The sequence below is a fragment of the Micromonospora sp. NPDC047467 genome, from assembly GCF_040643095.1.
Taxonomy (GTDB): domain Bacteria; phylum Actinomycetota; class Actinomycetes; order Mycobacteriales; family Micromonosporaceae; genus Micromonospora.
Genome location: NZ_JBEYTO010000019.1, coordinates 1 through 56,436, shown reverse-complemented (window position 1 = coordinate 56,436; position 56,436 = coordinate 1). Strand labels below are relative to the sequence as shown.

The 56,436-nt window shown below is 73.0% G+C and carries 52 protein-coding genes (1 of these 52 only partly in view); 19 read left to right on the top strand and 33 right to left on the bottom strand.

What is annotated here, in order from left to right; genetic code table 11:
• The 5 genes in view from ABZ780_RS31265 to ABZ780_RS31245 are tightly spaced (at most 25 nt apart) and all read right to left on the bottom strand, a layout consistent with a single transcriptional unit that may run on beyond the window.
• A protein-coding gene (locus ABZ780_RS31265; protein ID WP_357000513.1) for a Gfo/Idh/MocA family oxidoreductase crosses the window boundary here: on the bottom strand, window positions 1-846 show its 5' portion. It extends 333 nt beyond the left edge of the window; the window shows 846 of its 1,179 coding nt (coding positions 1-846); its start codon is at window positions 844-846; the stop codon falls past the left edge of the window.
• Between the two features lie 25 nt (window positions 847-871).
• Window positions 872-2,365 (bottom strand): mannitol dehydrogenase family protein, encoded by a 1,494-nt coding sequence (locus ABZ780_RS31260; RefSeq protein WP_357488340.1) that lies wholly within the window; start codon window positions 2,363-2,365, stop codon window positions 872-874.
• Window positions 2,356-3,660: an enolase C-terminal domain-like protein gene (locus ABZ780_RS31255; protein ID WP_357000519.1), complete on the bottom strand. Its 1,305-nt coding sequence runs from the start codon at window positions 3,658-3,660 to the stop codon at window positions 2,356-2,358. The genes ABZ780_RS31260 and ABZ780_RS31255 overlap by 10 nt, the downstream gene beginning before the upstream one ends.
• Window positions 3,657-5,090, bottom strand: a complete 1,434-nt coding sequence (gene uxaC, locus ABZ780_RS31250) for a glucuronate isomerase (protein ID WP_357488339.1) — start codon at window positions 5,088-5,090, stop codon at window positions 3,657-3,659. Before uxaC ends, ABZ780_RS31255 begins: the two co-directional genes overlap by 4 nt.
• Before the next feature lie 24 nt (window positions 5,091-5,114).
• Window positions 5,115-6,443: a Gfo/Idh/MocA family oxidoreductase gene (locus ABZ780_RS31245; RefSeq protein ID WP_357000525.1), complete on the bottom strand. Its 1,329-nt coding sequence runs from the start codon at window positions 6,441-6,443 to the stop codon at window positions 5,115-5,117.
• 239 nt (window positions 6,444-6,682) lie between these two features.
• On the opposite strand from ABZ780_RS31245, the gene ABZ780_RS31240 reads away from it, so the two are divergent.
• The 6 genes from ABZ780_RS31240 to ABZ780_RS31215 are packed head-to-tail and all read left to right on the top strand — an operon-like array spanning window position 6,683 to window position 12,653.
• On the top strand, window positions 6,683-7,813 hold the full coding sequence (locus tag ABZ780_RS31240) for a LacI family DNA-binding transcriptional regulator (protein ID WP_357488338.1): 1,131 nt from the start codon (window positions 6,683-6,685) through the stop codon (window positions 7,811-7,813).
• Between the two features lie 19 nt (window positions 7,814-7,832).
• Complete coding sequence (locus tag ABZ780_RS31235) at window positions 7,833-9,179, top strand: extracellular solute-binding protein (protein WP_357488337.1); 1,347 nt, start codon at window positions 7,833-7,835, stop codon at window positions 9,177-9,179.
• Window positions 9,180-9,210: 31 nt separating this feature from the next.
• Entirely contained in the window at window positions 9,211-10,194 is a 984-nt protein-coding gene (locus tag ABZ780_RS31230) for a sugar ABC transporter permease (protein WP_357000532.1), read from the top strand.
• Window positions 10,194-11,093 carry a carbohydrate ABC transporter permease gene (locus ABZ780_RS31225; protein ID WP_357000535.1) on the top strand — a complete coding sequence of 300 codons (900 nt, stop codon included), beginning with the start codon at window positions 10,194-10,196 and terminating at the stop codon, window positions 11,091-11,093. The genes ABZ780_RS31230 and ABZ780_RS31225 overlap by 1 nt, the downstream gene beginning before the upstream one ends.
• Complete coding sequence (locus tag ABZ780_RS31220; RefSeq protein WP_357488336.1) at window positions 11,077-11,700, top strand: hypothetical protein; 624 nt, start codon at window positions 11,077-11,079, stop codon at window positions 11,698-11,700. Before ABZ780_RS31225 ends, ABZ780_RS31220 begins: the two co-directional genes overlap by 17 nt.
• The gene (locus ABZ780_RS31215; protein ID WP_357488335.1) at window positions 11,697-12,653 is read left to right on the top strand and encodes a PmoA family protein; all 957 of its coding nucleotides are present in this window, start codon (window positions 11,697-11,699) and stop codon (window positions 12,651-12,653) included. Before ABZ780_RS31220 ends, ABZ780_RS31215 begins: the two co-directional genes overlap by 4 nt.
• A 51-nt stretch (window positions 12,654-12,704) precedes the next feature.
• On the opposite strand, the gene ABZ780_RS31210 is transcribed toward ABZ780_RS31215, so the two are convergent.
• From ABZ780_RS31210 to ABZ780_RS31170, 9 genes are read right to left on the bottom strand one after another with little or no spacing between them, the layout of a single operon-like run.
• Window positions 12,705-13,484: a hypothetical protein gene (locus tag ABZ780_RS31210; RefSeq protein WP_357488334.1), complete on the bottom strand. Its 780-nt coding sequence runs from the start codon at window positions 13,482-13,484 to the stop codon at window positions 12,705-12,707.
• 31 nt (window positions 13,485-13,515) lie between these two features.
• Window positions 13,516-13,977 carry a hypothetical protein gene (locus ABZ780_RS31205; RefSeq protein ID WP_357000546.1) on the bottom strand — a complete coding sequence of 154 codons (462 nt, stop codon included), beginning with the start codon at window positions 13,975-13,977 and terminating at the stop codon, window positions 13,516-13,518.
• Complete coding sequence (locus ABZ780_RS31200; protein WP_357488333.1) at window positions 13,974-14,903, bottom strand: hypothetical protein; 930 nt, start codon at window positions 14,901-14,903, stop codon at window positions 13,974-13,976. The genes ABZ780_RS31205 and ABZ780_RS31200 overlap by 4 nt, the downstream gene beginning before the upstream one ends.
• On the bottom strand, window positions 14,900-15,415 hold the full coding sequence (locus tag ABZ780_RS31195; RefSeq protein ID WP_357488332.1) for a phage tail protein: 516 nt from the start codon (window positions 15,413-15,415) through the stop codon (window positions 14,900-14,902). Before ABZ780_RS31195 ends, ABZ780_RS31200 begins: the two co-directional genes overlap by 4 nt.
• A complete protein-coding gene (locus ABZ780_RS31190) occupies window positions 15,396-18,026 on the bottom strand; it encodes a putative baseplate assembly protein (protein WP_357488331.1) in 2,631 nt (876 codons plus the stop codon). The genes ABZ780_RS31195 and ABZ780_RS31190 overlap by 20 nt, the downstream gene beginning before the upstream one ends.
• Entirely contained in the window at window positions 18,023-18,451 is a 429-nt protein-coding gene (locus ABZ780_RS31185; protein WP_357488330.1) for a GPW/gp25 family protein, read from the bottom strand. The genes ABZ780_RS31190 and ABZ780_RS31185 overlap by 4 nt, the downstream gene beginning before the upstream one ends.
• Window positions 18,448-18,786 carry a hypothetical protein gene (locus tag ABZ780_RS31180; RefSeq protein ID WP_357488329.1) on the bottom strand — a complete coding sequence of 113 codons (339 nt, stop codon included), beginning with the start codon at window positions 18,784-18,786 and terminating at the stop codon, window positions 18,448-18,450. Before ABZ780_RS31180 ends, ABZ780_RS31185 begins: the two co-directional genes overlap by 4 nt.
• The gene (locus ABZ780_RS31175; RefSeq protein ID WP_357488328.1) at window positions 18,786-20,381 is read right to left on the bottom strand and encodes a contractile injection system protein, VgrG/Pvc8 family; all 1,596 of its coding nucleotides are present in this window, start codon (window positions 20,379-20,381) and stop codon (window positions 18,786-18,788) included. Before ABZ780_RS31175 ends, ABZ780_RS31180 begins: the two co-directional genes overlap by 1 nt.
• Window positions 20,378-21,406: a hypothetical protein gene (locus tag ABZ780_RS31170; protein WP_357488327.1), complete on the bottom strand. Its 1,029-nt coding sequence runs from the start codon at window positions 21,404-21,406 to the stop codon at window positions 20,378-20,380. The genes ABZ780_RS31175 and ABZ780_RS31170 overlap by 4 nt, the downstream gene beginning before the upstream one ends.
• Window positions 21,407-22,098: 692 nt before the next feature.
• On the opposite strand from ABZ780_RS31170, the gene ABZ780_RS31165 reads away from it, so the two are divergent.
• A complete protein-coding gene (locus ABZ780_RS31165) occupies window positions 22,099-22,596 on the top strand; it encodes a hypothetical protein (protein ID WP_357488326.1) in 498 nt (165 codons plus the stop codon).
• Window positions 22,597-23,338: 742 nt separating this feature from the next.
• Here ABZ780_RS31165 and ABZ780_RS31160 read toward each other — a convergent pair.
• From ABZ780_RS31160 to ABZ780_RS31135, 6 genes are all read right to left on the bottom strand, one after another.
• The gene (locus ABZ780_RS31160; RefSeq protein WP_252415558.1) at window positions 23,339-23,821 is read right to left on the bottom strand and encodes a phage tail protein; all 483 of its coding nucleotides are present in this window, start codon (window positions 23,819-23,821) and stop codon (window positions 23,339-23,341) included.
• Window positions 23,822-23,824: 3 nt separating this feature from the next.
• A complete protein-coding gene (locus ABZ780_RS31155; RefSeq protein ID WP_357488325.1) occupies window positions 23,825-25,093 on the bottom strand; it encodes a phage tail sheath subtilisin-like domain-containing protein in 1,269 nt (422 codons plus the stop codon).
• 23 nt (window positions 25,094-25,116) lie between these two features.
• Complete coding sequence (locus tag ABZ780_RS31150; protein ID WP_357488324.1) at window positions 25,117-25,815, bottom strand: carboxypeptidase regulatory-like domain-containing protein; 699 nt, start codon at window positions 25,813-25,815, stop codon at window positions 25,117-25,119.
• Window positions 25,812-26,420, bottom strand: coding sequence for a glycine zipper family protein (locus tag ABZ780_RS31145; RefSeq protein WP_357488323.1), 609 nt, complete (start codon window positions 26,418-26,420; stop codon window positions 25,812-25,814). The genes ABZ780_RS31150 and ABZ780_RS31145 overlap by 4 nt, the downstream gene beginning before the upstream one ends.
• 11 nt (window positions 26,421-26,431) lie before the next feature.
• Window positions 26,432-26,776: a hypothetical protein gene (locus ABZ780_RS31140; RefSeq protein ID WP_357000581.1), complete on the bottom strand. Its 345-nt coding sequence runs from the start codon at window positions 26,774-26,776 to the stop codon at window positions 26,432-26,434.
• Between the two features lie 145 nt (window positions 26,777-26,921).
• Entirely contained in the window at window positions 26,922-27,701 is a 780-nt protein-coding gene (locus tag ABZ780_RS31135) for a DUF3153 domain-containing protein (protein WP_357000584.1), read from the bottom strand.
• 201 nt (window positions 27,702-27,902) lie between these two features.
• Here ABZ780_RS31135 and ABZ780_RS31130 point away from each other — a divergent pair, with 201 nt between their 5' ends.
• Window positions 27,903-28,319: an NUDIX domain-containing protein gene (locus ABZ780_RS31130; RefSeq protein WP_357488343.1), complete on the top strand. Its 417-nt coding sequence runs from the start codon at window positions 27,903-27,905 to the stop codon at window positions 28,317-28,319.
• Between the two features lie 187 nt (window positions 28,320-28,506).
• Here ABZ780_RS31130 and ABZ780_RS31125 read toward each other — a convergent pair whose 3' ends face one another.
• Window positions 28,507-29,496, bottom strand: a complete 990-nt coding sequence (locus tag ABZ780_RS31125) for a LacI family DNA-binding transcriptional regulator (RefSeq protein ID WP_357488322.1) — start codon at window positions 29,494-29,496, stop codon at window positions 28,507-28,509.
• Window positions 29,497-29,702: 206 nt separating this feature from the next.
• On the opposite strand from ABZ780_RS31125, the gene ABZ780_RS31120 reads away from it, so the two are divergent.
• Both ABZ780_RS31120 and ABZ780_RS31115 read left to right on the top strand, forming a co-directional pair.
• On the top strand, window positions 29,703-30,923 hold the full coding sequence (locus ABZ780_RS31120) for an MFS transporter (RefSeq protein WP_357488342.1): 1,221 nt from the start codon (window positions 29,703-29,705) through the stop codon (window positions 30,921-30,923).
• 73 nt (window positions 30,924-30,996) lie between these two features.
• Complete coding sequence (locus ABZ780_RS31115; RefSeq protein WP_357488321.1) at window positions 30,997-31,893, top strand: aldo/keto reductase; 897 nt, start codon at window positions 30,997-30,999, stop codon at window positions 31,891-31,893.
• Between the two features lie 193 nt (window positions 31,894-32,086).
• Here the strand turns inward: ABZ780_RS31115 and ABZ780_RS31110 are convergent, their stop codons facing one another.
• The 5 genes from ABZ780_RS31110 to ABZ780_RS31090 all read right to left on the bottom strand — a co-directional run bounded on the left by ABZ780_RS31110 (window position 32,087) and on the right by ABZ780_RS31090 (window position 36,952).
• Window positions 32,087-32,767 (bottom strand): hypothetical protein, encoded by a 681-nt coding sequence (locus ABZ780_RS31110; RefSeq protein WP_357488320.1) that lies wholly within the window; start codon window positions 32,765-32,767, stop codon window positions 32,087-32,089.
• A gap of 10 nt (window positions 32,768-32,777) precedes the next feature.
• Window positions 32,778-34,961: an RNA polymerase recycling motor ATPase HelR gene (gene helR, locus ABZ780_RS31105; protein ID WP_357488319.1), complete on the bottom strand. Its 2,184-nt coding sequence runs from the start codon at window positions 34,959-34,961 to the stop codon at window positions 32,778-32,780.
• A gap of 127 nt (window positions 34,962-35,088) precedes the next feature.
• Window positions 35,089-35,550 (bottom strand): hypothetical protein, encoded by a 462-nt coding sequence (locus ABZ780_RS31100; RefSeq protein ID WP_357488318.1) that lies wholly within the window; start codon window positions 35,548-35,550, stop codon window positions 35,089-35,091.
• 96 nt (window positions 35,551-35,646) lie between these two features.
• A complete protein-coding gene (locus tag ABZ780_RS31095) occupies window positions 35,647-36,378 on the bottom strand; it encodes a hypothetical protein (RefSeq protein ID WP_357488317.1) in 732 nt (243 codons plus the stop codon).
• The gene (locus ABZ780_RS31090) at window positions 36,371-36,952 is read right to left on the bottom strand and encodes an RNA polymerase sigma factor (RefSeq protein ID WP_357000600.1); all 582 of its coding nucleotides are present in this window, start codon (window positions 36,950-36,952) and stop codon (window positions 36,371-36,373) included. Before ABZ780_RS31090 ends, ABZ780_RS31095 begins: the two co-directional genes overlap by 8 nt.
• 119 nt (window positions 36,953-37,071) lie before the next feature.
• Here ABZ780_RS31090 and ABZ780_RS31085 point away from each other — a divergent pair, with 119 nt between their 5' ends.
• Window positions 37,072-37,407, top strand: a complete 336-nt coding sequence (locus ABZ780_RS31085; protein WP_357000603.1) for a hypothetical protein — start codon at window positions 37,072-37,074, stop codon at window positions 37,405-37,407.
• 66 nt (window positions 37,408-37,473) lie between these two features.
• Here the strand turns inward: ABZ780_RS31085 and ABZ780_RS31080 are convergent, their stop codons facing one another.
• The 6 genes from ABZ780_RS31080 to ABZ780_RS31055 form a co-directional block, all read right to left on the bottom strand.
• On the bottom strand, window positions 37,474-39,633 hold the full coding sequence (locus ABZ780_RS31080) for an FtsX-like permease family protein (protein ID WP_357488316.1): 2,160 nt from the start codon (window positions 39,631-39,633) through the stop codon (window positions 37,474-37,476).
• Window positions 39,630-40,310: an ABC transporter ATP-binding protein gene (locus ABZ780_RS31075; RefSeq protein ID WP_357488315.1), complete on the bottom strand. Its 681-nt coding sequence runs from the start codon at window positions 40,308-40,310 to the stop codon at window positions 39,630-39,632. The genes ABZ780_RS31080 and ABZ780_RS31075 overlap by 4 nt, the downstream gene beginning before the upstream one ends.
• Entirely contained in the window at window positions 40,307-40,831 is a 525-nt protein-coding gene (locus ABZ780_RS31070) for a PadR family transcriptional regulator (protein ID WP_357488314.1), read from the bottom strand. The genes ABZ780_RS31075 and ABZ780_RS31070 overlap by 4 nt, the downstream gene beginning before the upstream one ends.
• A gap of 116 nt (window positions 40,832-40,947) precedes the next feature.
• Window positions 40,948-41,310: a fluoride efflux transporter CrcB gene (crcB, locus tag ABZ780_RS31065; RefSeq protein ID WP_357488313.1), complete on the bottom strand. Its 363-nt coding sequence runs from the start codon at window positions 41,308-41,310 to the stop codon at window positions 40,948-40,950.
• Window positions 41,307-41,783, bottom strand: coding sequence for a CrcB family protein (locus ABZ780_RS31060; protein WP_357488312.1), 477 nt, complete (start codon window positions 41,781-41,783; stop codon window positions 41,307-41,309). Before ABZ780_RS31060 ends, crcB begins: the two co-directional genes overlap by 4 nt.
• Before the next feature lie 240 nt (window positions 41,784-42,023).
• The gene (locus tag ABZ780_RS31055; protein ID WP_357488311.1) at window positions 42,024-42,782 is read right to left on the bottom strand and encodes a class I SAM-dependent methyltransferase; all 759 of its coding nucleotides are present in this window, start codon (window positions 42,780-42,782) and stop codon (window positions 42,024-42,026) included.
• Window positions 42,783-43,471: 689 nt separating this feature from the next.
• Between ABZ780_RS31055 and ABZ780_RS31050 the strand changes: the two genes are divergently transcribed.
• From ABZ780_RS31050 to ABZ780_RS31040, 3 genes are all read left to right on the top strand, one after another.
• Window positions 43,472-44,038: a dienelactone hydrolase family protein gene (locus ABZ780_RS31050; RefSeq protein WP_357488310.1), complete on the top strand. Its 567-nt coding sequence runs from the start codon at window positions 43,472-43,474 to the stop codon at window positions 44,036-44,038.
• Window positions 44,039-44,134: 96 nt separating this feature from the next.
• Window positions 44,135-44,953: a class I SAM-dependent methyltransferase gene (locus tag ABZ780_RS31045; protein WP_357488309.1), complete on the top strand. Its 819-nt coding sequence runs from the start codon at window positions 44,135-44,137 to the stop codon at window positions 44,951-44,953.
• A 57-nt stretch (window positions 44,954-45,010) separates the two neighbouring features.
• Complete coding sequence (locus ABZ780_RS31040) at window positions 45,011-45,556, top strand: YciI family protein (protein ID WP_357000629.1); 546 nt, start codon at window positions 45,011-45,013, stop codon at window positions 45,554-45,556.
• Window positions 45,557-45,558: 2 nt separating this feature from the next.
• Here ABZ780_RS31040 and ABZ780_RS31035 read toward each other — a convergent pair whose 3' ends face one another.
• Window positions 45,559-47,715, bottom strand: coding sequence for an adenylate/guanylate cyclase domain-containing protein (locus ABZ780_RS31035; RefSeq protein ID WP_357488308.1), 2,157 nt, complete (start codon window positions 47,713-47,715; stop codon window positions 45,559-45,561).
• Window positions 47,716-47,907: 192 nt separating this feature from the next.
• Between ABZ780_RS31035 and ABZ780_RS31030 the strand changes: the two genes are divergently transcribed.
• From ABZ780_RS31030 to ABZ780_RS31010, 5 genes are all read left to right on the top strand, one after another.
• Complete coding sequence (locus ABZ780_RS31030; protein WP_357000633.1) at window positions 47,908-50,805, top strand: AAA family ATPase; 2,898 nt, start codon at window positions 47,908-47,910, stop codon at window positions 50,803-50,805.
• 131 nt (window positions 50,806-50,936) lie between these two features.
• Window positions 50,937-51,707 (top strand): DUF5995 family protein, encoded by a 771-nt coding sequence (locus ABZ780_RS31025; RefSeq protein ID WP_357000636.1) that lies wholly within the window; start codon window positions 50,937-50,939, stop codon window positions 51,705-51,707.
• 355 nt (window positions 51,708-52,062) lie between these two features.
• The gene (locus ABZ780_RS31020; protein ID WP_357000637.1) at window positions 52,063-52,464 is read left to right on the top strand and encodes a hypothetical protein; all 402 of its coding nucleotides are present in this window, start codon (window positions 52,063-52,065) and stop codon (window positions 52,462-52,464) included.
• 87 nt (window positions 52,465-52,551) lie between these two features.
• Window positions 52,552-54,648: an amino acid transporter gene (locus ABZ780_RS31015; protein ID WP_357488307.1), complete on the top strand. Its 2,097-nt coding sequence runs from the start codon at window positions 52,552-52,554 to the stop codon at window positions 54,646-54,648.
• A gap of 172 nt (window positions 54,649-54,820) precedes the next feature.
• Window positions 54,821-56,326 (top strand): hypothetical protein, encoded by a 1,506-nt coding sequence (locus ABZ780_RS31010; protein WP_357488306.1) that lies wholly within the window; start codon window positions 54,821-54,823, stop codon window positions 56,324-56,326.
• Window positions 56,327-56,436 lie beyond the last annotated feature (110 nt).

The window sequence follows — 56,436 nt, the reverse complement described above, 5'->3', positions numbered from 1 at the left end:
CAGCCGCAACCGGTCGGTCGGATATTCCAGCACGGCCTGTCCCGCCGCGCCGGTCACCACGACCTCGCCCGCCACGAACTCCTCGGCCGCGAGGGTGACCGCGGCCAGCACCGGCGGGCCGGCCCGGAACCGGACCCGCAGCACCGCCGTGTCCTCCACCTCGATCGGCCGCACCCGGTAGCGCTCCACCTCGATCGCGATCGGCCACGGTGGGGCGCCGCCGAGCGCCTCGGCGACCGCCAGGCACTGCATCACGGCATGCGCGAGCGGGTTGGCCAGCGCGCCGTCCAGCACCGGCCGGCCGTCCAGACTCCGCCGACCGGCCCACGGTGAGCGGGTGTAGTAGGCGTCCGGCCGCTGCCACGCCGCCACGGTCGCGATGCCGATGACCGTGCCGAGCCGGCCGGCCGACAGCGCGTCGGTCAGCGCGGTCAGCGCCGCCGAGCCGAGCGCCTGGAAGCCGACCTGCGCCACTCGCCCGGTCGCCGCGAGCGCCGCGGTTAGCTCCTCGTGCTCGACCATCGACAGCACCGGCGGCTTCTCCAGCAGCAGGTCCGCGCCAGCGGCCAGGGCGTCCCGGGCGATCGGCAGGTGGGTGTGCGGCGGGGTGCAGATCACGACCACGTCCGGCCGGGTGGCGGCGAGCATCGCCCGATGGTCGGTGAACACCTCCACCCCGGGTGGCACCGGCGCCGCCGGCTCGTCCTCGATGGGGTGGACGTCGACCAGGGCGACCAGCCGCAGCCGGCCGTCGGCGTGCAGCGGCGCGATCACCCGCCGGTGCCACCGGCCGTGCCCGTTCGCGCCGACAACTGCCACCCGGGGCGCCGGCGCCGCCCCGTTCACCGGCCACCGACCGGGCTCAGCCCGCTCACCGCGCACCGGCCAACGTCGCCTCGACGCCGTGTCGCTCCAGCGCGGTCAGCCAGGCGATCACCTCGGCGCGTACCTCGTCGTCCTCGGCCACCTCCACCGGGATGACCTCGCGCAGCGCGAAGACCGCGTCCACGGTGCCCGCCGGGCTCTGCGCTCCGGCGTCCAGGGCGGCCCGGATCGGCCCGGCGAGGGGATCCTGGAACGGCAGCGGCCGGCCGTCGTCGGCGTACCCCAGCGCGAAGCGCAGCCAGGCGGCCACGACCAGCGCGCCCCAGCGCGCGGACCGGCCGGCCGCGCGCAGGTCCACCACGGTGTGCAGGACGCGCTGCGGCAGTTTCTGCGAGCCGTCCATCGCGACCTGGAGGGTGCGGTGCCGGATCGCCGGGTTGGCGAACCGGGCGAGGACCTGCTCGCCGTAGTCGACCACCCGCACCCCGTCCGGCGGGGTGAAGCTCTCCGCCACGTCCTCGGCGATGAGCCGGCGCAGCACGTCGGTCAGGTGCGGGATCTCCAGCGCGTCGGCGATCGTCTCCCGACCGGCCAGCGCCCCCAGGTACGCCACGGCCGAGTGGACGCCGTTGAGCGTGCGCAGCTTCAAGCGTTCCCATGGGCCGGCGTCGCCGGTGAGGACCGCCCCGGCGTGCTCCCAGCCGGGCCGGCCGCCGGGGAAGTCGTCCTCGATCACCCAGTGGGCGTACGGCTCGGCGGCTACCGCCGCCAGGTCGCTCACGCCGAGCGACTGCCGGGCCGCCTCGATCGTCTCCGGGGTGCTGGCCGGCACGATCCGGTCCACCATGGTTCCCGGGCACGTCACGTTGGCGGCCACCCAGTCGACCAGCCCGGCCGGCACCCCCGCGGCCCGGCCCACCGCCTGGTCGACAAGGCCACGCAGCCGACGGCCGTTGGAGGGCAGGTTGTCGCAGCTCACCAGGGCAATCGGCCCGGCGTCCGCGGCGGCGCGGGCGGCCAGCCCGCGCAGCAGCAACCCCGGCACGGTGCCCGGCGGGCGGCCGCCGGCCAGGTCCGCGGCGAGCGCCGCGTCCGGGCACAACCGGCCGGTCACCGGATCGAGTTGGTACGCCTTCTCGGTGACGGTCAGCGTCACCACCCGTACCGCCGGGTCGGCGAGCAGCGCGACCACGGCGTCCGGGTCGCTCGGAGCGTGCCGCACCCCGCTCAGGGCGCCCACCACCCGGGTGGCGCTGCCGGCGGCCGAGAGGGCGCTGACGCTGAACAGGTTGTCCTGCGCGGTGAGCGCCTCGACCAGGGCGGTGCTGCGCGGGGCGACGGCCACGATGCCCCAGTCGCCGCCGGTCGCGCCGATCGCCGCCTCGGTGTAGACGGCCTGGTGCGCCCGGTGGAACGCGCCGAGCCCCAGGTGGACGACGCCCGTCGGCACGGTGCCCGGCCGGACCAGCGGTCGGGCCTCGACGGGCAGCCGGCGCAGCACACCCAGGCCGAGCCGGGACGCGCCGACGGTCACCGCCATGCCGGGCCGTCCGGGAAGCGGAACTCGGCGATCGACGCCGGCTTCATGGTGGCGCTGTAGCCGGGGCGCTCGGGCAGCAGGTACCGGCCGTCGCGGGTGCGGACCGGGTCGACGAAGTGCTCGTGCAGGTGGTCGACGTACTCGACCATCCTGCCGTCCAGCGCGGTGCCGACCCGCAGGTAGTCGAAGACCGCCAGGTGCTGGACGTACTCGCAGAGGCCGACACCACCGGCGTGCGGGCAGACCGGCACCCCGAACTTCGCCGCCAGCAGCAGTTCGGCCAGGACCTCGTTGACGCCGCCGACCCGGCACGCGTCGATCTGCATCACACCGATCGCCTCGGCCTGGAGCAGCTGCTTGAAGATCACCCGGTTGGCGGCCACCTCGCCGGTCGCCACCCGGCACCGGCCGCCGGTCAGCTCGGTCACCGCGCGGGCGATCCGGGCGTGCCCGAGGATGTCGTCGGCGTGCGTCGGCTCCTCGATCCAGTACGGGTCCACCTCGGCCAGCGTCGCCATCGCGGTGATCGCCTCGTCGACGTCCCAGACCTGGTTGGCGTCCATCATCAACAGCGCGTCCGGGCCGATCTCCTCGCGGATGATCCGAGCCCGGCGCAGGTCGTCGGCGAGCGGGCCGCCGACCTTCATCTTCATCGCCCGCCACCCGTCGTCGTACGCCTGCCGGGTCAGCGCCCGCACCTTGTCGTCGGGGTAGCCGAGCCACCCGACGGAGGTGGTATACGAAGGGAAACCGTCCCGCTCCAGCGTCGCCAACCGGTCGGCCAGGCCGTCGCGTCCCTTGTCGAGGATCGCGGCGGCGTCGTCCGGGGTGAGCGCGTCGGTGATGTGCTTGAAGTCGACGCTGGCGACCAGCTCGTCGGTCGGCAGCTCGGCGAGGAACCGCCACATCGGCTTGCCGGCGAGGGTGGCCCGCAGGTCCCACACCGCGTTGACGAGCGCCCCGGTCGCCATGTGGATGACGCCCTTCTCGGGGCCGAGCCAGCGCAGTTGCACGTCGGCGCTGAGCGAGCGCCAGAACGCGACCGGCTCGGCCGCGATCTCCTCGACCGTGCGCCCCCGGACGTGGTGGGCCAGCGCGCGGACCGCCGCGCAGGTGATCTCGTTGCCCCGGCCGTTGGTGAAGGTGAACCCCGCGCCGACCGGCCCGGCGTCGGTGCCGAGCTCCACGTACGTCGCCGAGTAGTCACCCCGGTTGATCGCGTCGGAGCCGTCGCCTCGCGCCGCGGTCGGGAACCGCACGTCGTGCACCTCGACGGAGGTGATGGTGATGGTCACTGGTCAGCGCCTCCGAAGTTGAAGACCCGCTTGGGCAGCCGGTACGCGAGGTCGACGATGGTCTCGGCGGCCTCGTCCATCGGCAGCCGGTGCTCGGCGACCAGCCGGGCCAGGAAGCCGGCGTCGACCCGGCGGGCCACGTCGTGGCGTACCGGGATGGAGCAGAACGCCCGGGTGTCGTCGACGAACCCGGTGGTGTTGTAGAAGCCGGCGCTCTCGGTGACCGTCTCCCGGAACCGGCGCAGCACCTCGGGGGAGTCCAGGAACCACCAGGGCGCGCCGAGCAGCAACGCGGCGTAGCCGCCGGCGAGGGGGGCCAGTTCGCGGGTGAAGGTGTCCTCGTCGAGGGTGTAGAGCACCACCCGCAGCCGGGGGTCGTTGCCGTAGCGCTTCAGCAGCGGGGCGAGCGCGTGCACGTACTCGGTGGCCTGTGGGATGTCCCCGCCGACGTCGCGGCCGTGCCGCGCGTGCAGCCAGCGGTTGTGGTTGCGCACCGCGCCGGGGTGCAGTTGCATGACCAGGCCGTCGTCGAGCGACATCCGGGCGAACTCCATCAGCATGTGCGCCCGGAACGCCTCCGCGTCGGCCGCGTCGGCCTCGCCGCGCAGGCCCCGGTCGTACAGCCGGGCGGCTTCCTCCGGAGTCAGGTCCAGGGTTCGCGCGGTGGGGTGCCCGTGGTCCGAGGAGGTCGCCCCGGCGGCGATGAACGCGGCCCGGCGGGCGCGAAGCGCGGCCAGGTAGCCGGTGTACGTGCCGGTGTCCTCGTCGGCCAGTGCGCCGAGGCGCTGCACGTTTGTCGACCAGCCCTCGAACTCCATGTCCACCACGTCGTCGGGGCGGAACGTGGTGACGACCCGGCCGCCCGGCCCGCCCCAGCCGTCGGCGGCGAGCTTGGCGTGCTGCCCGAGGTCGTCCAGCGGTGACTCGGTGGTGGCCAGCACCTCGATGTTGAACCGCTCGAACAGCGCCCGGGGCCGGAAGTCCGGCTGGGCGAGCCGCGCCGACAGCTCGTCGTAGAGGGTGTCGGCGGTGGCCGGCCCGAGCGGGGTGTCCACCCCGAACACGGTGCGCAACGTCTGCTCCAGCCAGAGCCGCGACGGGGTGCCCCGGAACAGGTGCCAGTGCGCGGCGAAGCGCCGCCAGATCACCCGGCCGTCGGTCTCCGCCGGGCTGCCGTCGCGGGTGGGCACCCCCAACTGCGCCGGGGGTACGCCCTGACTGAGCAGCATCCGGGTCAGGTAGTGGTCGGGCACGATGAGCAGCCGCGCTGGGTCGGGAAACGGCTGGTCCTGCGCGAGCAGGGCCGGGTCGACGTGCCCGTGCGGCGAGATGATGGGCTGCTGCGCGGCGAGGGCGTACAGCTCCCGGGCCAGTGTGCGCTGGCCGGGCTCCGCGGGCAGGAGCAGGTCGGTGTGGTCGAACGTCGGCACGGAGAGGGACTCCTCGTCTCCTGGTCAGCGGGGGGTGAGCAGGTCGGCCACCCGGACCGGCTGCCCGGTCTCGAAGGACCGGTTGGCGGCCAGGCCGGTGAGCAGGGCCAGCGCGCCGTCCTCGGCGGTCGCGGCGCGGTCCAGTGGGTCGGGTTGGCCGCCGAGCAGTACCCCGGTCATCCGGGCGTCCGCGCCGCCGTGGCCATGCCGGGTACGGCCCTCGACCGGGATCTGCCGGGGCGGTGCCCAGAACGGGCGCACGGTGAGCGTCGCGCCGCCGCCCTCGGGTGCCGCCTCGACGCCGTGCAGGGCGGCGCCCTTGACCGCGCCGGCGGTGCCCCGGTCGACGAAGTCGTTCTCGGTGACCTCCAGCTCCAGCCGCCCCCGGCTGCCGTTGACCATCACCCGGTAGCCCTCCCACGGCGCGTACGCGGTGAGGTGGTAGGTCATCGTGGCGCCGGTGGAGTAGCGGGCCAGCACGGCCATGTCGTCCTCGATGCTGACACCGGGGGCGAAGACGTTGCGGTCGCGCTGGTAGCCGTCCTCGGCCTCGGCGTCGAGGTACAGCTCGCGGAGCCGGGGGTGCGCGTCGAGCCGCAACGCGAACGGGTCGTCGGCGGCGGCGGGGGAGCCGTACGCGCGGTCGTAGTCGCGGGCGTAGCCGTGTCGGCGGCCGTCCTCGCCGTAGAAGAACAGCCGGCCGGCCGCGTACACCTCGACCGGGGTGGCCGCCAGCCACCAGTTGACCAGGTCGAAGTGGTGGCTGGCCTTGTGCACCATCAACCCGCCGGAGGTGGCCTTGTCGCGGTGCCAGCGGCGGAAGTAGTCGGCGCCGTGGCGCACGTCGAGCAGCCACTCGAAGTGCACCGAGCCGATCTCGCCGACCGCGCCGTCGGCGAGCAGCCGGCGCACCTGCTCGTGCAGCGGGTTGTAGCGGTAGTTGAAGGCGACGGTCACCCGCCCGCCGGTCTCGGCCACCGCGTCGAGGATCCGCCGGCAGCGCGGCGCGTCCACGGTCATCGGCTTCTCGGTGACGACGTCCCGGCCGGCGCGTAGTGCGGCCACCACGTACTCGTCGTGGGTGACGTCCACGCTGGTGACCAGCACGACGTCGACGCGCTCCTTGTCCAGCATCGCCGCGAAGTCGGCGGCCGGGTAGGTCGGCACCGGGCGGTGGCTCAGCTCGGTCAGCCACCTGTTGTGCGCGTCCATCCGGGCCTGGTTGACGTCGGCGAAGGCGACGAGTTCGGTGGTCTCGGCGTGGTCGAGCACCAGGGCGCGGACGAACATCTCGGCCCGCGCGCCGGTGCCCACGACGGCGTACCGGACCCGCCCGTCGGATCTCGGTGACATTCGGTCGCCTCCCCGGGTGATCCTGCAAAGGTTTGCAGTGAAGTAACCACGATCGATCCAACGTCGTCAACGACGGCGGCACAATCGGCGTCAAATGTCAGTGTTTGCGGGGTTGGATGTCACCACTGAGGACGTTGGCGCAACAGAACCGCAACCATTCACCGTTGACACTGGAGCAACCGTTTGCATTAATGGGCCACACCCACGTGACCGCCGCCACATCGGACGAAGGGGCCGCCGTGCCAGTCACCATCCGGGACGTCGCCCGTGCCTCCGGCGTGCACATCTCCACCGTGTCCCGCACCTTCTCCGCGCCGCACCTGGTCAACCCCGAGACCCGGGTCCGGGTGCTGGCCTGCGCGGAGGACCTGGGCTACCGGCCCAACCGGGCTGCCCGCGCGCTGATCACCGGCCGGACGCACAACATCGGGCTGATCATCGCGGACATCGCGAACCCGTTCTTCCCGCCGCTGATCAAGGCGGCGGAGAGCCAGGCCCGCAACCGCGACTACCACGTCTTCGTGGCCGACACCAATGAGGACCCGGCCGCCGAGGAGGAGCTGGTCCACGCGCTCGCCAAGCAGGTCGACGGGGTGCTGCTGTGCAGCCCGCGGATGAGCAACAGCCTGATCGAACAGCTCAGCCGCGAGGTGCCGCTGGTCGTGGTGAACCGTCAGGTGACCGGCCTGCCCTGCGTCCTGATGGACGTCGGGCAGGGCGCCCGCGCCGCGATCGAGCACCTGATCGGCCTGGGTCACCGCGCCATCGCGCTGCTCGGCGGCCCACGCAGCTCGTGGACCAACCGCGAGATGCGCCGGGCCGCCGCCGCGGCTGCCCGGGCCGGCGGCGCGGAACTGACCCTGCTCGGCCCCAACGCGCCCACCGAGACCGGTGGCTCCGCGGTGGCCGAGCAGGTGCGGCGCAGCGGCGTGTCGGCCGTGCTCGCCTACAACGACCTGATGGCGATCGGCCTCATCGAGGGGCTGGACGCGCTCGGGGTCCGGGTGCCGCAGGAGGTGAGTGTCGTCGGGGTCGACGACATCGCCCTGAGCCGGCTCACCCGCCCCAAACTGACGACGGTGGCCACACCCACCGGGGCCGCCGGCCGGACGGCCGTCGACATGCTGCTGCAACAGGACACCGAGTCACCGCGCGGTGCGCGGGGGTCCGGTGCCGGCACGGCGCTCGGCGTCCGTCGTACCACCGCACAGGTAATGCTCCAGACCGACCTGGTCATCCGCGACTCGACCGGCCCGGGCCCACACGCCCGACCGGCACGTCCCCTGGCCGCACCGCTTGGCCCGGACCCGCATTGCCCTGCGGGCCCGGGCATCCCGACCGCTGCCACCGGTGACGCCGTCGCCTCCTAATGCCGAGGAGTGAGCGCACATGCACCCCGCAACGCCCCCCACCACTGACGCGCCCGTCGGGCGCACTCACCGTACCCCTGCACCTCGGCGGCGGCTGCTGCGCGGCCTGCTCGCCGTGACGGTCGCCCTACCGCTGATGTTCTCCGCCGCCGCCTGCGGAGACGACGAGACCGCCGCCGACCCGAACGCCCCGGTCAAGCTCTCCATCTTCTGGTGGGGCGCCGAGGCGCGGGCCAAGCTGACCGAGGACGCCCTGGCCCTCTACACCAAGAAGAACCCGAACGTGACCTTCGAGAAGACCTGGCAGGCCAACCAGGGCTACTTCGACAAGCTGGCCACGCTCACCGCCGGCGGCAACCCGCCGGACCTGTTCCAGATCGACGACAACTACCTGTCCGAGTACGCGGGACGCAACACCACGCTGGACCTGACCCCGTACCAGGAGTCCGGCAAGCTGGACACCTCCAAGTTCCCCAAGAGCCTCTGGCAGTACGGCGTGGTCGACGGCAAGCTCGCCGGCCTGGCCGCCGGGGAGAACACCCAGGGTCTGGTCTACAACAAGACGCTGCTGACCAAGAACAACCTGCCCGAGCCCACCACCGGGATGACCTGGGAGCAGCACATCGCCTGGGCCGAGGAGGTCTCGAAGAAGACCGGCGTGCCCGGCACCCAGGACCCGAGCGCCGACTACAAGGCGTTCTGGGTCTGGCTTCGCCAGCAGGGCAAGGACCTCTACAAGGGCAAGGAGTTGGGCTTCACCGCCGACGACGTGACCAAGTGGTTCGACCTGTGGAAGGGCGCCCGGGACCGCAAGGCCACCCCCACCCCCGACGTCATCCACGAGGGCAACTCCAGCGACATCAGCAAGCAGTTGGTGGTCACCGGCAAGTCGGCGACCTCCTGGGTCTGGGCCAACCAGATGCCGGACCTGAAGAAGAACACCAAGGACGAGCTGGGCGTGATCGCCTACCCGGGTGACCCGAGCGCGCAGTGGGCCCGGGCCTCGATGTACTGGTCGGTGTTCAAGGGCAGCAAGCACAAGGACATCGCGGTCGACGTGATCAACTTCCTGAACAACGACACCGAGGCGGTCAAGCTGCTCGGCACCGACCGGGGCCTGCCGTCCAACCTGGACCTGCGCCGGGTGGTCAGCGACGACACCACCGACCCGGCGATGAAGCAGTCCATCGCCGTCGAGGCGGAGCTGACCCAGAAGTTCGGCGAGTCCCCGCAGGTGCCGATCAAGGGACACAGCAAGGTCAAGTCCGAGCTGATCAAGGCCGCCGAGAACGCCCAGTACGGCCGCGCCACCCCCGCCCAAGCCGCCGCCCAGTTCGTCGAGGCGTGCAAGGCCGCGATCACCTGACCGCCCCACCAGGCGAGGAGAGGAGTTGTTCGTGGCGTTGACCACGGCACCCGACCCGACCCGACGCGGCCCCGGAACCGACCGGGCCCACGCCGAGAGGCGTGGGCCCGGGCGCATCCGGCACAGCGAAGGTCTGGCGGGGTACGTCTTCCTGTCGCCGTGGCTCATCGGCCTGATGGGTATCACGGCGGTCCCCATGCTGCTGTCGCTCTACCTGAGCTTCACCAACTACGACATCCTCACCCCCTTCTCCGAGGCGCAGTGGGTGGGGTGGGCCAACTACGAGCGGATGTTCACCGCCGACCCGTCGTACTGGCACTCGGTGCGGGTCACCCTGACCTTCGCCCTGGTCGCCGTACCGCTGAAGCTGGCGGCGGCGCTCGGCGTGGCGCTGCTGCTCAACCGCGCCTGGCGCGGCGTCGGGCTGTTCCGTGGCCTGTTCTACCTGCCGTCGCTGCTCGGCGGCAGCGTCGCGCTGGCCATCGTCTGGGTCAACATGTTCAACCGCGACGGCGCGTTCAACTCGCTGCTGAGCCTCGTCGGCATCGAGGGCAAGCCCTGGGTCAACGACCCGGACTGGGCCCTGCAGACGCTGATGGTGCTGGCCATCTGGCAGTTCGGCGCCCCGATGGTGATCTTCCTGGCCGGGCTCAAGCAGGTGCCCACCGAGCTGTACGAGGCCGCGTCGGTCGACGGTGCCAACCGGTTCAGCCAGTTCCGCAACATCACCCTGCCGATGCTCTCGCCGGTGATCTTCTTCAACCTGGTGCTGGAGACGATCAACGGCTTCCAGGGGTTCACCGCCGCGTTCGTGCTCAGCAACGGCACCGGCGGCCCGGTCGACTCCACCCTGATGTACACGCTGAACCTCTACATCACCGGCTTCACCGACCTCGAAATGGGCTACGCCTCGGCGATGGCCTGGGTGTTCCTGCTCGCCATCGCGGTGATCACCGCGATCTTCTTCAGCACCGGGCGGTTCTGGGTGCACTACTCCGACGGGGAGGACCGGTGATGGTGGCGGTGACCTCGACGGCCGGCACGCCGACTCCAACGGCGCCGGTTGCCCGCCGGCGACCCGGCGGTCGGCCGGTGCTGCGACTGCTGATCCTGCTGGCGATCGTCGCCGTGGTGCTCTATCCGCTGATCTGGATGGTGGGCACCTCGGTGAAGTCCCAGGAGGAGATCGTCAACAACATCGGGCTGCTGCCCGAGCGGTTCACCCCGGGCAACTACACCGACGGGTGGTCCAACTTCGACGTCAGCTTCGGCCGGTTCTTCCTCAACAGCGTGATGGTCAGCCTGCTCACCGTCGTCGGCAACGGGCTCTCCTGCCTGCTGGCCGCGTACGCCTTCGCCCGGCTGCGGTTCCGGCTGCGCGGCGTGTGGTTCGCCGTCATGATCGGCACGCTGCTGCTGCCCGGCCACGTGCTGATCGTGCCGCAGTACATCCTGTTCCGCACGCTCGGGCTGGTCGGCGGCGACTGGCCGTACCTGCCGCTGCTGATCCCGCAGTTCCTCGCCACCGAGGCGTTCTTCGTCTTCCTGATGGTGCAGTTCATGCGGGGCGTCCCACGCGAGTTGGACGAGGCAGCCCGGATCGACGGCGCCGGCCCGTACGGCATCTTCCGGTACGTCATCCTGCCGCTGAGCCGTCCCGCGCTGGTCACCACCGCGATCTTCTCGTTCATCTGGACCTGGAACGACTTCTTCCGGCAGTTGGTCTTCCTGTCCCAACTGGAGGACTACACCGTGCCGGTCGCGCTGACCCTGTTCATCGACTCGACCAGCCAGAGCGCGGTCGGGCCGATGTTCGCCATGTCGGTGCTGTCGCTGCTGCCGGTCTTCCTGTTCTTCGTCGCGTTCCAGCGGATGCTCGTCGAGGGGATCAACACCAGTGGCATCAAGGGCTGAACCGGTCGACACCGCCGGGCGGCGGGACTGGCGGGACGTCGCCCGCGACGCCGCCGACCTGGCGCTGCTCGGCGTCCTGCTGACACTCGCGGCGGCACCCCTGTTCACCGCCGCCGCGGCGGCCGGCACGGCCAGCGCGGCCGTGCACGACTGGACGCGTACCGGCAGTTGGCCGTCGGCGCGCACCACCCTGCGCCGGTTCGGCCGGTCGGTGCTGCCCGGCGTGCCGGTCAGCCTGCTCGCGCTCGCCGTGGCCGGGCTGCTCGCCGCCGACCTGGCGGCCCTGGCCACCGGCCGGGTGCCCGGCGGGGCACCGGCTCTGGCGGTGACCGCGCTGGTCACGGCCGGCCTGGCCGGGTACGCCGGGCTGGTCGTCGTCGAGGTGGGCGGGTGCCGGCGGTGGCGGACGGCGGCCCGCCGCGCCGCCCGCGCCTGCCTGGACGCGCCCACCCGCTGGGCCGCGTTGAGCGGGGTGACCGCGCTGGCCGGGCTGCTCGCCGTCCTGGTCACTCCGGTGGCGGTGCCGATCCTCGCCGGTTACACCGTGGCCGCCCTGCACGCCGTCGCCGGCCGCCGTCCGGTCCTGGCCCACCCGGAGCTGCCGTGAGCGCCGAGCCTCCGTCCCGCCACCGCGTCGCCGACCCCGGCCCGGCCACCACGATCGAGGAGCCGGCACGGCTGCTGGTCGACGGGACGGAGGTGGCCCGGTACGTGGTAGACCCAGCGTTGGACGCGCGGCACGGACCCCGGCCGTACCTGCACCCGGTACGTACCCTCGGCGGCACGGTGGTCACCGACGCGCTGCCCGCCGACCACGTGTGGCACCTCGGGGCGTCCCTGGCCGTGCAGGACGTCAACGGCAGCAACCTGTGGGGAGGGCGCACCTACGTCCGCGACGTCGGCTACACGTGGCGCGACGACCACGGCGTCATCGCCCACACCGGCTTCACCGAGCGGGCCGCCGACCGGCTGGAACACCGGTTGGAGTGGCGCGACCCGCACGGGGCGGTGCTGCTCACCGAGCGCCGCCGGCTCACCGCCGTCCCGCTGACGGCGGGCGGACCGCTGGGCGGCGACGGCGAGTTGACCGGAGAGGGACCGCCCGGGGGGTTGTCGGCCTGGCGGCTGGAGATGGACTACACGCTGACCGCCCCGGCTGGGCAGGACGTGCGGCTGGGCAGCCCGGCCACCAACGGCCGCCCCGGTGGCGCCGGTTACGGCGGGTTCTTCTGGCGGGCGGTCTCGACCGAACCGGCGTCGGTGTTCAGCGCCTCGGCGACGGGGGAGGAGGCGGTCAACGGCTCCGCCGAGCCGTGGGTCGCGTTGCGCGGTACCGGGCCGGACGGTAGGGCGTACACCCTGGTCTTCTCCGGTCTGGGGGACGGCGACCGGTGGTTCACGCGGACCGCGATGTATCCGGGCGTGGGGGTGGCGTTCGCGTTCGAGCGGCCGGTCACCATCGCGGCCGGCACGAGCCGGCAGGGCCGCCACGCGGTGGTAGTAGCCGACGGCGCCCTCAACCCGACCACCGGCCAAGCCCTAACCCCCTCCTGGTGTTGACCATGAAGTTGTTGCCGCGACACGCCGGGTGGGTCGGCAACAACTTCATGATCAACGAGGTGAGGAGCGAGGTGAGGAGCGGATGGGCAGGGCGGCCGTTACTCGGATGGCCTTGACGATCGCCGGGATCGAGCCGATCAGCAGCACCAACCCCCAGATGATCGCGATCACCGCGAAGATCAGCGCCGCCACGTCGTCGACGATGCTGACCAGGATCACCGGCACCAGGTTGTGGAGGAACTCCAGCACGACCGTGCACAGCAGCGTGGTGAGGATCAGCAGCACGAGGCCCTTGTTCTGCAGGAAACGCGGCTGGGCCACCAGCAGCAGACCCGCCCAGAGCAGCTTGAGCAGCAGCGCCAACCCCAGCAGCACCGACGCTTCGCCGACCGGGAAGAACCCCCAGAGCGCCAGATACGCCAGGGTGCCGAACGGCACGGCCAGGAACAGCGAAACCATGATCATCAGCTCGACGAACGCGATGATCAGCGCGATCAGCCCGACGATGATCAGGATGATCGAGAAGATCAGGCCGGCGACGCCCTGCACCCGGCCCTGCACTCGCTCGGGCAGCAGCAGGCCCAGGCAGAACAGCCCGGTGCTCCAGACCGCCACCGCGTCGATCAACGCCAGATAGCCGGTGCCGCGACCGGACGGCTCGCTGACGCCGGACACGTCGCCGATCTCCACGTCCAGTTCCCCGGCGCTGTCCGCGAGGGCCGCGCCGGCGTCGGCGCCGCCGAGCAGCAGCCCGGCACCCAACTCCACCCCGATCGCCAGGACGATGGCGAGCATGGCCAGCAGCAGGAACGGCTTGCGCAGGTCACCCACGACGGCACCTTCCTCTCAGGTCACGATCGGGTCAGGACGTGGCCACGACGACCGTGCAGCCACCGAGGCCGGGGCAGGTCAGGCCCACCTCGGTGGCCTGGTCGACGGCGACCTTCGCCACCGCGCCCGTGCCGTCCGACGCCGGCTCGACCTCGTCGCGGATGGTGAGGTCGGCGTCGCCGGGCGCCGGTGCGACGACCGTGAACCGTGCCGCGCTGCGGAGCACCAGGGTGCGCAGCCCACCGGGGTCGGCGACCCGCACCACGCAGCTGCCGGAGAACACCAGCCGGCCCGGCTCGTCGGCACAGTCGGCGCTGACGGTCGCCGGGTCCACCGCGGCACGCTCGCCGCCCAGCGCCCCCAACCGGTCGACCAGTCCGTGCCGGGCACCCGGATCGCCCTGGTCGTCGCGGCCGGTGCCCGCCGCGACCACGAACAGCGCCACCAGGGCGACGGCGAGCAGCCCCAGCAACGCCTTCTGCCGGCCACTCATCGCGGGACGGCCTGCGCCAGGATCTCGGTGAACCGGATCTCGTCGACGCCCGCGAAGTAGCGGTTGGTGCCCTGCGTCTTGCCCACCACCAGCAGGGTGACCTGGTGCGGACCCTTGGTCAGCCGCACCGAGCCGACGTCCAGGAAATCCGTCTTCTGCACCTTCGGGGTGAAGCCGAGGAACGTCCCGCCGACCTGGTCCCCGTCGATGACGAACACCGTGTTGGCGTAGTCGAACGAGGTGGTGCGCACCGCGGCGAACCGCCAGGTGCCGTCGGCCGGGATCTGCACCGTCACGGTGACCTGGTCGCCGACGGCCAGCCCCTGGAAGAAGAGCTGTTCGTCGCCGGACCAGGTCACCGCGCAGCAGTTGGGCTGCGCCACCACGACCGCGCCGCTCGTCCGTGGGGACTCCACCACCGCCGCGTCCACCAGGCTCTCCGCCTCGACGGTGACCACCCTCGGCTCGCCGGGGGCCGGCTCGCCGTCGCGGGTCAACAGCACCACCCCGACGGTCACCACCACCAGCACCATCGCCGCCGCGGCGGCGATCCACAACCATGGGGTACGCCGTGGCGGCGCGACCGCCCGCACCTCGTACGTGACCCGGCCGCTGGAGCGGGAACTCTCCTCCGGCGCGGTGTTCGCCGAGTACGCGAACCCCGTCATGTCGTAGCGCCGGGGTGGGGTGCCCGCCGGCACGGCGAGCTTGACCAGGAACGACACCGAGCCCTGCCCGGGGACCACCCGCTGCGGCTCGGCGACGGTGAACCACGCCCGCTGGGAACCGTCACCGGGCGCGACGTCGAACACCACGGTGTCCGGCGCGTTGCCCGGGTTGGAGACGGTGAAGGTCAGCTCCCCGCTGTTGCGCGGGTCGAGGGTGAACTGCTCGGCGGCGGCGACGACCGCCCACTCGGTGGTCATGACGACTCCTCTTCCAGGACGATCTCGGCGGTGGTCGAGGCGGGTTTCTCCGCCTCGACGATGCGGGTGATCACGGCGAGCTGGCCGGCGGCGGCGGCCGGCACCCGCACCACGACGTGAAAGGGCTGCTCGGCGGGCTCGTCGATGGTGAAGCCCGGCACGCCGGTGGCCAGCTCAAGGGCCCGTCGCATCCCGTACGGGGTGCCGCGCCACCGGGCCAGCAGCGCGCCGTTGGCCACCAGGTCACGCAGCCGGCCCACCGGCAGCGGCAGCGCGGCGTCCGGTCGGGGTGCGGCCACCACGTGGTCCATCGCCACCCAGCGGGTCAGCCGCACGACCAGATGGTCCGGCGCCCGGTACGGGTCGAACAGGGCGTCCACCTCGGCGAGGATCGCCTCGTCCGGGGCGTGCAGCCCCTCCATCACGTCCAGCAGCGCCCAGAGCACGCTGCCCGGCACGCACGCCCGCTGGTACGCGGCGGGCAGCAGCCGCTCAATCGCCGAGCGTCGCATCCTGGCGCACCACCTCGATGTCGTGCTCGCCGGAGCAGAGCAGCCAGGTATCCGGGACGGTCACCACGTCGGCGGTGGCCTGGTTGGCGCTGGGGGTCCAGTCGACGGCCCCGGTGCTGCGGTGGACGCCGCGCTCACCGCCGGCCAGGATCAGCCGCTCCGTCGCGCCGCCCGTTGCCGTGCCACTGGCTGCCGCGCCACTCACGGCGATGGCGTCCACCGGCACGAACCGGGTCCGGTCGCGCAGTGGCAGCCCGCAGTTGACCGACACCGGTTGCCACTGCGGCTGCGCGGCAAGGGTGTCCAGCCGTAGCACCCCGCCGCTCTGCGTGGCCGCCAGCGCCATCGGGCCGGCGAACGCGAGATCCCGGCAGGTGCCGCCGATCCACCCGGCCTGCACCGACTGCCACTGCACGTCCGACTCGAACAGCCGGGTGCGGTGGCAACCCTGCCCGGGTTTCTTCGGGTCCGGCTCACCGGCGCCGCTCCACAACAGCGTCGCCGGGCCGTCGTACTGCACCGACAGCACCCGGTTGTCCACATTGGAGAGACCGACGTGCGCGAAGCTGCCCGGCCGGCCACCGGCCGTCGACAGGTACACCCCGAAGCTGGCCTGCGCCGCCACCGCCACACCGGGGGCGCCCCGCTCGGAGACGAACGCCCGCACCGCGTAGAAACCCCGGTCGGCGTCGGACGGGTCGACGAGGATCTGCAACGGCACCGCGCCGGGCAGCAGCGACACCTCGTACAGGCCGGTGTCGGTCGCCACCAGCAGCGCGCCCGCGCCGTCGCGGTCCAGCCACGCCACGTCGGAGATGCGCGAGTCCAGGTCGGTCAACAGCGACCACGTCTCACCCAGGTCGGTGCTCAGGTGCACCCGGGAGCCGCCGGACGCGCGCAGCGTCACCACGGCCACCGAGCCGGGACGCGGCACGATGCCCGGCCGCACCGGCGCGGGCGCGGGCGCCACCCGCAGCACCGTCTCACCGTCGAACCGGCCGGTCGGCTCCCAGCCCGCGCCAGCGTTGCTGGAGCGGAACAGCACCGGCCCGCGCCCGGCATACCAGGTGCGGGGCTGGTACTGGTCGACGGCGAGGGCGCGTACCTCCGCGTCGGGTGCCTCGTCGACCACGAACCGGACCGACTCGACGTAGCGCACGCCCGGCTCGGCGTGCTCCAGCAGCCGGTACACGTTGGACGCCCGCAGCGGCTCGCCGAACGGCCAGCCCGTCGGGTTGAGCGCGGTGGGCAGCGGGCTCAACGTCTGGTGCAGCCGGTCGTGGATCCGGCGACGGACGGCGTCCACGTCCTCCTCGCGCCGCACCACCACCCGGGCGCGCACCGACACCGCCTTGAACCGGGCCCACGTCGCCCGGGACCGGATGCCCACCATCCGGCGCTGCTCCAGGTCCGCCTCCACGCGGTGCCGCGCCTCGGGCACCTCGTGCTCGCGCAGCACCGCCACCGACAGCCGGCCTCCCGGGCGGACCTCCGGCGGGACGTACGGCACCAGCACCACCTCCACCTCACCCGGCCGGGCGAAGCTGTACACCGCGGCACGGGTGAACGCCCGCGCCCGCGCGACCGCGCCCGAGCTGGTGGCCAGCACCTCGAAGTCGCGGGCGGTGACCGCGCGCTGCTGGGCGAAGAACTCGTACGGGCCGCGTAGCAGCACCGACTCCAGCGCCTCCATGTCCCGCCCGCCGGCGGCCGGCGTGGGGTTGTCGACGCGTACCCCGGGTAGGGGGTCGCGCAGGCTGGTCAGCGTGCCGGCCGCCACGTTGCCGGTGGGCCCGCCGCCGGCCCGGTACCAGAGGCGGACCTGCCGCCCGGCCGGCGGCACCGCCGCCACCGTGACGACCGTCGGGCCGGCCGGCGCGGGCTCGCCGGGCGGGCGCAGGTCGAGGGCGGGGGCGAAGGTGATCGTGCCCGAGCAGCGGTCCACCAGGTACGCCTTGGCCTGCGGGCCGAGCCCGGCGAAACTGTCCACCGGCCGCCAGATCTCGAACGTGCGCCCGTCGTGCTCGCGGGCCGCCGTCCCCAGCTCCACCGAGCCGGCCGGCACCTCCACCCCGAGCAGCAGGTCCAGCGGCTCGGCGGTGTGCGCCAGCGGGGCCTGGGACGCCCGCAACACCTGCCCCGGCTGGCCGGTGCCGACACCCAGCAGCTCCGCCTCCACCGGCTCGCAGTGGTGCATCCGGACCGTCACCGACGCCTCGCCGGCCGGCAGCAGCGCCGGCTCGGTGGTGACGAACACGACCGGCCGGGGATCCGCGCCGCGCGCCGCCGCGACCCGCAGGCCGGCCGGGATCCGCACCGCGCCCCGGTCGGTGCCGCTGCGGGTGAACCGCACGTCCGCCCAGGCCGCCGTGGGCGCGTGCCGCGCCACCCCGAGCAGGTTCAGAAACGAGACGTACGCCTTCTCCGGCAACTGGTTCAGCCGGTAGATCATCACCTCGGTCAGGTGCGCGAACGCCTCCACCAGCGCCATGCCCGGGTCGTGCGCGGACAGGTCGGTCCAGGCCGGGCAGGACTGGCGGATCCGCTCACGGGCCTCGGTGACCAGGTCGAGGAACCCACGGTCGTCCAGGTGCGGCACGGGCAGCGTCATGACGGTCCTCCCGGGTCGTCGGCGGGGAGCAGATCCACGGAGAACACCAACTGCCCGGGCGTCAGGCTGGCCCGCACCCGGTAGTCCAGCCGGATCACCAGCCGCCACGCGTCGTCCGGGTCCGGCCCGGCGTCCACATCGATCACCTCGACCCGGGGCTCCCAGCGGGCGATGGCCTGCCGGACGTAGTGGATGGCCAGGCCGGCCGTCGTGTCGTCGTTGGGCGCGAAGATCAGCCGGTGCAGCCGTGACCCGTACCCGGGCCGCATCAGCCGCTCGCCCGGTGTCGTCGACAACAGCAGACACAACGCCTGGCGTACGCTCTCGTCGCCGTCGGTCATCGCCAGGCCGCCCGCGGCGGTGAGCGCCAACCCGCCGGTACGGCCGGCGTCGAAGCCGGCGCCCACGAACCGGAACGCCCTCACCGGTCCGCCCCCAGGAATTGCTGGCGCGGGTCGCGCACCGTGTGCTTGACGAGCCCTGGCGGCGTGCCGTTGGTGAACCCCTCCAGGTGCGACAGCACCACTCGGTGCCCGTCGACGCGCAGCCATTCGCTGTAACCGACCCGGACGGTCAGCGTGTTCGTGCACGGCTTGATGGTCGGGCCGTAGTTCGGGCAGGCGACGATCTTCCGGCCCTCCGGGTCGTCGTCCACCAGCACCGGCACGGCGGTGATGGTCACCCACCGCTGCGACGGCTGGTTCTCGACCCGGCCGTCGTGGTCACAGGTGATCACCGAGTCGCGGTGGATCCAGCGCATCAGCCGCCTCCCTCGTGATGTGCGCGGGCGAGCGCACGAGCGCGCTGCGCCGCGGTGGTCGGATCCTCGGGCGATTCGGCGTGCAGGAAGTCCACGCTGCGGGCGCGGACCACCATGGCCTGCCCGGGCGCGGAGATCACCAGGTCGGTCGCCGCGTGCAGGGTCGCCAGATCGGGCGTCAGCTCCAGGAAGCTGCCGCCCTCGGTCCCCAGCCGCAGGCTGCGCTGGACGTCGTCCACGACGATCGACTGCCCACCTGCGGTGCGCAGCGACCAGCGTCGGGCCCGCCCGTCGTCGATGCCCGCGTCGTACGGCTCGACGGCGCCGAAGAGCGAGCCCAGCACGATGCCCGAGGCCGGCTCGCCGCCCGGCAGCACCACCAGCACGGTGTCGTCCGGGTCGGGCAGCGCCACCAGCCCCTTGCCGCGCCCCGCACCCGGGCAGAGCACGCCGAGCCAGCCGGCGTCCAGGTCCCCGTACGCCGGCAGGGTCAGCCGTACCCGGCCCAGCCCGTCCGGGTCGGCGACGTCGGTGACGGTGCCGAGCGTGACCACCGCACCGGCGCTCGTCGGATGGGACGGTGCTGCCGGCGGCACGGTGGAGAACCGGGTCAGGTGCCCGTTGCCGTCCACGGTGTGCACCACCTCGGTCAGCACGTACGCCCCGGCGACCGCGTCCGGCACGCCTGTCAACGCGATCCGTCGGCCCGGCCGCAGCGCCGGATCGCCGTCGGCCACCCCCTCGGCGGTGACCAGTGCGGCGGCGCGCGTGTCCAGCCGTGCCTGGGCCAGCGCCGCCAACTCGTCGTCGCTGCGGCCGGGCTGGTCCACCGCCGTGCGTACCCCGTCGGCGCCCACGTCGGCCGGGTCCGGCCGGTCCCGGGTCGGCCGCCCGCAGCGCGCCTCGTCGACCTGCTGGCTGATCGGCTCGGCCCGCTGCGGATGCCAGCCCAGCGCCGCGCTCGCGCCGCTGGCCTGGTCGGCGTTCGTAGCCAACCGCAGGGTGTGCACGTCCACGCCGAGAGCCAACGCGACCGGCTCGCCGTAGCCGGCCAGGGTGATCAGGCGTACCCCGTCGCCGTCGGCGGCCAGGTGCAGCCCGGCCCGGCCGGTCACCTCGCACAGCAGCTCAAGGTCGCTGTGCCGGTGCTGCAACAGACGCTCCAGCCGTGGCCCGTCGCTGTCGGCGGTCACGGTCAACCCCACCTCGCCGCACAGCTCACCGGCCAGTTCGGCCGCCGTCACCGACGTGAAGACCCGCAGCCCCTGCCGCTTGCGCAGCCGGTGCAACGCGTCGTACGCCCGCAGCCTCAGCACCGCCGCGCCATCGGCGGCGTACTCGACCTCCACGCAGGTGACCTCCCCGGTGAACAGCGCGTCGGCATGGTCGGCGAGCCGCACGTCGAGGGTCGTGCCCGGCCGCACCGGGGGGTCGAACGCGCCGATCCCGGCGCCGGTGGCGAGCACCAACTCGGCCTGGGTGGGCTGGTCGAGTCGCGCGGACACCCGCAGCGAGCGGACCCGCTGGCGGGCCGCAACGCTCAGCTCGGCGCCGTCCAGCAGGACGGTCAACGCCCGGGGCGCGATGCTCGTCATGGCGTACCCCCCGGGTCGGTGCCGCCTGGGTTGGTGCCGCTTGGCTCGGTGCTGCTCGGGTCGGTGCCGCCTGGGTTGGTGCTGCCGGGGCTCGGGCTGGTTGGGGTGGGGGTGGGTGTGGGGCTGGTGGTCGGGGACCGGCCTGCGGCGGCGGTGGCGACGGACGTGCCCACGAACGACGCGCCGGCGCCCACCGCGCCCGCCACCGCCCGGGCCATCCCGGTCAGCGTCAACCCGCCGCCGCCGTCCGTGCCCCCGATGCCCCCGCCGCCGATGCCGCCGCCCCCGATGCCGATGCCGCCGCCCGGCGTGCTGGTGGGGGGCGGGACGGCCAGTGTGGTGCCGGCCGGCACCGCCAGCGGATCGGTGATCCGGTTGTGTTCGGCCAGCAACCGCCAGCGCAGCGGCGACCCCAGCGCGTCGTTGGCCAGCAGATCGAAGCGCACCCCGGTGCGGCCCGGCTCGGCGGCACCGTCACCGGCGGCGACCACCGCGCTGCCGGGGGCGGCGGTCGGGGTGCTCGCGGCGGCCAACTCCTCGGCGAATCCGGCCTCCGCCTGGTCGGCCGTCTCGGCGGCCCGGACCAGCTTCAGCCGCAACCAGGAACGCCGCGGTGAACCGGTACCGGTGAACGCGTCGAACCGCTCGGCCACCGCGATGATCACGCCCGGCACGTTCCAGGTCTTGCCCCAGACCAGCCGCACCAGCGGCGGTCGCAGCCACCCGTGCTCGGCGCTGGAGTTCTCCGCCAGCATCCACAACGGACGGGTGAGCACCCGCACGTCGGCCGGGCGGACCTGCGCCTCCACGAAGTCGACGTCGAAGAGCAGGTCGAGCACCAGTTCGGTGCGACCGCCGCCGGTGAAGACCAGCGGATCGTCCGCCAGCCCGGACCCGGTGAGCTGCCCGCCGGCCACGCCCCGATGACGTACCCCGGCGAGCCTGGTCACCTGCACGGTCTCCGGGTTGAGCAGGCAGTCAACCCGCTCCCCGGAGGAGTCGATGAGGAAGGCGACGCGTTCCATCAGCCGCCCGCCTGTTCCCGATCCAGCCGGTCCACCTGGGTCGCGCCCAGCGTCTCGCCGGGCACCGCCCACAGCGGTCGGTCATCCGGCAACGCCGGCCACGGGTCGGCAGTCCCGGACGCCCATCCGCCGTTCCTCAGTCCACCGGCCTCGCCAGTCGCAGCGGCCAACTGTCCGGGCCACGCCGTCTCGTCTGGCAGCGCAGGCCAGGGCCCGCTGCCGGCGGCGCGAGCCACCTCAAGCGGCCCGCCGCCAGCCTCGCCCCCCGTACCCGCTGCGGTAACGTCGCCACCACCCGCTACGAACCGGCTACCCAAGCCGCCTCCAGCTACGAACCCGGCGCCGGCGGCAAACCCCGCACCTACCGCAAATCCAGTCCCTGCCGCGAGCGCCGCCCTCGCTGTCGACCCGTGCCGTGCCGCGAGCCCGGCCCCGGCTGTCAACCCGGCCTCTGCCGCGAGCCCGGCTTCTGTTGTCAACCCTGCGGCGGTCGCCCCGGAACCTTCGACGGCCCTCGTACCGGGCGGCCTCGCGCCCGCCGCGAACGCGGCAGCCGCCGAACCGCTCTGCCCGGCCGGCCAGGGGACTTCGCGCGAACCCCGTTCAGACCATCCGCCGTCCACCGCCGACCTGCCGAGATCACCACGAGCGCCCGGATCATTCGGTGCGAACCGACCGCCCTCGACTCCGCGATGGCCGCCCCGGACTCCACGCTGGCCGCCCTCGACTCCGCGTTGGTCGCTCTTGACTTCGCGCTGGTCGCTCTTGACTTCGCGTTGGTCGCCTACGACTGCGCGCTGATCGCCGCCGACCCCGCGTTGGTCGCCGTCGACTTCGCGCTGACCGCCCTCGACTCGGCGTCGGTCGCCCTCGACTGCGCGTTGGTCGCCGCCGATCCCGTGTTGCTCGCCGTCGGCTGCGCGTTGGTCGCCGTCGATTCCGCGTTGGCTGTCGCCGGATCGCCGATGGCCGCTCGCCAAGCCGCGCTGGTCACCAGGCCATCGTGTGTCGTGCCCGAGCCCTCGCGGGTCGTCCTGGAAGGCGCGCGGGTTGCCCCCGAACTCGCTTCGCTCGCCTCCGAACCCATCGTCAGCCCCATGCGCGGTCGCCCCCACCGAACGCCCTCGCGCCTCCGATGCGGACCGCCCCCAACCCCGCAAACCCGTCCCAAACCAACCCCAGCCCCCTGAGTACCGACCGCCGTCCGGAGTCGCAGCAGATCTTGGAAGGAAACCGCCCCTGGAGGGGCCGGAATCTTCCAAGATCTGGGCTGGCCAGTCGGACGTGGGGCGGGCACTGGTGGGGTGGGGTACTGCGGGGCGGATCGTCGGGCGGGTTCGCGTGGCGGATGGTCCGGCTGGGGCGGCAGAGTGACTCCCTGTCGAGCTGCCATGGTCGGTCGAACTGGCCATCCACGAGCGTCCCAGCGGCATTCCGCCGCTCGCCGGGTCACTCGGCACCCCGAAACCGTCAGCTCCACCGACACCAGCCGAGCCGGCCACGCCGAACGAGCTGCTGGTGCCTGACTCCGGGAACCTGCCCGCCGCCGCGACCGGGCCCGCCGGGTCGGCGGGGGACGGCCGTCCCGGGCCGGCGTCTTCGCTGGCCCACCCGGTCGAATGGGGTACGCCGGAGCGTTCGTCCTGGTGGCCGGTTGGGGGCCGGTCGAGGTCCAGTTCGCGCAGCAGCCCGGGGGCGTGGGCCGCGACGAGGTCCAGCCAGTGCCGCGGTGGTTCCCCGAACCGGCGTGGCGTTGCCTCGCGGACGTCCGTCGGCGCCGGCCTGCCCGAGGCCGGGCCGGGTAGCACGGTCAGCCGGCTCTGCGCCGACGGCCGATCCGATGGACGGTGCGTGGTCGCGTCGGCGTGCTCGACCTGGCCGGCGAGGCGCAGCACCGCCCCGGCGGCCGAGCGCAGCTGACCGGCCAGCCAGCTACGCGGGGGTCGGCGCGGTGGCACCGCCGGACTCCAACTCAAGGCCTTCGTAGCGCAGCGTCAGCGACGCGATGGCGATCTCGTGGCTGAGGGTGTTGAGGTGCGCGCCGCGCCACCGGGTGGGCCAGGCGTCGATCAGGTTCCAGCGCAGCACCTCGGCGGTGCCCACCGAGTCCAGCAGCACCACCGACACGTTGCGGCGGTTGAGGGTGCCCTGGGCGGTGGCGTTCACCCAGTCCCACAGCTCGCGGGACGCGGTGAGGCCGAAGTGCAGCGTCACCGGCTCGTACTCGGCCTGGCCCGGGACCATCCGCATCCGGCCGAGGCCGTGCTCGCGGTACGGCTGCCCGGGGATGTTCACCTCCAGCCCGCTCATCTCGGTGAAGTGGCCGTTGGTGACGCCGTTGATGAGCAGCCGGAAGTTGTACGCCCGGTACGGGTCGACCGGGGCGCCGGGCTGCGGGGTGGCTGTGGTGGGCATAGGTCAGCCTCCGATCGTCTCGGTCTCGGTGCCGCCGGCCCACTGGCTCAGCTTGAACACCACGAATTCCGCGGGCTTGACGACGGCGATGCCGATGTGGGCGATGACCATGCCCGCGTCGCGTACGTCCGGCGGGTTGGTCTCCTCGTCGCACTTGACGAAGAACGCCTCCTCGGGGCTGCGCCCGAGCAGCGCGCCGTCACGCCACACCCGGGTGAGGAACGCCCCGATGTCGCGTCGGATCGAGCGCCAGAGGGTGAAGTCGTTCGGTTCGAAGACCATCCAGCGGGTGCCGTTGGCGATGGCCTGCTCGATGGCGATGCTGAGCCGACGTACGTTGAGGTAGCGCCACTCGCTGGCCTCGGCGGCGAGCGTACGGGCGCCCCAGACGCGGATGCCCTCGCCGGCGAAGTAGCGGATCACGTTGACGCCCTTGGGGTTGAGCACGTCGTGCTCGGGTCGGGTGACCAGGTAGCCCAGGTCGACGGCACCGCGCACCGGCTCGTTGGCCGGTGCCTTGTGCACGCCGCGCAGGGCGTCGGTGCGGGCCCAGATGCCGGCGAGGTGCCCGCTCGGCGGGGTGAGTTCCAACTCCCCGCTGATCGGGTCGCGCACCCGCAGCCAGGGGTAGTAGAACGCGCCGAACTCGGACTGCCGGGGCCGGTACGCCGCCCCCTCCGCGCCACCCGAGCCACCCGAGCCAGCAGAGCCAGCAGAGCCAGCAGAGCCAGCAGAGCCAGCAGAGCCCGTACCCTCGGCGGGTTTCGGGGGTTTGCCGGAGGACGGTGTGGCGACCTTGGTCAGCGCGGCGATGTCGTCGATGTCGGGAGCCGGATCGCAGATCGCCACCATGGTGCGGGTCCGCTCGGCCATGCTGAGCAGGGCCTCGTGGGACACCACGTCGTGGAAACCGGGCGCGGCGATGATGGAGATCTCGTCGACCGCCTCCAGCAGTTGCAGGCCGGCGCGGCGCTGGCCGGTGCCGGTGATGGCGCCGCCCTCGCCGACGTTTACCACCCAGCAACGGGCGCCCCCGTTGTCCAGGAAGCCGAAGACGGCTCGCGCCAGTGGGGTGCTCTCGGTCTGGTCCCCGTCGGCGAACAGCCTCAGGAACTCGGTCCAGTTGTTGACCGGCACCGCCCTGCCCAGTTGGGCGGTGCGGTTCGGGGCGACGCCGACGAACGCGGCGATGCTGGTGCTCGCCGGTCCGATCGGTCGGGCGCCGCTGGGGACCTCCTCGACGTAGATGCCGGGGGAGAAGTAGCTGGGCATCGGTCCTCCTGTGCGGGTGAGCGTCAGTGGGTCGGTGGCGCGCAGACGATGACGATGTCGTCCTCGCCCGCGTCGACGTCGGCGGTGAGCACGAGCCCGCGCCCGCTCAGTCGGAGCCGTACCGGCGCGGGGTGTTCGGGGTCGTGCGGCACCCCGCCGATGCGGAACCGGCCGTCGGGGCCGGTCCGGACGGCGGACGCCGTGGCGGGCAGTTCGACGCGCATGGCGGCAAGGGGTTGGTCTTCGGGGCCGACCACCCGGCCGGTGAGCGTGCGGACCTCAAGCTGGCGCAGCCGCAGCGGTTGCAGGACCGGCGGCGCGGCCGGCGTCGGGTGGTCCACCTGTGCCGGTACGTCGATCAGCAGCGCCGGGCGGGGCGCGGCGCCGAACGCGCTCCACAGCGGAGCGTCGCCGGCCTCCAACACCACCGGGTACCTGCCGTCACTGGTCGCGGCGGTGAGCACCCGGTCCAGTCGAGGCAGCCCGGCCGGCCCGCTCACGCAGAGCAGGTAGCGGACCGTGAACCGGTACGGCTCGCGGACCGCGCCGCTGGAGCGGGTCTGCCGGGCCGGGCGCAGGTCGAGGGGCCAGAGGGTGAGCCCGGCGGCGTCGCCGTCGGTGCGGGGCGGGCCGATCGGGACGGGTTCCCCCGCCGCGCTGGTCAGCCAGGCGGCCAGCTCGGCGGTGGCCGTCTCGATCGGTCCGCGCCCGTCGGTGCTCATCGCGGCGGCGTCCCCTGGATCCGGTACGCGATGGCCTCGTTCCACACGTGCGGGTAGACGCCGATCTCGAAGTAACGGGTGAAGCGGTTGATCGGCGCGTTGGTGTGGTCGTGGTAGAGCAGCCAGACCGGTGCGATGGTGAACAGCACGTAGTTGGCCAGCACCAGCGGGATGTAGAGCGGGCCGAGCAGGCGGCCCTGGAAGATGTGCACGTCCTCGTGCCGTTGGATGCCGGAGCTGGAGCCGGCGCAGACGGTGCCGATGGTGGTGGCGTAGCGGGGCGAGACCCCCTCCACCACGCTGACCCGGCCGCTGCCGGACGAGGTGGGCCGGTCCAGCGAGTGCCCGAAGATCAGGTGCACGGCCAGGTAGATGGCCCCGACGACCGTGTTGGGCAGGCTCCACGTGTGGTCGACGACGAAGAGGAAGATGCCGCGGGCGTCCGGCGCGTACACCCCGGCGGAGGCGACCGCCCAGCCGAACACCGCGCCGACCAGCAGGCCCACGACGGCGCCGATGAGCAGCCCGATCGGGCCGCCGGCCAGGAGACCGAACAGGGCGCCCAGGATGACCTGGACCGCCGCGCTGATGATTCCGAAGATCATGATGACACTCCTCAGACCCAGGAGCGGAAGACACGGGGCTCGCGACCCTGCGCGAGCTGGGTTGGCGACGCCTGGGTCGCCTGCCGGTTGCCGGGCGGGATCTGGTTGACGCCGAGCGCGGCCGAGAAGATCACCAGCGCGTTGAAGAACGCGATGATCCACTTCTCGCCGCCGGCGTCGTCCGCGAACGCCGCGGTCACGTAGGACAACAGCAGCGCGATGCCGATGGCGATCCACTTGCGGGCCTTGTCCCCGCTGGGACCGATCAGCCCGCCGATGACGTTGGTGGCCAGCAGGGTGGCGGCGCTCGCGCCGGCCAGACTGCCGAGGGCGGCCCAGGTGAAGAGATCGTTCACGGCGATCCCCCTTTTCTGCGATGGTGCGACCGGGATGTGGTGGTGGTGAGGTCCGGTGCTCCCGGGTGGGAGCACCGACGCCGGTCGCCGTCGTCGCGGGGCGGCCGGGGCCGGGCGCGGCCGGCAGAGCCGGCCACCGAGTGGATCAGCCGGGCGGCCCCGACGAGGTCGGGCCGGAGGCGGGCGGCGTGGTCGGGGCGCCGGCGGCCGGCGCCGTCGGGCGTCGGCGTCGCAGCAGGAGTACGCCCACCGCGGCGAGCACCAGCACCAGGAGTACGCCGCCGACGATCAGCAGCCACGGGAACCCGCCTGCGTCGGCGGCGGCGACCGGCGAGCCCGAGGGTCGGGGCGGCGCCTCGGCGACGGCACGCAGCTCGGTCGGCTTGTCCTGGTTGGAGTCCACCTTCCAGGTGACCGACCGGCCGTTGACGGTGCCATTGGTGTCGATCACCCGGCCGGGAAATGTCACCGAGATCTCGAACGACATCAACTTGAGGAAGGCCTGCTGCTGCTGGGGATTCTGCTGGGCTATTTTCCCGCCGTATTTCTTCGGGTCGAGCGACAACGTGAAACGGTAGAAATCGCCATCCCGCACCAGTTTGACGCTGTCGCTGTCGAAGCCCGCCAGCGGCGCCCGGTGATAACTGATCTGGGTGCCGAAGAGTTTGTTGTCCTCGTAGCCGGTCTCCTCGCCGGGCGGCAGCGCGGGAATGTTCTGCCGCAGCTCCGCGAAGGCCGCCGGGATGTTCTTGTTCCGGGAGCTGAGCAGGGATTTCTGCGCGGTTAGCAGGAGCTGCCCGTCGACCGTGTCGTCGGCGTTCACGGTGAGACCCATGCTGAGTTGCATGCAGCCGCTCAGAGCGGCGAGAAGAAGGAGGCACACCGCGACGCGGAGTGCCTTGCCGCGGTTGACTCTCCTGTTCATGGAGTCAGTGTGTGTGATCGCTTTCACCATGAGCAGTCAGCGATCAGTCACAACGCAGTCGCCGATCTTACCGGTGGGCTGTCACATTAGGATGAGGTCGATCCCAGCGCGAATGGCTATTCTGGAGTTTTGGGCCCAGCGCCGATTAACGCCGCCGTTCCGCCCCCGGGGCGCCCGCTGGCATAGGCTGCGGAGGTGCTCATGAACGCGTGTGTGCTACTGGTGGATCCCGACGGGCGGGTGCTGCTGCAACTGCGCGACGGCAACGCCGCCTTCTACCCGAACGTCTGGGGATTGCCCGGTGGCTACGGCGAGGCGGGGGAGACCCCGCAGCAGGCCGCCGAGCGGGAGCTGTGGGAGGAGACCGGCCTACGCGCCGACGGTCCGCTACGCCCGCTCGCCGTGCAGTCGCTGACCGAGTTGGGCCTGGAGGTGCACTACTTCGTCGGCAGCACCCACGCCCGGCAGGAGGACGTGGTGCTCGGCGAGGGCGCGGCGATGCTCTTCGTGCCCGGTGACGAGGTGCTCGACGGTCGCCCCTACACGCCGGGCACCATCGAGGTGCTGACCCGGTTCCTCACCTCACCCGAGTACGCCGACACAACCCCCGCCAGCTAAGCCCACGCGCGCCCGCCTCGCGCGTCGATCATGGAGTTGTGGTGGGCGATTGAGGCTGATGCACGGCTTTTGCGAGGCACCACAACTCCATGATCGACCGGGCCGGGTTGGCCGAGGGCCGGGCGGGGAGCCTGGCGCTCGTGAGTCCTTCGGGTAGGGGCTGCCGCGTTTCCTGTGACTGTTGGCGTCAGGCGCTGGCTCGGGTCACCAGGGCGGAGGGGAAGACGGTCACCGGTGCGGCCGGGCGGCTGTCCAGCACTGCGATGGCTGCGGCGGTGGCGATCCGCCCCACCGGGTGACTCGCGGTGGTCAGCGCCGGGGTGGTCAGTCCGGCCAACGGGATGTCGTCGAAGCCGGCCACCGCGACGTCGCCGGGCACGCGTACCCCGCCGTCGCGCAGCGCCGCGATCACCCCGAACGCGGTCTCGTCGCTGATCGCGTAGATCGCGTCGAGGTCCGGCCAGCGGCGCATCGCCTCGTTGGCCGCCACCCGGCCACGCGCGGCGGTGAAGTCACCGGGCAGCACCCGCTCCGGCAGGCCGGCCTGGTGCATCAACCGGCGGTACGCCGCCACCGGGCGCTGGGAGCACGGGAGCCATTGGGGGCCGGTCACCATGGCGATCCGGCGGCGGCCCGTGGCGTACAGGTGGCGCAGCACGTCGCCGGCGCCGGTGGCGTTGTCGACGTCGAACGACGGGACGGTGGCCGAGCCGATGCCGATCGAGACCACCCGGCCGCGCAGCGATCGTGGCACGGCGGCCAGCAGATCCTCGGTGGTGTTGACCAGCACCACGCCGCACACGCTGCGGTCCCCGGCGAGTTGGTCGAGGGGCCTCCGCTCGCCGAGCGGCAGCCAGTGCAGTGCCACCCCGACGCCGGCTGGCCCGCAGACCCGGGCGGCCGATCCGACGACCCGGTGGACGTACGGGTCGTCCAGCACCGCTTCGCTGGTCCCCGCGACTGCCACCACCAGCCGTACGCCGCCGCCCCGGACCAGCGCTCGGGCGGCCGGGTTGGGCACGTAGCCGAGCTGGTCGACGGCCACCGCCACCCTTTCCCGCGCGGCCGGCGAGGCGAACCCGGTCCCGGCGATCACCCGCGAGGCCGTGGACCGGGACACCCCGGCGATGCGAGCGACGTCCTCCAGGGTGGCCGGTCGGTGTGCCGCTGTCGTCATCGTGCCCTCCCCGTGGTCGCCGTCCGGGTGAACGTACGCCTGCCAGGAATCATCCCCGGCCGTGGCGTCCCTGGTAAGGGGCCGTAACCCGCTTGTGGTGGTAGCGCTCTCAGGTGTGCGATCGTGCAAGAAGATCGCCCCCCGAGGAAGAGGAACCACCCCACGTGAGCGCCCCCACCAGCTCAACTGTCGCCCCGGACACCGATCTGCCGTCGAGGGTCGTCCGGTTCGCCCGCAACGGTGTGGCCGTGACCTTCACCCTGAACGGCCTGGCCGTCGGCAGCTGGTTCTCCCGGGTGCCGGCGGTCCGCGAGGCGTTGGATCTCTCCGCCGGCCGGCTCGGTCTGCTGCTGCTGGCGATGAGCGTCGGCGCGCTGCTCGCCATGCCCACGGCTGGCCTGCTCTCCCAGCGTCTCGGCCCGGCCCGCACCGTGACGCTCGCCACCGTGCTGGTGGCGGTCGGCCTGACCGTGGCCGGGCTGGGCGCGACGGTCGCCGGGTCGGTGGTCGTCGTCGCGGTGGGGCTGCTCTTCTTCGGCTACGGCTCCGGCGCCTGCGACGTGGCGATGAACGTGGAGGGTGTGGCGGTCGAGCGACGGTTGGGGCGTACCATCCTGCCTCGTTTCCACGCGGCGTGGAGCCTCGGGTCGGTGGCCGGCGCAGGGCTCGGCGCCGGGGCGGCCCGCCTGGACGTGGCGGTCGGCGCGCATCTCTGCGCGGTGGCGGTGGTGGTGTTGACCGGCACCCTGCTCGCCACACGGACGTACCTGCCGCAGTCGGTGCACGATCCGGTCGGCGACCCGGCGGACGCCACCCCGGCGGGCCGTCGCCGGGCGCAACTCGCCGCGTGGCGGGAGCCCCGTACCCTGCTGATCGGGCTGTTCGTGCTGGTCGCGGCGTTCACCGAAGGCGCTGCGAACGACTGGCTGGCGGTCGCGTTCGTGGATGGCCGGGACGTGAGCGAGGCGGCGGGAGCGGCCGTCTTCGGTGTCTTCGTCGTCGGCATGACCCTGGGGCGCACCGCGGGCACCGTCGCCCTGGACCGGTGGGGTCGCGTGCCGGTGCTCAGCGGCACGATCGGGCTCGCCGTGCTCGGCGCGGGCCTGGCGGTGCTGGCCGGCTCGGGGCCGGTGGCGATCGTCGGTGTCGCGTTGTGGGGCCTCGGCGCGTCGCTGGGCTTCCCGGTCGGGATGAGCGCGGCAGCCGACGAGGAGGCGCACGCACCGGTGCGGGTCAGCGTGGTCGCGGTGATCGGCTACACGGCGTTCCTGGCCGGCCCGCCGCTGCTGGGGCTGCTCGGCGACCACGTGGGCATGTTGCGCGCGCTGCTGGTGGTGCCGTTGCTGCTGCTGCCAACCCTGCTGCTGGTGCCGGTGCTGCGTCCGTCACACGCCGCCGAGCCGGCCCGCCCTACCCCCAAAATCTAACCCGGCCGGCAGCTCAGCGGTATCGGGTGCGCGGCCGACTGCGGGCCGCACCCCGGCTCGCTACGGTCGCCCGGTGCCAATCGAGGAGATCACCGCCGCCGCGGCGGGCAGCTGGACCCTGGGCGACCGCACGGTCCACCGGATGGGCTTCGGCTCCATGCGGATCACCGCGAACCCCGACCGGGACCGGGCCGTCGCCCTGCTGCGCCGCGCCGTGGAGCTGGGCGTCAACCACATCGACACCGCCGCCTTCTACGTCTCGCCGGGCGGGACGCTGCGGGTGGGCACCGGGCCGGCCCGGTACGCCACCGAGCTGATCCGTGCGGCGCTCTCCCCGTACCCGGAGGATCTGGTGATCGCCACCAAGGTCGGCTTCGGGTACGACCCGGTGGAGGGCTTCACCGAGGCGTACACCTCGGCGCAGTTGCGTGCCCAGGTCGAGGAGAACCTGCGCCGGCTCGGCCGCGACCACCTGGACGTGGTCAACCTGCGGCTCGGCCGGGGGGTCGGCCCGGTGCCGTTGGCCGATCGTTTCGGCGCGCTGGCCGAGCTGCGCGCCGCCGGGCTGATCCGGCACCTCGGGCTCTCCAACGTCCGGCCCGAGCAGCTGGACGAGGTGGCGGGCATCGCGCCCGTGGTCTGCGTGCAGAACAACTACGGGGTGGACGCCTACCGGGAGCAGGACGCGTTCGTGCGGCTCTGCGGTGAGCGGGGGATCGCCTACGTGCCGTTCTTCGCGGTGGCCGGCACTGGTCGGGAGGCGGGCGCGAGCGCCGAGCAGGGCGAGGCCGTGGAAGCCGTCGCGCGAGCCCACGGCGTCACCCCGCACCAGGTACGCCTGGCCTGGACCCTCCACCAGGGCCCCCACGTGCTGGCCATCCCCGGCACCAACAACCCGAAACACCTGGAGGCCAACATCGCCGCCGCCAACCTCAACCTGACAAAAGAAGACCTAACCCTCCTAACCTGACCCCGCCCCGCCCCGCCCCGCCCCGCCCCGCCCCGGCTCGCCCCGCCCCGCCCCGGCTCGCCCCGCCCCGCCCCGGCCCGGCCCGGCCCGGCCCGTCGATCATGAAGTTAGAGCCGTCGATATCGGCGTGTCGCGCCGCTAACTTCATGATCAACGGGGCTGGGTCCGTCGATCAACGGGGTTAGCCCGTCGATCAACGGGGTTGGGGGGTCGCCTGGAGCCAGACTCGTAGGGGTGCTACCGCGGTGAAGCCGGCTTTGAGGGCGGGGGTGAGATCGGGGCCGGATTCGTAGCCGACCAGCGGCAGCCGGGGCAGAGCGGCGAGCACCCCGCGCCAGACCTCGTCGGGTTCGGCGGTACGGGCGAACAGGTTGGAGACCCCGTACACGCCGTCGCCGCTGACCACCGCGCCGCCGGCAACCTCGCCCCGATCGTCGTACCGGGCCAGCACCCGCACCCGGGGGTTGGCCAGCAGGGCCGGCTGGAACAGCTCCCCGCCGCCGTGCGCCACCGCCCACGCGGCCAACCGGTCCGGCGTCGTGACCCGGGTGAGCGGCGGGTCGGCCGGTGGGTCCGTCGGTGGGCGGTGGATCCACTGGGCGTCGAAGAGCACCCGGAAGCCGTACCCGGAGAGGTCGAGGTCGGCGAAGCTGTCCTTCACCGACGCGCCGGGTCCAGCGTCGATCCGGGCCAGCAGGGCGTCGGCGTCGACGCCGGGGCGCAGGGTCACGGCGTCCGGGTACCAGGTCGGGGAGCGGCGGGGGGTCGACCAGGCATCGGCGTCGAACCGGCCGGCCACCCCGTGACTGCCGCAGACGACGTCGCACCATTCGGCGTTGTTACGGGCCGCCGCGCTCCGCACGTCCTCGTCCACGTCCGGCAGCCTAGGGTCTCGTGAGGACGACGAGTTGTTGGGTCGCGCGGGTCATCGCGACGTAGCGGTCGACCGCACCTTCGACGCCCTCGCCGAACGCGTCGGGGTCGACGAGCACGACCAGGTCGAATTCGAGCCCCTTCGCCAGCTCCGGGGTCAGCGACCGGACGCGGGGCGTCGCGGCTAAGGTGGGATCGCCGATGACGCAGGCGATGCCCTCGGCGTGCGCGGCGAGCCAGGTGTCGAGGACCGAATCCAGATCAACAGCAGATCCGTGTACGACGGGGACGCCGCTGCCGCGGATCGAGGTCGGCACGTTGGCGTCCGGGAGCACGGCCCGGATGACCGGCTCAGCCTCCGCCATGACCTCTTCGGGCGTCCGGTAGTTGATGCTCAGGGTGGCCAGGTTGATCCGGTCCAGCCCGATCCGTTCGAGCCGTTCCCGCCACGACTCAGTGAACCCGTGCCGGGCCTGGGCGCGGTCCCCGACGATGGTGAAGCTCCGCGACGGGCAGCGCAGCAGCAGCATCTGCCACTCGGCGTCGGTCAACTCCTGGGCCTCGTCCACGACGATGTGTGCGAACGGGCCGGCGAGCAGGTCCGGTTCGACGCTGGGCAGCGCGGCCTCGTCGACCAGGGCGTCCTGGAGGTCCAGTTGGCGCAGGCTCGACAGCACACCTTCACCGTCGTCGTACGCGTGGGCTTCGATCAGGTCGTCGACGACCTCGGCCATGCGTTCGCGTTCGACGGCGATGGTGGCGTCGTGCCGGTGCTGGCGTCCGGACGCCTCCCGGTCGCCGAGCCGCTGCCGTGCCGCGTCCAGCAGCGGCAGGTCGGACACCGTCCAGGCTCGGGCGTCGCCGCGCTGGAGCGTGCGGACCTCGTCGGTGCTGAGCCAGGGAGCGCATCTGCGCAGGTAGGCGGGCACCGACCACAGGTCTCCGACGAGGTCGGCCGCGTCGAGCAGCGGCCACGCGCGGTTGAAGGCCGTCCGCAGCTCCCGGTTACGCGACAGCGACCCGCGGACCAGGCCCTCCGGCTCGTCGCCGTCGTACTTGTCCAGCAGGATCGTGAGTAGCGCCTCCCAGATCTCGTCCCGCGCCTCGTTGTGCGGTGTGCCGGGTCCCGGCGCCTCGAACGCCTCGGCCCAGTCGTCGGCGCCGAGCCTGAGATCGGCGTCCTCGGTCTCGACCGTCATCGCGGTGGACGGTGGCTCCTCGTAGAACCGGACGGCCGCCTCGATCGCCGTCACCAGCTCCGCGGACGACTTCAGCCGGGCCACGTCGGGGTCGGTCTCGATGGTGGCTCCGACGCCCTCGGGGACCAGGTCCCGCAGGGTGCAGGTCTGCACGTCCTCCTCGCCGAGGCTGGGCAGGACGTCGGCGACGTACGCCAGGTAGGGCTGGTGTGGCCCGACGAACAGCACGCCGCCGCGTCGGTGACCGAGGCGCGGGTCGGCGTAGAGGAGGTAGGCGGTGCGGTGCAGCGCGACGACGGTCTTCCCCGTACCCGGCCCGCCGTCGACGACGAGCGCGCCGCTGGATCCGGCGCGGATGATGGCGTCCTGGTCGGCCTGGATGGTGCTCAGCACGTCCCGCATCCGGCTCGACCGGCTGCTGCCCAGGCTGGCGATGAAGGCGGACTGGTCGTCGAGCGCGACGTGCCCCTCCAGCCCGTCCGGGGCGAACACCTCGTCCCAGTAGTCGGTGATCCGGCCCAGGGTCCAGCGGTACCGGCGGCGGCTCGCCAGCCCCATCGGGTAGGCGTGGGTCGCCCCGAAGAACGGCTCGGCGGCGGGGGAGCGCCAGTCGAGGAGCAACCGTCGGCCCGTGCTGTCGGTGAGGCCGCGTCGTCCGACGTACACCGGGTCGAGGTTGTCGGCGCTCACCATGCGCCCGAGGCACAGATCCAGACCGAAGCGCCGCAGCGTCCGCAGCCGGCCGGTCAACCGGCGGACCTCCTGGTCCCGGTCCGACGCCTGCCGGCCCTTGCCGGCGGGCGCCCTGCGCGCGGTGTCGAGGCGGTCGGACAGGTCGGCGAACGCCTGCTCCAGGCTCTCCGCGATGGCCGTGAAGTGGTGCTCGTCGCGGGCGATCAGCGTCGGGTCGGCCTTGGCGCGCAGGCGGTCGGGGAGGTCGAACACGCTTGTGGTCAGCGGCTTGACGTCATCAGCCCGCATTCTTGTGACTCCCATTTCCGCAGGTTATGGCGTTGGCCCGGCAATTCTGGGGCATCACCCGGGTCTTGCCACAAGGCCCCGCCTGCGGTATATGTTGAGAGTGGAAGGGAGTGGGTAGGTACCTCCCTTTTCCTCGACCCGGTCAGGGCATTTGTTCGGCGTACACCAGGGCCATCGTGTCGGTGTGCCCGGCCCATCGGAGCTCCAGGTGCCAGCAGCCCGCCTGAGGCAGGTCGATGATCGACGGACCGGGACCGCCCGCGACCTCCCGGGCCACCCTGGTGTCGGTGCCGTCCAGGGTCGCGGTGATCGCCAGCGTGTCGGACGACGTCGGGGCAGGGCGGGAGACCCACAGGATCTTGTTGCTCGACCCGTCTGACCTGACCTGCGTCAGCGGGTGGCCGAACAGCACGGCCACGATGTCGCCCTTCGCGCCGAACACGTGCGGGACGCGGGCGTCCCCGCTGAACCCGGCGTCCGCCCAGTCCGGCAGGGCCCCGGTCTCGACCCGCGAGCCGCATCCGGCCGACGTGCCGGTGGCCGGAACGCCGTCCGGCGTGGCTGGCTGGCCGCTCGTGCAGCCCGCCAGCAGGACCGCCGACACCAGTAGGACTCTGCCCCAGGAACCCATCTCGCCCCTCCCGACCAGTGTGGACGTACGTCTCACCAGCACGACACCGGCCGAGCCCGCCAGGTTCCGCTAGCGCAGCGATTCGGCGATCGCGATCGCCTCGGGCCTGGTGAGGTCGCCCTCCAGTCGGTAGCTCACGCCACGGTCCTGCCAGATCAGGGTCGAGGCGGCGAGCCGGCCGGTCTCCGTTCTCACCTGCCCGGTCCGGTCCACATAGGTCAGGGTGTGGGGGCCATCGACCCACACGGCGAAGTCGCCGTTGACCTGCGTCCACTCCGCCACCGGGCTGCTGGCCTGCTTGTGGAAGGCCAGGTCGAGACGACCATCGAAGGCGTCGATGCGCAGCGCGCCCCCGTCGTACAGCAGCGTCGCCACCCGGTAACTGCCCGCGCCGTCGGGGTCAGCGACCAGCACCCGCTCCGGTACGCCCAGCCCCGCCGGGAGGCGGATGGGGAAGCGCACCGCCCGTTGCGCCTCGTCCAGAGCTGCGGCCCGCTGCGCGGGCAACGGTAACGGCAACGGCAACGGCGACGGAGTGCCGGTGGGCGGTTCCGGGGCGGGCGACGTTGCGACGGTGACTCCGGCGAAGCGCAGCAGCCCGGTGACGGCGTCGGCGAGCGCGGCCCGTCCCGGCGGCAGCGCCGCCACCAGCAGGGCGACGAGCGCCGCGACGGCGTACAGGCGCCACCGGCGTCGACGGGGCGCGGTGAGCTGTGCGCGTACGCGCGCGGTCACGTCGGGCGCGTCGGGTGTCTCCAACCAGGCCGAGAGGTCGCGCAGCTCCCTTTCGAGGTCACCCATGCCGGACCTCCGCACCGTCGAGCAGGCCGCGGAGCTTCGCCAGTGCCCGCGAGGTCCGCGACTTCACCGTGCCCCGGGGCCAGCCCAGCATCGCCACCGTCTCCTCCTCGCTGAGGTCGAGGAGGAACCGGCAGACGATCACCTCGCGATCCCGCTCGGGCAGTTGACGCAGGGCCCCCACCAGCATGACCCGGCGCTCCCCGGCCAGGACCGCGTCGACCGCGTCGTCCCCGGCGATCCCGGACGCCGGGCTCGCCGCCGCGGCCCGCAGGACGAGCCCGTCCCGCCGGTTGCGCGACCGGTGCAGGTTGCGGGTCTCGTTGGCGACGATCGCCAGCAGCCAGGACCGGAAGGACGAATCGCCCCGATAACGGACAAGGCTGCGGTACGCCTTCACGAACGCCTCCTGGATGACGTCCTCGGAGTCCGAGCCCGCGCCGAGCAGCACCGCCGTCCGGTACGCGGACGCGGTGTGCCGGGCGACCAGGAGGTCGTACGCCTCCAGGTCACCTGCCCGAGCGCGGGTGACGAGCACGTCGTCGTCCAGGGGTGCCTCCGGTTGGGTCACACTCATGACACCGCCCGCGCTCCGGAGGTTCCATCCGTGGCTCGACCAGGTCACTCCCACCTGGCGTGCAGCGTATTGCCAGGATTCGGTGGTGCACTGGAGGACGTCGAGGAGAGGGGTGGGGCATGGGCTGGTTCAGTCGACGGTCCCGGGGCACCGAGGCGACCCCGACGAAGCTGGACCGGGAGGCGACCCGGGAGGACCTCGCGGCGCTGGAGGCGTTCGTCACCAGCCGGCAGGGGGTGGAGTTCTACCTGGAGCCGGAGACCACCGCGACCGACACCACAGTGATGGCGATCGCCCACGACGGCGAGTGGATCCGCCGCCGGACCGGCACGCCGCGCGCGGCGGGCGCCATCGCCCGCAAGCACGCGGTGCCGCTCTACGAGGCGGCCCGCACCGGCTATCCGGAGCGGATGCGGGTGTGGAACCGGGCACACCCGGAACGCCACGCCCGCTGAGATCCGGCGGCGGTTGGCCGCCGTCCTCGGCCCGGTGGTCGCTCTCACGACCACCGGGCCCGGCGCTCATTCGCTGCGGGCGGTCTCGGGGCCGGTGATGCTCTCCAACAGCGGCAGGGTGGACGCGATGATGCCGAGACAGGCCGCCAACCCGACGAGGACGATCCCGTAGAAGCCCGGCCCCGGCGCGATGAGCGTGTAGGCCATCTGCGCCCGCAGGAACAGGTGCGCGGCGAGCAGACCCATCCCGACGGCGACCCCGGCGACGGCGAGCATCGGTACGGCGCTCTCCAACGCGACCACCCGACGCAGGACCCGCACCGGTGCGCCGCTGAGGCGCAGCAGGCTGAACGGGCGTCGGCGTTCGGTGAGGCCGCCGATCACGCTGACCGCGAGGCTGCACCCGGCCAGCGCGAGGCTGGTGATGATGGTGACGTTGGCCAGTTGTTCCCAACCGCGCAGCGTGTTGGCGAACTCCGACTCGAAGTCGCCGGGCACGTTCGGTGCCACCCGGAAGGCCGGGAAGGTGGTCTCGAGGACGGTGCGCGTGCGCTCCACGGCGGCGGCGGACCCGTCGGTGCCGACGACGATCGACATCACCGGCAGCCGCTGAAGGTCGCCGAGCGGGACCGACGCGGCCGGCCAGACCCTTGTGGACGACGCCGACTCCCGGAAGGGGACGAGACCCGTCGCCACCTCGGCCACATCCGCGCCGTCGACACACCGGCCGTACGCGCTCGGAAGGTCCGTGCACGCGATCAGGCCGGGCTCGCTGGCGCTCATCATGTCCGGGTTCTCGACGACCGCGGTCGCGTGCCGCACGCCGGTGGCCGCGCGCAGATCCGCGAGCAGTGTGTCGGGCGCCGACGGTGACTTCTCCCCGAAGTACATGGACACGGTGCCCGCCTCTGTCGAGCCGATCGGCGCCGGGCCGCGCTCGGCCACGATCGTGGTGATCGTGCCGACGGCCACGCTCGTGACGAAGAGCGCGAGCATGATTCCGCTGATCGCCCGGAAACCGGCCTTCGGGTTGTCGGCGAGGCGCCGGGCGGCGATGAGGGTGGCGGGGCGGCCGGCGTACCGGGCCATGACGCGGGCGCCGACCATCGTCAACCACGGGCCGGCGAGGACCAGGCCGGCCATGATGAGCAGCAGACCGGGCAGGAAGATGGCCGTCTGGCCGCCGGACGTCTCGGGCCGGTAGCCGAGCGCGAACACCAGCACACCGACGCCGAGCAGGAGCGGGATCAGCCGGTACGCGCTCGGCGCGCTCGGGGTGACCCGGCGGGTGACGCCCAGCGGCGAGATCCGTACCCGGCGCAGCGAGACCTGGGCTGCCACCGCCGCGCCGGCCGGGACGCCGAGCGCGACGAGGAGGACGTCCAGCACGCCCAGCGACATGTCGCTGGGGAAGAACGGCATGCCGGTGAACGGGATGCCGGCGAGCGAGCCGCGGAACGCGGCGAACAGCAGGAAGCCGACGGCGGTGCCGGCGACGGCGGCGGTGGCCGCCTCCACCGCGGCGACCACCGAGATCTGCTTCGGTGTCGCGCCGACCAGACGCATCGCGGCGAAGCGCTGCTCGCGTCGGGCGGCGCTGAGCCGCGTGGCCGTGCCGATGAAGATCAACACCGGGAACAGCAGCCCGCCGGCGACCACACCCAGGATGAGGTTCACCGTGGTCTCGGGCAGCGCGGGCGCGTCGCCGACGCTGGTGACCCGCTTGGCGAGGGGCAGTTTGGCGACCTCGTCGGGGGTGCCGCCCATGACGACGAGCAGGCTGCCCGGGGAGGCCAGCCCGGCCGGCCCGATGGTGCCGAGGTCACGCCCCGGGTAGCGGTCGCCCAGTTGGTCGGCCGGCTGGGTGGCCAGCAGCTTCTGCATAGAGGGCGAGGCGTAGTACTCCCCGGGACCGGGAGTGGTGGGGATGCCGACCGGGGTGGGCGCGTCCGGACCGGTGGCGGCGACGTCGATCCGGATGATCTGCTTGCCGTGGAAGTAGTCCTCCCGGGTCGACCACCACAGTGGGTCGACGTCGCCGCCGCCCGCCGAGGCGCTGGGATACATCGATGCGTACCGGGTGAGTTGTGTGTTGACGGCGTTGACCCCGGCGAGGGTGGTCAGCAGCAGCCCGCTGCCGACCGCGACGGCGGCGGCGATGATGGCCAGTCGGGTGAGCGCCTCCCGGCCGCCGGCCACGGCGAGGCGGAGCCCGAAGCCGATCACGAGGCGATCCGGTCCGGCGCGTTCACGCGCCCGTCGCGGACCATGATCTCGCGGTCGGCGTACGCCGCGATCCTGGGTTCGTGGGTGACCAGGATGACCGTGGTGCCCTGCTCGCGGGCGGCGCTGACCAGCAGGTCCATGACCTGCTCGCCGGTGAGCGAGTCGAGCGCGCCGGTCGGCTCGTCGGCGAAGAGCACCCGCGGCTCGGCGACCAGACCGCGGGCGAGGGCGACCCGCTGCGCCTGCCCGCCGGACAGCTCGCCCGAGCGGCGCTGCTCCATGCCGTCCAGGCCGAGGCGCTCGAACCAGGTGTACGCCCTGCGCAGCGCCTCCGTCCGGCGTACCCCGCTGAGCAGCAGTGGCAGGGCGACGTTCTCCGCTGCGGTGAGTTCGGGGACGAGTTGGCCGAACTGGAACACGAACCCGAAGCGGTCCCGACGCAGACTGCTGCGTGCGGTCTCGGCCAGGGTGTCGACCCGGGCCCCGTCGAAGAGGACCTCCCCGGAGTCGGGCACGAGGATGCCGGCCAGACAGTGCAGCAGGGTGGATTTGCCCGAGCCGCTGGGGCCCATGACGGCGAGGATCTCGCCCGCGTCCACGGCGAGGCTGGCACCGCGCAGCGCGGGCGTCCGGCCGAAGGAGAACTCCACGTCGCGTGCTTCGATCACGACGCTCATGGCCGCACCGCCTTTCTCAGGGCGTCCAGTCGGGCGCCGGTCATCTCGATCCACCGGAGGTCTGCCTCCAGGTGGTAGAGGCCGTGGTCGGCGAGCAGCGCGTCGACGAGGCTGCCGGCGCGCTTGATCTCGGTGAGCTCGCGCATCCGCCGCAGGTGTGCGCTGCGCTGGGTGTCGAGGTATTCGTCGGCGGGACGGTCCAGCATCAGCGCGAGCACGACCTTGGCGAAGAGCACCGTCTGCAGGTGCGGCTCCGGATCGACCGGCTGGATCAGCCACTGTTCGACCTCGGTCGCACCCCGGTCGGTGATGATGTAGCGCTTGCGGTCGGGGCCGGAGCCGGGTGCGACGTCGCTGATCACCACCTTCCCGTCCCGGGCCAGCCGGCTGAGGGTGGAGTAGACCTGGCCGAACGGCAGCGGCTTGCCCCGCCCGAAGAAGGCGTCGTAGTCGCGCTTCAGGTCGTAGCCGTGGCTGGGCTCCCGTTCGAGGAGGCCGAGAAGGGTCAGTGGCACGCTCATGCCAGGAGACTACACCGAGGGTATACCCCGCGTATATACCCTCGGTGTGTTGTGGGCCGCGACGGGTCTCGGGCGTGCGTTGGGTGGAGCGGTCAGCCGGTCAGCCGGTCAGCCGGTCAGCCGGTCAGGCCGCGGGCCAGGGCGTAGCCGGCGGTGGCGGCGGCGAGCCCGGCGGCGACACTGACCGACACGTTGGCCAGCGCGAGGAGTCGTCTGCCGGCCTGCGCCAGGCGCAGCGTCTCGTAGCTGAAGGTGGAGTAGGTGGTAAGCGCGCCGCAGAACCCGGTGCCCAGCAACGCGGTGACCGCCGGGCCGGCCGGCAACCCGACGAGTACGCCGAGCAGCAGCGAGCCGACCACGTTGACGGTCAGCGTTCCCCAGGGGAACGCCGAGTCGTGCCGGGACTGCACGGCCCGGTCGGTGAGGTAGCGCAGCGGTGCCCCGACGGCCGCGCCCAGCGCGATGAGCAGGACGCTCATCGGGCTGCCCTGCGCCGCAGCAGTCCGCCGGTGACGGCGTCGCCCAGCCCGACGGCGACGAGCGCCCCGAGCACCGTCGCGACCAGGTACGCCAACGCGATGCCCGGAGCACCAGCGACCAGCGCCTGTTGGACGTCCACCGCGTAGGTGGAGAACGTGGTGAACCCGCCGAGCACCCCGACCCCGAGGAGCGGGCGGGCCAGCGGGTGCCCGCCGCCGAGGTGCCCGAGCACCGCCATCAGCACGCCGATCAGCAGGCAGCCGGACAGGTTGACGCCGAAGGTCGCCCACGGGAAACCGGTCGGCGGGTGCGGGACGGCGTGTTGCAGGCCGGCCCGGGCCAGCGCGCCGAGCACCCCGCCGACCGCGATCGTGGCGAGGATCGTCGCGGGCCGGGCGGTCAGCTCCCGCCGGTCGGCGCGGACGCGTAGGTCGACGTCGGGGTCGGTACGCGGCTCGAACGGCTCTGACACGGGGCCTCCCCACCAGCACGGGCATCACTGGCAGGGACCGTTGGCGAGCGACGTCGCGGTTCTCCCGACCTGCGCGGGACGGCGGGCCCCACCGCCGGGAACCACTGCGGTTCCGGGCGTCAGCATATCGCCGCGCCCGCTCAGCGGCGCGCTCGACGGCAGGTCAACGCACGCGGCGGCGTCGGTCCGTGCCGCAGTGCCGTCGTGCCCGTGCTGCCGTGCCGGCGCGACGGCGGCGGCTCAGCGCACGGCCGCGACGGCGGCGTCCGAGCCGCCGCGCCACACCGTTCCGACCTCGGTGAACCCCGCTGCGGTGAGCGCGGTCAGGTGCCAGGACGCCGGAGGGTTCCACTCGGGGCTGTGGCCGCTCGGGTAGATGGCGTGCCGCTGGGCGACCAGCGGGGCCAGCGTCGGGTCCGCGCCGGCCCGCGCCCACCAGTCCGACCAGGACGGCACCGAGCCGGCGGCGTACCGCGCGTTGCGGCGGTCGCGTGCCCGGTCGGCCAGCCGCTTGGTCAGCTCGGGCAGGGTGTCGTCGGGCATGTGGTCGGCGTTGACGAAGATCCCGCCCGGTCGCAGCACGTCGCGGATCTCGCCGTACAGCGCGCCGAGCCGGTCGCCCGGCAACCAGTGCAGCGCGGTGGCGGTGAGCACGCCGTCGTACTCCTGGTGGGGGAGCGCCGAGCGCCACTCGCGGGTGCCGAGGTCGGCGGTGACAATGGTGGCCCGATCGGCCAGCGAGGCGCCGGCGATGGCGAGCAGTGCCGGGTCCAGATCCAGCAGGGTCACCTCGGCCCCGGGGAAGCGCGCCAAGGCCCGCAGCGAGATGGTGCCGGTGCCGCCGGCCAGGTCGAGCAGGCGTGGCGGCCGGCCATCGAGGACCGCGTCGAGGGCGTCGAGCATCGCGGTGAACCGGTGCTCCCGGTCCGGCATGTACGCCTCCTGCTGGCGGTCCCAGCTCTCCTGCCACGCCCAGGAATCCATCATGTAAGGAGTCATGCCGAACAGGCTAGTTACGTCTCGCGGCAGATGTCCAGAGCTTGTTGCACATAATTTGCAACTGCGAGAGACTGGCAACGCGATGATCAGAGGTGCGCCGGGTCGGTCATCCGCCCGGCCCGGCGCACCGCGCATTCCCGGGTCAGGTTGCCCGGTCGACGGAGGTCCCGAGCGGGCGTCGCCGGTCGACGCCCTGCCGCCTGCCGCCTGCCGCCGCCCGGCCCCGGCCCGCTACCCCGGCTCCCGACCCGCTGCCCGCTGGCCCGTCCGTCCGGCCGGCCGGCCGTCCATCCGTCCGGCGGCAGGCCGGCTGAACGGCTGAACGGCCGGCCGCGCCCGGTCGGCACCGTCCGGCCACCCGGTGATCGACTCCATGTCGCCGACATGGGGGTATCCGAGCGCCCGGTTACCCCCATGTCGGCGATGCGGTGTCGATCACGCGGGGTGCGAGCCGGGACCGTCCTGGTTACCCCCATGTCGGCGATGCGGTGTCGATCACGCGAGGTGCGAGCCGGGACCGTCCTGGTTACCCCCACGTCGGCGATGCGGTGTCGATCACGCGAGGTGCGAGCCGGGACCGTCCCGGTTACCTCTCGGATGTCGTGACCGGTCGGCGACGCAGGGGCTGGTCCGACGTCCGTCCCGCGTGGCCACACCGGACGGACGCCCGGCTGCGGCAGGATGATCGGATGCGACACGTCGTGCTGTTCCACTCCGTGTACGGGCTGCGGCCCGCCGTGCGTACCGCCGCCGACCGGATGCGCGCCGCCGGGCACCGGGTCACCACCCCCGACCTGTACGGCGTCGCGGCCACCGACACCGTCGAGGACGGCTTCGCGCTGCTCGACAAGATCGGCCACGAGGTGGTGCTCGACCGGGCCCGGGCAGCGCTGCGCGACCTGCCAGCGGAGACGGTGCTCGCCGGCTTCTCGATGGGCGCCGGTGTGGCCGGTGCGCTGCTGGCCGAACGCCCCGACTCCGCCGGTCTGCTCCTGCTGCACGGCACCGGTGGCGCGCCGGACGCGGTCCGCGCCGGGCTGCAGGTGCACCTGCACCTCGCCGACCCCGACCCGTACGACGCGCCGGACGAGGTCGATGAGTGGCAGCAGGCGATGATCGACACCGGCGCCGACCTGACGGTCTTCCGCTATCCCGGCGTGGGACACCTGTTCACCGACCCGGACCTGCCCGAGTACGCCCCGGAAGCTGCCGCGGAGGCGTGGCCGAGGGTGCTGGGGTTCCTGGCGGCCTGCTGACCGCCGGTCGGTTGTCGACCGGCGGCGGTCATCGAAGGCACCTTCGATCCAATACGTTGGGGCCTCACCCAGGTCCCCTTCGGAGAGGGTGGGGCGATGACGACGACAGCCTTCGACGGCCACGAGCGGTCACGCTGGGCCGGCCGGGCGGCGGCGTTCGACGGCAGCTTCGCCGCACTTTGTGCCCATCTCGCGCCCTCGTTGTTGGACGCCGCCAACGTCGCCGCGGGCACGCGGGTGCTCGATGTCGGCACGGGTTCCGGGACCGTGGCCGGGTTGGCCTGCGCTCGGGGCGCCACCGTTGTCGCCGTCGACGCCGAGCCCAGCATGGTGGGGTTGGCGCGCAGCCGGGTCCCGTCCGCCGACGAGGTTCGCCTCGCGGCTCTGCCCGATCTTCCGTTCCCCACCGGGCCCTTCGACGCGGCGGTGGCGAATTTCGTGCTCAACCATGTGGGCGATCCGCTGGCCGCCGTCAACGAGCTCCGACGAGTCGTCCGGCCGGGTGGCCGGATCGCGGTGACGATCTGGCCGTACCCTCCGCCCCGGGCACAGGGTCTCTGGGCCGAGATCTTCCAGGCCGCCGGGGTCGCGCGCATGACGGCTGCGCCCAAGGTGGACGCGGACAAGGACTTCCCGCGTACGTCCGATGGGTTGGCGGGTCTGCTCGACGCCGCCGGGCTCACCGGCGTGCGTTGCGGGACGGTCAGCTGGGCGCATCGCACGGACCCGGAGGCGTGGTGGAGCGGCCCGGCCAACGGCATCAGCACGCCGGGTCTGGTGATGGAGGCCCAGCCGCCAGAGATGATCTCCCGCATTCGTGCCGCATACGACGAGCTGACAACCGCCTACCGCAACACGGAAGGACTGCTGGCGCTCCCCACCGCGGCGCTGCTGGCCTCGGCGTCCGTGCCGTAGGACGACCAACCAGGGCCCGTCCCGTGGCGGCGTGCCACCGCGTCGAGAATGGGGGGCATGGAGTTTCTGTGCTATCACCGTGACCGGCCCGGCTCGGCGACGCTGCGCGACGAGCTGCGGGAAGAGCACTGGTCCTACATGGACCGGTACGCGGCGACGATGATCGCCCGTGGCCCGACATTCGTCGGCGACACGCCCACCGGGAGCGTGCACATCGTCGGTGTGCCCGATCCGGCCGCTGCTCGGGCGTTCGCCTTCGACGAGCCGAACTATCAGGCCGGCGCGTACCGGGACGTGCTGCTGCGCCGGTGGCGCAACGCGCTCGGCCGCACGATGTGGGATTTTCCTGGAGGTCGGACTGGCGGCGACCGGTACCTGGTGCTCGGCCTCGGTCGAGGGCAGGCCGCCGACCTGGCCGTGCCGCCCGACTCGCAAGACCTGATCGCGTACGGGCCGATGCTGTCCGACGACGCCGCCACGTGGCTCGGTACCGCCGCACTGGTGCGGGCGTCGGACCCGGACGCGGCGCGTGCCATCCTGACCCGGGATCGGTACGCCGACATCGAAGTGCACAACTGGCAGTTCGGCGGGCGGCCGTCCTGACCTCAGGCGGCGGCCAGATGGCCCGAACGGCGGATCAGCGGCGAAAGCGGCACCGCGCGTGCGGTGCCAGGCGGAGCGCCGACGCCGGAGAGTGGGCCGCGTCCGGCTGATCCCAGGACAGCGGGCGGCGTACGGGTCGACGCTGGGCGTCGGTCGCGGCCCGGGGACCGGTGAACACCCGTGTTGGCGGGCGGCCCCGACGAGTGGGTCGGCGGCACGGCACCGGCCGCCGCGACGGCTCGCAGGTGGCGGGAGGACGGCGGACGGCTGATACCGGGAGTCGGCGTGGCCGCTCGGGTGAGTGTCGTCGCGGTGGGGATGAGCTGGTGCACATCCTCCACGTGCGGGGCGGCGGCACGAACGGCACCAGCGCGATCCTCGCGCGGGACGGCGAGCGGCCGGACCGTGTCCAGGCGCGGGGTGTCCAGGCGCGGGACGTCGGCGGCCCGGCGGGCGAAGACGGCCCGCAGCGCGCGCGGTAGCCGCTCAGCGGCGACCTGGCGCAGAGCGGGCGCGGCGAACACGTAGCCGCCGGCGCGGCGGGGGAGCAGCAGGCCGGCGGCGACCAGGTCGCGCAGCGCCGCGGTCGACCGCCCGGGCGTCCAGCCGAGGGCCCGGTCGACGGTCGCTCCGGAGATCTCGCCGCCGAGGGTGCCGGCCGCCATCAGCACCGCCCGGTGCTCACCGCCGAACTGGTCCAGCTCCGCGCCGGCGTCCCGACGGACCGCCTCGGGCAGTTCGGGCGTCGCCGGGTCCGCGCCCGCCGTGACCGCCGCGACGTACGCGACCGCGTGCCCGGCTCGCCCGCCCACCAACGGCAGCAGCCGATCCACCAGGGCGACCGGCTGGCCGGCACGGGCCAGCAGTTGACGCAGCAGCCGGCCGGACTGCACGGTGGCCAGCGGCCGGATCGTCACCCGGCGGGCGGGGCCGGGCCGGGTGTCGGCCCACTGCGGCTGGTGCACGGTGATGACGGCCAGCGGCAGCCCGCGCGCCGTCGCCGCGCTGAACAGCGTGTGCAGGAACCGGCTCGCCGCGGGCGCAGCCCGGTCCACGTCGTCCACGGCGACGACCAACGGTCGGTCAGCGGCCAGGCGCAGCAGGACGTCCCGGCAGATCGCGGCGCCGGTCAGCGCCTCGGCCGTACCGTCCGGGGCGGCCAACAGGCGCTGCAACGCCGGCACCGCCGTGGCGACCCGGTCCGGCGCAAACAGCGGCGTCAGGGTGCCGGTCAGGCGTTCGCGGACGGTTGCCGGGCCGTCACCGTGACGGATCCCGGCGAGGCCGCGGAGCAGCTCCGCGACCGGGGCGAGGACCTGGTCCGGGTACGGCGGGCAGGCCACCACGCACCAGCGCACCGGCGTGCCGTCCACCGTGGGCAGTGCCCGGGTCAGCTCGTGCAGCAGTCGGCTGCGGCCGCTGCCGGTGGGGCCGACCAGGGACACCCAGCGGGGGCTGCGCTCGTGCAGCGCCCGGGTGAGCTGCTCGGAGATGGTGGCCAGCTCGCGGCGGCGGCCGATCAGCGGACCGTCGTGCCGGTCGGCTCTGGCGCGTACCGGGCCGACGGCGTGCCAGACCGGCATCGGCGGGACCCGGCCGCTGACCGGCACCGGTGCCAGTTGGCGTTGGGCGATCAGGCCGGCGGTGGCCCGGGCGGTGGTGGCGCAGAGCGCGACGGCGCCGTGTGGGGCGTACTCCTGAAGGCGGGCCGCAGTGGTGATCACCGCGCCGCTGGCCACGCCGTGGCCGCCGCTGACCGCGTCGCCCAGATCGACCACCACCTCGCCGGTGGCGACGCCCACGCGGACCCGCAGCCTGATGTCGTCGACCATCGGCCGACGGTCCAGCGCGGCCTGGATCTCCAGCCCCGCGCGCACCGCCCGGTACGCGTCGAAGCCGTCGGAGTGCCGTGCCCCGAACAGCGCCATCACCGCGTCGCCGACGTACTTCTCGACCACGCCCTGCCAGCGGTGCAGCACGCCGGCGACGGTGTCGAAGTACGCGCGTTGCAGGGCGCGGACGTCCTCCGGGTCGAGCCGGTCGACCAGCGCGGTGGAGCCGACGATGTCGACGAACAGCACAGTGACGGTGCGTCTCTCGGCCGGCACCGGCCAGTGTGGGTGGTCGGTTCGCTGACTGTCGGCGACAATGGTGATCATGGGTAGCGCACCGGTCCTTCCCCGCTGACGGCTGACGACCTCCGGAGATTGGCATCTGTGGGCTGACAGGGGATCTGCTGAACGACGTATGTCGGCCACACGCAACCTTTAGTCGCAATGTCGACGCGAGGAGTACCACAAGCGGCAGATGGCCGTAGAACGGTCCGGGGCGGTGTGATTAGGCTGCGTGCCATGGCCAGCGATGTGGACACCGCACCGCTCGTGGGCCGGGCCGAGCTGGTGCAGACGGTTCGGTCCGCCCTGATCGGTGACGTGGCACAGGGGCAGACGGCCGCCGTCTTCCTCACCGGCGAGAGCGGTGTGGGCAAGACGCGCCTCCTCGGTGAAATCGGTGCCGGCCTGCGTGACCAGGGCGCACTCGTGCTGACCGGCAGTTGCCTGGACATCGGCGACGCCTCCCCGCTGCACCCGTTGCTGCAGGCGCTGCGGCGTTTCGACAACGACCTGGCCCCCTCGCAGACGCGTACCTCCGCGGCGGTGCGGGGCCTGTTGCAGATGTTCGCCGACGAGACCGGCAGCCCCGACGGCGCGGGCGCGCTGCTGGAGCGGGTGTCCCGTGGGCTGCACCTGATCGCCGAGGGGCGACCGCTGGTGCTGATCCTGGACGACCTGCAGTGGGTCGACCGCAGCACCCGGCAACTCCTGCTCTACCTGCTGGCCGGTCTCGGTGACCTCCAGCTGTCCGTGCTGGCCGCGGTGCGCGCCGAGTCGTTGCAGGGCGCGCACCCGCTGCGCCGGGTGCTCACCGAGCTGCGCCGGCTGCGGACGGTGCGGGTGCTCGACCTGGCGCCGCTGGATCGCGCCGACACCGAGGTGCTCGCCGCCGCGGTGGTCGGCCGTGCGCTGGCCGCCGAGGCGGCCGAGCAGGTGTGGCAGCGCAGCGGCGGAAACCCTTTCGTCGTCGAGGAGTTGGCGCGCGATCTGCGCGACGGGCGGGACGGGCTGTCCGAGACGCTGCGGGAGATCTTCCTCGACCGGGTGGACGCGCTGCCGCAGCACGCGCACGCCGTGGTGCACGCGGTGGCCGCTGGCGTGGAGCCGGTGCAGCACTGGCTGCTGGCCGAGGTGTTGCGGCTGCCGGAGGAGGAGCTGATCGACGCGGCCCGCGCCGCCGTCGCCCACCGGCTGCTGGTCGGTGCCGACGACGGCTACCGGCTGCGACACCGTCTCGTCGCCGAGGTGCTGGCACACGAACTGCTCCCGGCCGAACGCTCCGGGCTGCACCGTCGCTACGCCGAGGCGCTGACGGCGGCGCCGGGCGAGCTGCACCAGGCCCGGTTGGCGCATCACTGGCGGCTGGCCGGCGAGCCGGCCCGGGCGTTGCCGGCGGCGGTGGCCGCGGCACAGGAGGCCGAGCGGCTGCACGGCTACGCCGAGGCGCACCGGCACTGGTCGGCGGCGTTGCAGTTGGCCGGCGACTCGGGTTCGGTGGCGGCCGACCGCGTCGAGCTGCTCGGCAACGCGGCCGAATCGGCCCACCACTGCGGGGAGCACGCCCGCGCGCTGGCCCTGCTGGAGGAACTGGCCGAGGTGCAGGGCGGGGAGCCGACCTGCGCGCTGCACATCCGCCGGGCCCGTTACCTGGCCGCGGCGGGGCGTTCGGCGCTGGCCGAGGAGGAGTACGAGCGGGCGCTGGAGGCGGCGGACTGCTCGCCGCGCGAGCGGGCCACCGCCGCCGCGCGCCTCGCCGAGCTGCTGCTGCACCTAGGCCGGTACGCGGACGCCGGGCAGCGGGCCCGGGAGGCGCTGGCACTGGCCGCCGACGTGGAGGGCTCGGCCACCGAGGTGGTGTTGGCCAGCTCGGCGCTGGGCTTCAGCGACGCCTGCCTGGAGGACCCGGAGGCCGGGCTGGCCGTCATGCGCCAGGCCCTCGACACCGCCGAACGCGCCGGTCAGCCGGAGGACGTGGCCTGCGCGTACCTGCACCTGGCGGAGCTGTTGACCGGGCCACTGAACATCCTCGAGGAGGGGGTGGTGGTGGCCCGGCGGGGCGCCGAGCGGGTGGCCGAGCTGGGTCTGGGCCGTACCTGGGAGACCCGGCTGCTGGCCATCGCCACCAACGGGCTGTTCCGGGTGGGCCAGTGGGCCGAGGCGGAGAAGGTGGTCGCCGCCGCGCTGCGACACCGACCGTCCGGAGCGGACGCTGTCGAGCTGCTGCTGGCCCGCTGCCGGCTCTCGGTGGGCTACGGCGACATCGAGGCCGCCGACCGGGACCTCGACGCGGTCGCGACAGTGCTCGCCGGTGGTGGCGCCCGACACGTCATCCCGCTGCTCACCCTGCGCGCCGGACTGGCCATGTGGGAGGGCCGGCACGACGTGGCGCGGCAGGCGGTGCAGCGCGGCCTGATCGAGAGCCGTTCGGACGACGTCACGATCCTGTCCGCGCTGGTCTGGCACGGCCTGCGCGCCGAGGCGGAGGCGCACGCGAGCCGTACCGTCGAGGTGGACCCCACGGCGGTACGTCGGCTGCGCGACGTGGCCGACCGCGTCGCTCGCAAGAGTCTCTCCGCGGCCCCGCCGGTGCGGTCGGTGGTGGACGGCTTCCTGGCCCTCTGCGCCGCCGAGGTGAGCCGCCTCGACGGCAGCGACCCGGAGCTGTGGGCCACCTCGGCCGCCGAGTGGGACCGGCGTAACCACCCCTACCCGGCGGCGTACTCGCGGCTGCGGCAGGCCGAGGCCCTGCTGGCCCGGCGCAGTCGGCTGGCCACCGCCGGCCGGCTGCTCCGTGAGGCGTACCAGATGGCGCAGGGGTTGGGCGCGGTGCCGTTGACCTCGGAGATCCGGGAGTTGGCCGGGCGGGCCCGGGTGCCGCTGCAGGAACACGACAACGCCGGCGCCCGGGGCGGCGCGCCGGCCGAGTCGGTCGACGACGATCTGGCCGCACTCACCGCGCGCGAGCGTGAGGTGCTCGCCCTGGTCGCCGAGGGGTTGACCAACAAGGAGATCGGGCAGCGGCTGTTCATCAGCGAGCGGACGATCGGCGTGCACGTGTCGCACATCTTCGACAAGCTCCAGGTCCGCACCCGGGTCCAGGCCAGCGCGATCCAGCTGCGCAACGGGCGCGGCTGACCGGCCGGTCCGTCAGCGGCGCCTGTGCGCGCCGGATACGTCGTTCTACTGATCCCGCGTACGGGTGGCGGCTGAGAGGCTGTGCCCCGTCGACGGCGGCACAGTGGTGCTGCGCACACCATGGAGGAGAGATGACCGAACCGGTCTGGGGGCCTGTCCACCGGGACATCGTCGACCTGCTCGCCGATCACCCCGCGGACGTGCCGGCGGTGGTCGATCACCTCACGAAGCTCCAGGACATGCTGGTGCGACTGCCGCCGTTGGAGGAGAGCTGCCCGCTCGCCGACTTCAACAAGCTCTACCTGACGATCACCAGCAGCGTGCTCGACGGCCTGTACGACGACCGTTTCGTCGACCCGGTGTTCCTCTCGCGGCTGGACGTCGAGTTCGCCGCCCGGTACTTCGACGCGATGCGGCTGTGGACCGACTCCAGCCCCGGCACGCCGAAGGCGTGGTCGTGCCTCTTCGAGCGGATGCGCGGGCCGGACGCCCGTCCGTTGCCGTCGGCGGCGGCCGGCGTGAACGCGCACATCAACTTCGACCTGCCGTTCGCGCTGGTGACGACGTTCGACCACCTGGAGTCGGAGCCGGTCGACGGCAGCGACCAGCACCACGACTACCTAGAGATCAACAACATCTTCGCGGACAAGATCCCCGGTCTGCGCCGCGGCTACCTGGAGCGGTGGCAGCTGCTGATCGACATGCTCAACGGTGAGATCGACGACTGGTACCAGGGGGAACTGGTCGAGTACACCCGCGATGTCGCCTGGCGCAACGCGCAGAGGATCTGGCGGTGCCGGCACGATCCGGACGCCCACGAACGTGAGCGCAGGCGGTTGGACAACAACGCCGCCGCGCTCGGCCGGCTGCTGCTCTCGCCCCTGGGGGCGTTCCTGCAGTAGCCGGGACGGGGGGTCCCCGCGTTCCGCCCGGTGGGGGGCGGCGGAGCGCGGGGGCGCGTCCCGTCCGCTCCGCCCACCCCGCGTTCGTGTTCCGCGGCGCGGGGGGAGGTGGCCGGTCGGCCTCGGGGGGTGTCGACCGTCCGCCGCCGTCGGCCGGCCCGGGGGGTGCCGGCCGGCGGGGGAGCGGCCTGGCGTCGGCCGAAAATCCAGGGTGTCGGGGGGCCGGTACGGGGTACGCCCGCGCCATGACCGTCCTGGCCCGGCGCCGGCCCGCCGCCCGACCCCGGCCCGCCCGACCCGGCCCGCTGCGCCCGGGTGGCCCGGTGCCCCGGCCCGCCGCCCGGCCGGGTGCGCGATGACCGGCACCCCGATCCGGTTCCCGTTCCGCTTCGACCCGGTGTTCCGCCCCGCGCTGGCGCTGCTGGGTGTCCGGCCGGCGACCGCCTGGGTCGCGGTCACCGAGCGGGATCTGCTGATCCGGTACGGGCCGTGGCGCCTGCGGACCGACCGACGGAACGTGACCGCCGCCGAGGTGACCGGCCCGTACCGCTGGTGGCGGGTGATCGGCCCGCACCTGTCGCTGGCCGACGGTGGTGTGAGCTTCGGCAGCAGCACGGCCGGCGGCCTCTGCCTGCGCTTCGGCGTACCGGTGCCGGCCCTGGCGCCCGGGGGGTGGCCCCGGCATCCGGCGGCCACGGTGACCGTGGCCGACCCACCCGCGCTGAGTCGGCTGCTCAGCGCACCGGACCGACCCTGAGCAGGCCATCCACGTGCCCGGTTCCGCCGGTCGGGCCGTGGGCTACCGCCTACCGTCGGATCAGAACCTGCGAGGGTGGGACGGGCGATGGCTGACGAGCACCAGGGGAGACCGCGACGGTGGAGCGGCCGACGCCACACATCGACCGGGCCGGACCCGGCGCTGCGCGCCGCCCGCGACCCGGCCCGCCCGCATCGGGGCGGCCGCCGGGGTGTCGTGGTGCCCGAGCGGGTCGCCAGCCCGGCCCGGTCGGCGCCGCCGACGAGCCCGCTGCGCCGGTGGCTGTTCCAGCACCAGGTGCAGCCGCCCGGCCCGGAGACGGCCGAGGGGCAGAACCGCCGGCACGCCTGGTGGCAGGTGATGTGCCTGACCGGGGTGGACTACTTCTCCACCCTGTCGTACCTGCCGGGCATCGCGGCGGTGGCGGCCGGTGCGCTCTCCCCGCTGGCGACGCTGCTGATCGTCGCGCTCACCCTGTTCGGCATGCTGCCGATGTACCGCCGGGTGGCCCAGGAGAGCCCGCACGGGCAGGGCTCGGTGGCGATGCTGGAGCGGCTGTTGCCGTTCTGGCGGGGCAAGATCTTCGTGCTGGTGCTGCTCGGGTTCGTGGCCACCTCGTGGATCATCACGATCACCCTGTCGTCGGCCGACGCCACCGTGCACCTGCTGGAGAACCCGTACCTGCCGGACGCCATGCACGGCCCCGTCGTCCCGGTCGTGGTCACGGTCGTGCTGCTGCTCGTCCTCGGCGGGGTGTTCCTGCTCGGGTTCCGCGAGGCGGTGGTGGTCGCGATCCCGCTGGTGGCGGTCTTCCTGCTGCTCAACGCGGTGATCGTGGTGGTCGCGGTGTCCCGGATCGTCGCCGACCCGGCCATCGTGTCGGACTGGACCGCGGCGCTGACCGAGGGCGGCGCTGGCCCGGGCCAGGTGCTCCTCACCGCCGTGCTGGCCTTCCCGCTGCTGGTGCTGGGCCTGTCCGGGTTCGAGACCGGGGTCAGCATGATGCCCCTGGTGGCGGCCGACGGGCCGGACCGGCAGGCCCGGCTGGCGGCCCGGATCCGCAACACCCGCCGGCTGCTCACCACCGCCGCGCTGATCATGTCGGTCTACCTGATCTCGACGACGTTCGTGACCACCGCGCTCATCCCGGCCGAGGAGTTCAGCCCGGGCGGCGGCGCGAACGGCCGGGCGCTGGCCTTCTTGGCGCACGCCTACCTCGGCGAGGCCTTCGGCACGATCTACGACGTGAGCAGCGTCTTCATCCTGTGGTTCGCCGGCGCCTCGGCGATGGCCGGGTTGATCAACATCGTGCCGCGGTACCTGCCGTCGTACGGCATGGCCCCGGAGTGGGCTCGGGCGGTGCGCCCCGTGGTGATCGTCTACACCGTGGTCAGCGTCGCCATCACGATCGCCTTCCGGGCCGACGTCAACGCCCAGGCCGGCGCGTACGCGACAGGCATCCTGGCGATGATGGTCTCCGGCGCGGTGGCGGTGACCATCTCCGCGGCCCGCCGCCACCAACGCCGTGCCGCCGTCGGCTTCAGCGTGCTGAGCCTGGTGCTGCTGTACGCGCTGATCGAGAACGTCTTCGAGCAGCCGGACGGGATCACCATCTCGGCGCTGTTCATCCTCGGCATCGTCGCGGTGTCGCTGATCTCCCGGATCACCCGGACCACCGAACTGCGGGCCGAGCGGATCGAGTTCGACGAGCCGGCCCGCCGGTTCATCACCGAGTCGTTGGCCCACGACGGGCAACTGCACCTGATCGCCAACAAGCGGCAGAACGGCTCGCTGAAGGAGTACACGATCAAGGAGCGTGCGCAGCGGGGGATGAACCCGGTGCCCGGCGCCGCCGACGTGCTGTTCCTGGAGATCGACGTGGTGGACCCGTCGGAGTTCAGTCAGGTGCTGCGGGTGCACGGGGTCGAGGTGGGCGGCTTCCGGCTGCTGCGGGCCAGCAGCCCGGCCGCGCCGAACGCGATCGCCGCGATCCTGCTGGCGTTGCGGGACGCCACCGGGGTCCGGCCGCACGCGCACTTCGAGTGGTCGGAGGGGAGCCCGATCGCGCACCTGCTGCGCTATCTGATCCTCGGCCGGGGTGACACCCCACCGGTCGTACGGGAGATCCTGCGCCGTACCGAGCCGGATCCGTCACGTCGACCGGGCATCCACGTCGGCGGGTGAGTTGCGCACCATCTGGTGAAGAAAAAGATGAATGACAGCGTTCTTCACGTTCACACCTTCCTGTCCGTATTGCGGACATATCGTGACGTTTGGTGGTCGGCGGTTCGTCGAGTGCCCCGCGCCCGGATCGGCGCGCGGTCACGTTTACGCAGCCAGGAAGGCAGGCACCCTGATGTCCACGTACCAAGGAGGAGACCCGGCACGACCCAGACGGCGGTCCCGATGGTTCTTAGCCGGCGGCTTCCTGGCCGGGAGCCTGGTGGTGGGGGCGGCCGGAGTGGCGGGCGTCGCCGCCGCGGCCGACCGCGACCTTTCGCTCCCGGGCCTGGGCAGGCTCAGCGCCGCGGCCCGCGAGGACGACCGGCGGGTCGACGACCGGCCGGAGCGTGCCGGCGACGACGCCGCGCGGGCCCCACGACAGGCGCCGGGCACCGGCAGGCGTGGCGTGGTCGAGGTGCCCTGCGACCCGGCAAAGCTGGTGGCGGCGCTGGTGACGGCCAACGCGGAGGGCGGCGGGGAGCTGCGGCTCGCGCCGAAGTGCCGCTACACCCTCGCCGACGCGTTCCAGGAGAAGGACCAGTATGACGGTGGGATCCGCGACGCACGGGAGGCGGCCGACGCCGCGGAGACCCCCGGTGACGCGGAAGCGCCGCCGCGCAACCCGGCCGACGACACCGCTGGCCTGCCGGTGATCTACCAGCCCATCACGATCGACGGGGCGGGCGCCACCATCGCCCGGGACGCCCAGGCCGCCGCGTTCCGATTCTTCACCGTCCGCGACGGTGGCGAGCTGACCCTGCGCGACGTGGAACTGCACAACGGCCGCTCGGCCATCGAGGGTGGCAGCCTGCACGTGGTGCACGGCGCGACCGCCGTGGTGGAGCGCGTCACCGTCACGCAGAGCACGTCGCTGTCGCCCGAGGGTGGCGGCGGTGGCTTCTTCAACGACGGCAACATGGTGGTCACCGACTCCACGTTCATCGGCAACAGCGCCGCCGGCGCCGCGGGCAAGGGCGGGGGCCTGCTCAACGGTGGTGTGCTGACGCTGAAGCGCTCCGAGTTCCACCGCAACAGCGCCAACGCGTACGGCGGCGGGCTGGGTAACTACCGGGGCGCGGCCGAGGTGGAGGGCGTCTCCTTCACCCAGAACAGTGCCGTGCAGGGCGGCGGGCTTGCCAGCTTCTCGGCCCGGACGAAGGTCTTCGACACCGAGCTGTTGAACAACACCGCGCAGATCGGTGGCGGCGCCGCGAACTCCGACGCGGTGCTGGTGATGCGCAAGATGACCATCCGCGGTAACACGTCCACCGTCAACGGTGGCGGCATCTCGACCGTGAAGGGCCTGACGCCGCTCGACGACAGCGTGGTCGACGGCAACACCACCCACGGCCTCGGTGGCGGCATCTACGCCGAGAAGGCGAACCTGCTGGTACGCGGCAGCGACGTGACCCGCAACGAGGCGGTCGGTGCGACGTCCAAGGGTGGCGGCATCTACGCCACGGCGGGCTCGGTGGCGCTCTACACCAGCAAGGTCACCCACAACGCGGCGACGGTGAAGCCCGGCGGCATCTTCGCCTCGCACGCCCAGGTCAAGCTCGACGACGAGAGCGTGGTCGTCGAGAACGAGCCGACCAACTGCGAGGGCAGCGCCGTGCCGATCTCGCACTGCTTCCGCTGAGCGTCAGACGCGCTACCCACCCCGAGCCGTGCTGGCGGTGGCGCCGCAGTGGCGGGACCGGATCGAACCGCTGGTGGTCTCCTGGGAGCAGGAGGCCGGCTTCCCGGCCC

Bases quoted from the DNA above. Each gene is read 5' to 3' on its own strand.
- ABZ780_RS31260 (WP_357488340.1), bottom strand. From the start codon at position 2,365: ATGGCGGTGACCGTCGGCGCGTCCCGGCTCGGCCTGGGTGTGCTGCGC.
- ABZ780_RS31245 (WP_357000525.1), bottom strand. From the start codon at position 6,443: ATGTCACCGAGATCCGACGGGCGGGTCCGGTACGCCGTCGTGGGCACC.
- ABZ780_RS31235 (WP_357488337.1), top strand. From the start codon at position 7,833: ATGCACCCCGCAACGCCCCCCACCACTGACGCGCCCGTCGGGCGCACT.
- ABZ780_RS31225 (WP_357000535.1), top strand. From the start codon at position 10,194: ATGGTGGCGGTGACCTCGACGGCCGGCACGCCGACTCCAACGGCGCCG.
- ABZ780_RS31205 (WP_357000546.1), bottom strand. From the start codon at position 13,977: ATGAGTGGCCGGCAGAAGGCGTTGCTGGGGCTGCTCGCCGTCGCCCTG.
- ABZ780_RS31200 (WP_357488333.1), bottom strand. From the start codon at position 14,903: ATGACCACCGAGTGGGCGGTCGTCGCCGCCGCCGAGCAGTTCACCCTC.
- ABZ780_RS31195 (WP_357488332.1), bottom strand. From the start codon at position 15,415: ATGCGACGCTCGGCGATTGAGCGGCTGCTGCCCGCCGCGTACCAGCGG.
- ABZ780_RS31190 (WP_357488331.1), bottom strand. From the start codon at position 18,026: ATGACGCTGCCCGTGCCGCACCTGGACGACCGTGGGTTCCTCGACCTG.
- ABZ780_RS31180 (WP_357488329.1), bottom strand. From the start codon at position 18,786: ATGCGCTGGATCCACCGCGACTCGGTGATCACCTGTGACCACGACGGC.
- ABZ780_RS31175 (WP_357488328.1), bottom strand. From the start codon at position 20,381: ATGACGAGCATCGCGCCCCGGGCGTTGACCGTCCTGCTGGACGGCGCC.
- ABZ780_RS31170 (WP_357488327.1), bottom strand. From the start codon at position 21,406: ATGGAACGCGTCGCCTTCCTCATCGACTCCTCCGGGGAGCGGGTTGAC.
- ABZ780_RS31165 (WP_357488326.1), top strand. From the start codon at position 22,099: ATGGCCGCCCCGGACTCCACGCTGGCCGCCCTCGACTCCGCGTTGGTC.
- ABZ780_RS31160 (WP_252415558.1), bottom strand. From the start codon at position 23,821: ATGCCCACCACAGCCACCCCGCAGCCCGGCGCCCCGGTCGACCCGTAC.
- ABZ780_RS31155 (WP_357488325.1), bottom strand. From the start codon at position 25,093: ATGCCCAGCTACTTCTCCCCCGGCATCTACGTCGAGGAGGTCCCCAGC.
- ABZ780_RS31150 (WP_357488324.1), bottom strand. From the start codon at position 25,815: ATGAGCACCGACGGGCGCGGACCGATCGAGACGGCCACCGCCGAGCTG.
- ABZ780_RS31145 (WP_357488323.1), bottom strand. From the start codon at position 26,420: ATGATCTTCGGAATCATCAGCGCGGCGGTCCAGGTCATCCTGGGCGCC.
- ABZ780_RS31135 (WP_357000584.1), bottom strand. From the start codon at position 27,701: ATGAACAGGAGAGTCAACCGCGGCAAGGCACTCCGCGTCGCGGTGTGC.
- ABZ780_RS31130 (WP_357488343.1), top strand. From the start codon at position 27,903: ATGAACGCGTGTGTGCTACTGGTGGATCCCGACGGGCGGGTGCTGCTG.
- ABZ780_RS31125 (WP_357488322.1), bottom strand. From the start codon at position 29,496: ATGACGACAGCGGCACACCGACCGGCCACCCTGGAGGACGTCGCTCGC.
- helR (WP_357488319.1), bottom strand. From the start codon at position 34,961: ATGGGAGTCACAAGAATGCGGGCTGATGACGTCAAGCCGCTGACCACA.
- ABZ780_RS31095 (WP_357488317.1), bottom strand. From the start codon at position 36,378: ATGGGTGACCTCGAAAGGGAGCTGCGCGACCTCTCGGCCTGGTTGGAG.
- ABZ780_RS31090 (WP_357000600.1), bottom strand. From the start codon at position 36,952: ATGAGTGTGACCCAACCGGAGGCACCCCTGGACGACGACGTGCTCGTC.
- ABZ780_RS31085 (WP_357000603.1), top strand. From the start codon at position 37,072: ATGGGCTGGTTCAGTCGACGGTCCCGGGGCACCGAGGCGACCCCGACG.
- ABZ780_RS31075 (WP_357488315.1), bottom strand. From the start codon at position 40,310: ATGAGCGTCGTGATCGAAGCACGCGACGTGGAGTTCTCCTTCGGCCGG.
- ABZ780_RS31070 (WP_357488314.1), bottom strand. From the start codon at position 40,831: ATGAGCGTGCCACTGACCCTTCTCGGCCTCCTCGAACGGGAGCCCAGC.
- crcB (WP_357488313.1), bottom strand. From the start codon at position 41,310: ATGAGCGTCCTGCTCATCGCGCTGGGCGCGGCCGTCGGGGCACCGCTG.
- ABZ780_RS31055 (WP_357488311.1), bottom strand. From the start codon at position 42,782: ATGACTCCTTACATGATGGATTCCTGGGCGTGGCAGGAGAGCTGGGAC.
- ABZ780_RS31050 (WP_357488310.1), top strand. From the start codon at position 43,472: ATGCGACACGTCGTGCTGTTCCACTCCGTGTACGGGCTGCGGCCCGCC.
- ABZ780_RS31045 (WP_357488309.1), top strand. From the start codon at position 44,135: ATGACGACGACAGCCTTCGACGGCCACGAGCGGTCACGCTGGGCCGGC.
- ABZ780_RS31040 (WP_357000629.1), top strand. From the start codon at position 45,011: ATGGAGTTTCTGTGCTATCACCGTGACCGGCCCGGCTCGGCGACGCTG.
- ABZ780_RS31035 (WP_357488308.1), bottom strand. From the start codon at position 47,715: ATGATCACCATTGTCGCCGACAGTCAGCGAACCGACCACCCACACTGG.
- ABZ780_RS31030 (WP_357000633.1), top strand. From the start codon at position 47,908: ATGGCCAGCGATGTGGACACCGCACCGCTCGTGGGCCGGGCCGAGCTG.
- ABZ780_RS31025 (WP_357000636.1), top strand. From the start codon at position 50,937: ATGACCGAACCGGTCTGGGGGCCTGTCCACCGGGACATCGTCGACCTG.
- ABZ780_RS31020 (WP_357000637.1), top strand. From the start codon at position 52,063: ATGACCGGCACCCCGATCCGGTTCCCGTTCCGCTTCGACCCGGTGTTC.
- ABZ780_RS31015 (WP_357488307.1), top strand. From the start codon at position 52,552: ATGGCTGACGAGCACCAGGGGAGACCGCGACGGTGGAGCGGCCGACGC.
- ABZ780_RS31010 (WP_357488306.1), top strand. From the start codon at position 54,821: ATGTCCACGTACCAAGGAGGAGACCCGGCACGACCCAGACGGCGGTCC.